We start from the raw sequence: 55,216 nt of genomic DNA, 5'->3' as shown, positions 1-55,216 counted from the left end.
TACGCTGACGACGTCACGGCGCGCCTGCCGATGATGCGTAGGTCAGACCGGGCTCAGGAAGACTGCGTGACGGGCAGCTTCTGTTCGAGCTCGGCGACGCGGCGTTCGAGCTCTTCGAGCCGGGCCCGCGTGCGGACCAGCACCTGGGTCTGCGTGTCGAATTCCTCGCGCGTCACCAGGTCGAGCTTCGAGAAGCCCTGCGACAGCACGGCCTTGACGTTGCGCTCGACATCCTTCGCCGGGGAGTTCTTGAGCAGATCGCTAAAGCGCGCCTGCAGATCGTTGAAGACATCGTTGGGTTGTTTCATCGTGTTTCCCTTGATTGCACAAAGACTGTGCACGTTTCGTTACCGCTGTGCTCCGCGATGGCGCGTGAGCGATTGTGGTGCATCGATCGTGCTCTGCGTCCGTCCGATGAACGCGTTTGGTGCGTGCCATCACACCTCCATCACGCCTCAAGCTTGCGAACACTCTAGCAACGATCCACGCGGCATGCCACCGCGCCCCGTGCACGTTAGCCATCCGGCCGAGCCCGCGAAGCGGCCCGGCGATACCCGCGGCGCACGCAGCGCGACAGTCTGCCACACACATGGCATGCGAGTTGCTGTTACTGCCCCGCGCGCACTGCCGGGCGATCCGGCGGCGCAATGGAGGCAGTTCTGAAAGCAATTGCCCCGTCGACGCACCACGCATACGGGTTACCAGCAGGTCAGGCAAGGGTTACGGGTTAGCAAGGGTTACGCAACTAAAAGCGAGGATGTCATGAAACTCATTACCGCAATCATCAAGCCGTTCAAGCTCGATGAGGCGCGCGAAGCCTTGTCGGCCATCGGCGTCTCCGGGATCACGGTCACAGAAGTCAAAGGCTTCGGGCGTCAGAAAGGGCATACCGAACTGTATCGGGGCGCGGAGTACGTCGTCGATTTCCTGCCGAAGGTGAAGATCGAGGCCGCGGTCTCGGACGACCTCGTCGATCAGGCCATCGAGGCACTCGAACGTGCGGCACGCACCGGGAAAATCGGCGACGGGAAGATCTTTGTTACCCCGATCGAACAAGTGATTCGGATCCGCACCGGGGAGACCGGCGCGGACGCCCTGTAAAAAAACAGCGACAAGAGAAGAGGAAACAGAGATGCGCAAATTATTGATGTCCTTGCTGATGGCCGGTTCGCTGGTCGCGGGCGGTATCGGGGCCGCGGTGGCGGACGACGCTTCGGCGCCGGTTGCCGCATCGGCGGCCGCTTCCGACACGACGGCGAGCGCGCCGGCACCGGACGCGTCGGCAGCCGCCGCCGCTTCGGCGCCTGCCGCCGACGCTTCCGCTGCTCCGGCAGCGAGCGCTGCCGCTGCGCCTGACGCATCGGCTGCTTCGGCTGCCGCTGCAGCCGCACCCGCTGCGCCGACCGCGCCGTTCTCGGTCGATTCGTCGAAGATCAACTCCGGCGACACCGCCTGGATGCTGACCTCCACCGCGCTCGTGCTGTTCATGACGATCCCTGGCCTCGCATTGTTCTACGCGGGCATGGTGCGCAAGAAGAACGTGCTGGCGACGCTGATGCAAAGCTTCGCGATCACCTGCGTCGTGACCATCATCTGGACCGTGATCGGCTACAGCCTCGCGTTCACGCCGGGCGGTTCGTTCCTCGGCGGCTTCTCGCGCGTGTTCCTGTCGGGCATGAACTACATCAAGGGCGACAAGGCCACGACGCTGACCGTCAGCCATCTGGCCACGACGATTCCGGAGTCGGTCTACTTCGTCTATCAGATGACGTTCGCGATCATCACGCCGGCGCTGATTACCGGTGCGTTCGCTGACCGCATGAAGTTCTCCGCGATGCTGGTGTTCATGAGCCTGTGGTCGATCATCGTCTACTCGCCGATCGCGCACATGGTGTGGGAACCGACCGGCTGGCTGGCTAGCGCAGGCATCCTCGACTTCGCGGGCGGCACGGTGGTGCACATCAACGCTGGTGTGGCTGGTCTCGTGTGCTGCCTGGTGCTCGGCAAGCGTGTTGGCTATGGTAAGGACGTGATGGCCCCGCATAACCTCGTGCTGACGCTGGTCGGTGCCTCGATGCTGTGGGTTGGCTGGTTCGGCTTCAACGCGGGTTCGGCTGTTGCAGCTGACGGCCGTGCCGGCTTCGCCATGCTGACGACGCAGATTGCGACCGCCATGGCTGCACTGGGCTGGATGTTTGCCGAATGGATCGCGAAGGGTAAGCCGTCGGTGCTCGGCATCGTGTCGGGTGCAGTGGCTGGCCTCGTGGCGATTACGCCGGCATCGGGCTTCGTCGGTGTGATCGGTGCGCTCGTGATCGGTCTGGTTGCTGGCGTGATCTGCTTCTGGTCGGCCTCGTGGCTCAAGCACAAGCTCGGTTACGACGATTCGCTCGACGCGTTCGGCGTGCACTGCATCGGCGGGATTGTCGGTGCGCTGCTGACCGGTGTGTTCGCGGTGAAGGACATCGGCGGCGCGGATGGCAGCGTGATCCTGCAGGCCAAGGGCGTGCTGACTACATTGATCTACAGCGGCGTAGTGAGCTACATCCTGCTGAAGGTGATTGACATGGTGATCGGTCTGCGCGTGACGGAAGAAGAGGAACGCGAAGGTCTCGACATCGTGCTGCATGGCGAGCATGTCGAATAAGTTTTCGTAAGAGCAACAGCAGTCGTCCGGCATGCGAGACCCTGCCGGACGATTCAGGCAGCGACCTGGCCCGCCACCTGGCGGGCTTTTTTTCGCTTGTCGCGCAGCGCTGCCAGCCGCAAAAGAAGGCCGTCCCGGCGATGCCGCAGCACCTACAATCGAATAGACCGCCGCGTGGGTACGGTTCGCTATGGCGCCCCGGCCGGCTGTACGACTGGCCGGATAATCCCGTCCCGGTGATTCCCGACCGGATTCCCCACCGATAACGCGCCGCTATCGGGCCGATATAAAACCTTGTTTGCAGGAGGGTGGCCCTGGGCTTGCGTCTTGCGCGATCATCCCAACATGCAAGGGGCAAATACCCCCGCTTCCTCTACAATCGCTCCTTTAGCCCGTGAGTGCTCAATGGTTCCGCACCTAGTCACCGCGTTGAATGGTCCACTGCTCGATCTCGAGCGGCGGATTCTCGACGCTACGCCTGCCATCGAACGCTGGTTCCGGCTCGAATGGCAGGAACATACGCCGCCGTTCTACTGTTCGGTGGATCTGCGCAACGCGGGCTTCAAGCTCGCGCCGGTCGATACCAACCTGTTTCCCGGAGCATTCAACAATCTGCCGCAGGAAGTGCTGCCGCTGGCCGTGCAGGCCGCGATGGCATCGATCGAAAAAATCTGCCCGGATGCGAAGAATCTGCTGGTCATTCCGGAGCGTCACACGCGTAACGCATTTTATCTGGAGAATGTCGCACGGCTCGCGACCATCATGCGCCAGGCGGGCCTGCACGTCCGTTTCGGAACGCTCGATGAAACCATCGTCGGGCCGGTCACGATCGCGTTGTCCGATGGTCAGAAAATCGTGCTTGAGCCGCTCGAGCGCTCCGCTCGCCGGCTCGGTCTGAAGAATTTCGATCCGTGTTCGATTCTGCTGAACAACGATCTGTCCGGTGGTATTCCGCCGGTGCTCGAAAATCTGCACGAGCAGTATCTGCTGCCGCCGCTGCATGCGGCATGGGCCGTGCGCCGCAAGTCGACGCACTTCTCGTGCTACGACGAAGTCGCGAAGAAGTTCGCGAAGATGGTCGAGATCGACCCGTGGATGATCAATCCGTATTTCGCGCATGTCGAAGACGTCGATTTCGAGGCGCGTACCGGCGAGGCTGCGCTGGCCGATGCCATCGACGGTGTGCTGAAGAAGATCGCGAAGAAATATCGTGAGTACGGCATTGCCGAAAAGCCGTATGTCGTCGTCAAGTCCGATGCCGGTACCGATGGCAAGGGCGTGATGACCGTGCACGATGCATCGGAAGTCGCTGCGCTGACGAGCCGCGAGCGCACGAAGATGTCGACTGCGAAGGATGGGCTCGATGTGCACGATGTGATCGTGCAGGAAGGCGTCTATACGTTCGAGCGGATCGGCGAGGAAGTGGCCGAACCGGTGGTGTACATGATCGACCGCTATGTGGTCGGCGGTTTTTATCGCGTGCATGGCAGTCGCGAGCGCGATCAGAACCTGAATGCGCCCGGCATGCACTTCGTGCCGCTCGGCTTCGAACATACCGCGTTGCCGGATGCGCACGCGAAACCCGGCGCCGCGCCGCCTAACCGCTTCTATATGTACGGCGTGGTCGCGCGTCTCGGGTTGCTGGCGGCATCGGTGGAGCTGGAAAGAACCGACCCGGAAGCGATTCAGGTTTAAAGGTCGCGCTGCAATCTGCGCTGCGCTCCGCCGCGCAATCCGCAGTGCAGTCGATAGTCAACGCGAGGCCCGCGAGGGCGCAACAGGGACTTCATGGACATTCTCTTTATCGCGGATCCGCTGGACCGCTTCAAGATCTACAAGGATTCGACTTACGCGATGATGGCCGAGGCCGCGAAGCGCGGCCATACGCTTTACGCGTGCGAGCCGGAAGATCTGGCGTGGACCGGCGGCGACGTCGAGGCGAACGTGCGGCGCTTTGCGATCGTCGGTGACCAGACCGATGGGCACCGCGCGCCGTGGTATGCGGCGGAGCGGGCCGAGGTGCGCTCGCTGAAGCGCTTCGGCGCCGTGCTGATGCGCAAGGACCCGCCGTTCGACATGGAATACGTGACGTCGACGTGGCTGCTCGAACTCGCTGAACGTGGCGGCGCGCGCATCTTCAACAAGCCGCAGGCGATTCGCGATCATTCGGAAAAGCTCGCGATCGGCGAGTTTCCGCAGTTCGTCGCACCGACGCTCGTCACTCGCGATGCGGCGCGCCTGCGTGCATTTCACGAGCAACACGGCGATGTGATTCTGAAACCGCTCGATGGCATGGGCGGCATGGGCGTGTTTCGCGTGAAAGCCGACGGCATGAATCTCGGCTCGATCATCGAAATGCTCAGCGAGGACGGCGCGCGCTCGGTCATGGCGCAGAAGTTCATCCCCGACATCAAGGATGGCGACAAGCGCATCCTGCTGATCGGCGGTGAGCCGGTGCCGTATTCGCTCGCGCGCATTCCGCAAGGTAACGAGGTGCGCGGCAATCTGGCGGCGGGCGGGCTCGGCGTCGCTCAGCCGCTCACCGCGCACGACCGCGAAATTGCCGCGGCGCTCGGCCCGGTGCTGGCCGCGCGCGGTCTGCTGCTCGTCGGGCTCGATGCAATCGGCGACTGGCTGACCGAAGTGAACGTCACAAGCCCGACGTGTTTTCGCGAAATCATGGATCAGACCGGCTTCGACGTGGCGGCGATGCTGGTCGACGCGCTGGAGCGCGCAGTCGGTTAAGTATCACTGCAGGAGACGCGCCCGTTGCACGAAACCGAACGCGTGCCGGGCACGAACGCTGAAGAAGCGCGAAAATGGACTGGTACAATGCCCGCTCTCCGGAACCTGCGTCATCTGACAAAACGCTGACGACGCACCCGGCACAGGATATCGGGCATGGTTGCCGTGCCGTTGCCCACGGGCTTTGCCCGTGACGCGACGCGTTCGGGCCCATTCGATCATCGGCCGGTCGGAAGGGCGAACAAAGGCAAACAGGCGCGCTGCCGGGCAACGCGTCCGGACCGCGAATCAGGCCGTTTTAGCTGCAAAACCGATATGGCAGGCATTCTGATCATTGCGCACGCTCCGCTCGCTTCCGCGTTACGCGAGTGTGTCGCTCATATTTACGGCGGGCTACCCGCACGCATCGGCGTGATCGATGTGATGCCCAACTGCGATCCGACCACCGTCGTCGCGTTCGCGCATGCGGAGATCGACCGGCTCAAGGAAGAGAACGGCGCACTCGTGCTGACCGACATGTTCGGTGCGACACCGTCGAACATCGCCGGCAATCTCGCGTCGCTACCCGACGTGCGTGTGCTGGCCGGCGTGAATCTGGCGATGCTGGTGCGCGCCGTCTGTTATCGCGCCACACCGCTCGACACGCTCGTCGACAAGGCGCTCGCCGGTGCGACCAAGGGCATTCATGCGATTACGCCGGGCACACCGGCCGCGGCTTCGATGGGCAGCCCGTGCGACTGTGTGGCGACCGCGCAGCCCGAGGCCGCGATCGCACAGAAGAGCACCACCCCTTAGAACCGTCACCGTTTCGTTTTTAACAACACAACCTGCGCTTCGGACGATTACATGCTGCAACAGGAAACGACTATCGTGAACAAGCTGGGGTTGCATGCGCGCGCCTCGGCCAAGCTGACGCAACTGGCAGGCAACTATCAGTCGGAAATATGGATGAGCCGCAACGGTCGGCGCATCAACGCGAAGAGCATCATGGGCGTGATGATGCTGGCAGCAGGGATCGGTAGCACCGTGCTGATCGAAACCGAAGGCACGGACGAAAAAGATGCGATGGACGCGCTACTGAAGCTGATTGCCAACAAGTTTGGCGAGGGCCAGTAATCCGCCGGTTTCGATGCGTGTACTACGCAGAACAAGAAACGCCGCGGCTTGCCGCGGCTTTTTTTATGGCCTTTTTTAGCGCTATTACGCGGGTTTTTGCGCAACCTGCGATGTTGCGCCGCACATCAGCAACACACGCGTGAACGGGCTGCGGAATTTATAATGGCCGCCGGGGTCTGAGAGCTAGCTTTGCAGCGGTTTGCCGCGGCATTACACAACTAGAGGAGGTGCGCGTGTCTTTCACGCTGCATGGAATTCCCGTGTCACGCGGTATCGCCATCGGGCGGGCTTATCTGATCGCCCCGGCTGCACTCGACGTCGACCACTACCTGATCGAACCCGCCCAGATGGAAGGCGAGATCGAGCGTTTTCGCTCGGCCCAGCAGCGCGTGCATGTCGAACTCGACGCGCTGCGCGCGGATCTCGCCGCCGACGCGCCTAGCGAAATGGGCGCGTTCATCAACGTCCATTCGATGATCCTGAACGACGCGATGCTCGTGCAGGAAACCATCGATCTCGTCCGCACGCGCCGCTATAACGTCGAATGGGCGCTGACCGAGCAGCTCGAACGTCTGTCGCGTCACTTCGACGACATCGAAGACGAGTACCTGCGCGAACGCAAGGCCGATATCGAGCAGGTGGTGGAGCGGCTGCTGAAAGCGCTTGCCGGCGCATCGCCGTCGCCGCTCGACGGCGTGCATGGCAGTTGCGAGGAGATGATCGTCGTGGCGCACGACATCGCGCCTGCCGACATGATGCAGTTCAAGACGCAGACCTTTCAGGGCTTCGTGACGGACCTCGGCGGTCGCACGTCGCATACGGCGATCGTCGCGCGCAGCCTCGGCATTCCGGCTGCCGTCGGCGTGCAGCACGCCAGCGCGCTGATCCGACAGGATGATCTGATCATCGTCGATGGCGATCATGGCATCGTGATCGTCGATCCGGCGCCGATCGTGCTGGAAGAGTATTCGTATCGGCAGAGCGAGAAAGCGCTCGAGCAGCGCAAGCTGCAGCGCCTGAAGTTTTCGCCTACGCAGACGCTGTGCGGCACGCGCATCGAACTGTGCGCGAACATCGAACTGCCCGACGACGCGATCGCGGCCGTCGAAGCCGGCGCGATGGGCGTCGGGCTGTTTCGCACCGAATTCCTCTTCATGAACACGAAGGACCGCTTGCCTGAAGAGGAAGAGCAGTTCGCCGCCTACCGCCGTGCTGTCGAGCTGATGAACGGCCTGCCGGTGACGATCCGCACGATCGATGTCGGCGCGGACAAGCCGCTCGAATCGATCAGCGGTGGCGACGGGTATGAGACCGCGGCGAATCCGGCCCTGGGTCTGCGCGCAATCCGGTGGAGTCTGTCCGAGCCGCAGATGTTCCTCACGCAGTTGCGCGCGATCCTGCGGGCGTCCGCGTTTGGTTCGGTGAAGATCCTGATTCCGATGCTCGCGCACGCGCAGGAAATCGACCAGACGCTCGATCTGATCCGTGAGGCCAAGCGCCAGCTCGATGACGCGGGTCTTGCCTACAATCCGAACGTGCAGGTCGGCGCGATGATCGAGATTCCGGCGGCGGCGATTGCATTGCCGCTGTTCCTGAAACGGCTCGATTTCCTGTCGATCGGGACCAACGATCTGATCCAGTACACGCTAGCCATCGATCGCGCCGACAACGCGGTCGCGCATCTGTACGATCCGCTGCATCCGGCGGTGCTGCATCTGATCGCGTTCACGCTGCGCGAAGCGAAACGCGCGGGCGTGCCGGTGTCGGTGTGCGGAGAAATGGCCGGCGATCCGGCGCTGACGCGTCTGTTGCTGGGCATGGGGCTAACCGAGTTCTCGATGCATCCGAGTCAGTTGCTGGTCGTCAAGCAGGAAGTGCTGCGCTCGCACCTGAAGACGCTTGAAAAACCGGTGGCCGATGTGCTGGCCTCGTTCGAACCGGAAGAAGTGCAGGCCGCGCTGAAGCGGGTCGCGGAAATCTGATTACGCGTTTTGCGCAAAACCTCTCGCGCGCAACCCTCAAGCGATACGATGCCGTCCGCCGCACACCGGGCAATCCGGTTGCCGCGCGATGCGCATCGTGTTCCATTCCATCCGCAGTGAGTCGAGCATCATCAGCCGGCCGGTGAGCGTCGTGCCGACACCGGCGATCACGCGCAGGGCTTCGGCGGCCTGCATTGCACCGATGATGCCGACCGTCGGCGCAAAGACCCCCATCGTCGAACACGCGACTTCCTCGAACGGCTGATCTTCCGGGAAGATGCACGCGTAGCACGGCGACGCATCGTCGCGGAAATCGAACGTACTGATCTGGCCATCGAAGCGCAACGCCGCGCCGGACACGAGCGGCACGCGATGCGCGACGCACGCGCGATTAATTGCGTGGCGGGTTGCGAAGTTATCCGTGCAGTCGAGTACGACGGTGGCGTGCGGCACGGCTGTGTCGAGCCACGCATCGTCTGCTCGTGCCGTTACCGCGTTCACGACGACATCGGGATTCAGCTGACCGATTGCATCGCGTCCGGACTCAACCTTGCTGCGTCCCACCGATGCCGTGACGTGCAGGATCTGGCGCTGCAGGTTGGTCAGATCGACGGTATCGGCATCGACCAGCGTGAGCTGTCCGACACCCGCTGCCGCCAGATACATCGCGGCCGGCGATCCGAGCCCGCCCGCCCCGACGACGATCGCGTGTGCATCGAGAAAACGCTGCTGCGCTTCGATGCCGAGTTCGTCGACAAGGATGTGGCGGGAATAGCGGAGGAGTTGATCGTCGTTCATGGCGGGGCGCGTCGTCGTTATCGTTATTCTAGTCGCGCGGGGGAAGTGTCTTCGCAGCGTGGGCTGCGAAGACACGGCAGGCTGAAGCGTTACTTGCCTTGCGAGGCCGGCACAGGTGCCGATGCCGGTGTCGCAGCAGCCGGCGAAGAAGCCCCCGGCGTAACCGGCAGCGCAGGCTTCACAGCGACCGGCGCAGAAGCCGACTGGGCCGGCTTGTTCTGCGCGAGCCGGCGTTCCATGGCCGACTTCGATTCCTGCACCGGCTTGCCTTCCAGCTTGTTCAGCGCCTGTTGCAGCATGAAGTCGTCGGCGGAACCGAACTCGATCGGCTTGCGGTCGCGGTCCTTCTGGCGTTGCTCCGGCGTCTTCTTGTCGTTCTGCTCTTCAAGCAGACGCAGCTGGTCCATGCGTTCCTGTTCGCGCTGGTCCTCTTCCTTCTTCTCGTTCGGATCCTGCGTGTTCGCAAGGTGGTTCGAGTAGTCGACTTCGCGCGTGACGAGTGCGTCGTCCGGATCGCCTTCCGCGTATTGATCCACCGCGATGTCCGGGCGGATACCCTTGTTCTGGATCGAACGGCCGCTCGGCGTGTAGTAGTACGCCGTGGTGAGGCGCAAGGCGGTGTCGGCGGTCATCGGGCGGACCGTCTGTACCGAACCCTTGCCGAAGGTCGTCTTGCCGACGATCAGCGCACGGTGTTGATCCTGCAGCGCACCCGCGACGATTTCGGAGGCCGACGCCGAGTAGGCGTTGGTCAGCACGATCATCGGTACGGTCTTGAAGATTGGCGGCAGATCCTTCAGCGGATCGCTGTCGAACGAAGGCAGGCGGTAGTTATCGTAGTTGTCGCGATACACCTGCTTCGAATCCGGGATCTGGCCGTTCGTCGAGACGACGACCGAATCCGGCGGCAGGAACGCACCGGCGACGCCGACCGCGCTTTGCAGCAGACCGCCGCCGTTATTGCGCAGATCGAGAATCAGGCCCTTCAGGTTCGGCTGCTGGCGCGCGAGGTCCCTGAGCTTGGCTGCGAGGTCGGGCGTCGTGCGTTCCTGGAAGCTCGTGATGCGGATATAACCGTAGCCCGGCGCGGGGACCTTCATCTTCACGCTCTGCACGTTGATGATCGCGCGTGTCACCGTGAGCGGGAACGTGCGGTCGTCAGTCTTGCGGAAGATGGTCAGCGTGACCTTGGTGCCCGGGTCGCCGCGCATCTGCTTGACCGCCTGGTCGAGCGTCATGCCGCGGACCGGCTTGTCGTTGATGCGCGTGATGAGATCGCCCGGACGGATGCCGGCGCGGAACGCGGGCGTGTCCTCGATCGGCGAGATCACCTTGATCAGCCCGTCTTCCGATGAAATTTCGATGCCGAGACCCGCGAAGCGGCCCTTGGTCTGCTCCTGCAGTTCCTGGTAATCGGTCTTGTCGAGATACGACGAGTGCGGGTCGAGACTTGCGACCATCCCCTTGATCGCCGCGGTGAGCAGCTTCTTGTCGTCGACCGGTTCGACGTACTCATGCTTGATCTGTCCGAATACTTCGGCGAAGAGACGGAGCTGGTCGAGCGGCAGCGGGGCAGAGGCGGCTTGCTGGGCGGAGGCGGACAGTTGCAGCGTGGCAAACACGCCGGTGGCAAGGCCCGCAGCGATCAGGCCGATGTTTTTCAGATTCTTTCGCATAGAGTGGGGCAGTCGGGAGCGCGTGGCAGCGTCAGGTAGAAAGCGACGGACAAGTATAACTGCACACCTGCCCAGGCTGTGAGCGGTGACGCAATCGCGGTTCGACAGTCGCCGTCGGGGGTGGTTCGGGCTTCCGGCGCGGTTGTGCCAAAGAAATGTGCGGTAACGCTCGGGCGGGTGGCGCGGCGGTGTACGGCGACCCGCCGCGCCTCGCGATCAACCCGCCTTGCCCTGCTTCGCGACCGCGGCTTGTGCCTGCGCGATCGCTTCCTGGTCGCCGAGGTAGTAGTGCTTGAGCGGCTTCAGGTTCTCGTCGAGTTCATAGACGAGCGGGATCCCGTTCGGAATGTTCAGGCCGACGATATCGTTGTCCGAAATACCGTCGAGGTACTTGATCAGCGCGCGCAGCGAGTTGCCGTGCGCGGCGATGAGCACCTTGCGGCCCGACTTGACGGCCGGCGCGATCGATTCGTTCCAGATCGGTAGCACACGTGCGACCGTGTCCTTCAGGCACTCGGTGAGCGGCAGATCGGCACGCGGCACCTTCGTGTAGCGCGGATCGGCGTAGCCGGTGCGCTCGTCGGACGGATCGAGTGCGGGCGGCGGCGTGTCGTAGCTACGACGCCAGACCAAGACCTGTTCGTCGCCGTACTTCGCCGCAGTTTCGGCCTTGTTCAGCCCCGACAGCGCGCCGTAATGGCGCTCGTTCAGACGCCACGAATGCACGACTGGCAGATACATCAGGTCCATCTGGTCCTGCACGTGCCACAGCGTACGGATCGCCCGCTTCAGCACGGACGTGTAGGCGATATCGAACGTGTAGCCCGATTCCTTCAGCAGGACGCCGGCTTGCTGCGCCTCGCGGTTACCCTGCTCGGTCAGGTCGACGTCGACCCAGCCGGTGAAGCGGTTTTCCTTGTTCCACGTCGATTCGCCGTGGCGGATGAGAACGAGTTTGTACATGGTGCCGGTCGGTAGTAAGGAAGCGGTAAAGCGTCGGGCCGAGGTGCCGAAAGCGGACGGTCGTATCGGCGACAGGCGGTTATTTTATAATGGCTGGATTCTCCTTTTCGATTTCTCTCTTTTTCGGCGGATTTTCCGTGAAGTTTTTCACCGATTACACAAACCTTGTACTCATCGCGATTGCCCTCATCTCTGGTGCGTTGCTCCTGTGGCCGGCGCTCAGCCGCCGTGGCCGTGGCGGCGTCACCGCTAGCGAGGCCACGCAGCTGATCAACCGGCGCAACGCCGTGGTCGTCGATCTGCGTTCGGCGGCGGATTTCGCGGCGGGTCATCTGCCGTCGGCACGCCACCTCGAATTTGCCGAATTGCAGGCGAAGGTCGGCCAGCTTGTGAAGAACAAGAGCAATCCGGTGCTGCTGGTGTGTCAGACTGGCCAGCAGTCGAACAAGGCGGTGCGCGTCGTGCAGGATGCGGGTTACGCCGAAGTCCATGTTCTGCAGGGCGGTCTCAACGCCTGGCAGCAGGCCGGCATGCCGGTCGTGAAGCAAGGAGCTGCAAAGTGAACAAAGTGATCATGTACAGCACGCAGGTGTGTCCGTATTGCCAGATGGCCGAACGTCTTTTAAAGTCGCGCGGCGTCGAGCACGTTGAAAAAGTGCTCATCGACAAGGATCCGACCCGGCGTGAAGAAATGATGACACGTACCGGCCGGCGTACGGTGCCGCAGGTATTCATCGGCGACACCCATGTGGGCGGCTACGATGATCTCTCCGCGCTCGACCGCAAGGGCGGTCTGACGCCGCTGCTGGAAGTCGCCGCGTAAGCGTCCGGCTGACGCGGTGCCAGGCGGCGCGGCGCGAGCCGCTCCTGGCGGGCTCCGTGACGGGGTGGCGCATAGCAGTACACCGAACTGGCGGGCCATGGAAACATGGCACGCCGCAACTACATTCAGGGAATCACTTAATCATGTCCGACGAGAATAACCAGCCGTTCTTCAACATCCAGCGTGTCTACTTGAAGGACATGTCGCTCGAGCAACCGAATTCGCCGGGCATCTTCCTCGAACAGGAAATGCCGTCGGTCGAGGTCGAAGTCGACGTGAAGGCCGAACGCCTGGCAGAAAGCGTGTTCGAAATCCTCGTCACCGGCACCGTGACCGCCAAGGTGTCGGACAAGGTCGCGTTCCTGATCGAAGCGAAGCAGGCCGGCATTTTCGACATCCGCAACATTCCGGCGGAACAGGTCGATCCGCTCGTCGGCATCGCTTGCCCGACCATCCTGTTCCCGTATCTGCGCTCGAACATCGCCGACGCGATCACCCGTGCAGGTTTCCCGCCCATCCATCTCGCCGAAATCAACTTCCAGGCGCTCTACGAGCAGCGTCTGGCGCAGATTGCGTCGCAGGAAAGCGCGGCGCAAAGCACCGCGAAACACTGACGCTCGCGCACGGTGCCGGGTATGAAGGTTGCCGTCCTCGGCGCCGGTGCATGGGGCACCGCACTCGCCGGCCATCTGGCCGCGCGGCACGATGCGGTGCTCTGGGCGCGCGACAGCGCGCTCGTCGCCGAACTCTCCACTGCACATGAAAACGCCCACTATCTAGCGGGCGTTGCGTTGCCGCAGGCGTTGCGCTATGAAACGCAGCTCGCCGCCGCGCTCGCGCACGGCGCCGCTGACGACGCGTTGTGTGTCGTTGCGACGCCGGTTGCGGGCCTGCGTGGACTGCTGCGTGCGATGCGCGATGCGGCGGCGGTACCGGCGCATATCGTCTGGTTGTGCAAGGGTTTCGATGCGGACACGCAGCGGTTGCCGCATCAGGTCGTGGCAGAAGAGCTTGCAGGTCATCCCAGTAACGGCGTGCTGTCCGGTCCGAGCTTCGCACGTGAAGTGGCGCAGGGCCTGCCGGTTGCATTGACGGTGGCGAGTACGTCGACGGAGTGTCGCGAGCGCACCGTCGCCGCGTTTCATCATGGCGCGATGCGCATCTACACCGGCGACGACGTCGTCGGCGTCGAAGTGGGCGGCGCGGTCAAGAACGTGCTGGCGATTGCCACCGGCATTGCCGACGGCCTTGGCCTCGGGCTCAACGCGCGCGCAGCGCTGATCACGCGCGGTCTCGCGGAAATGTCGCGTCTTGGCGCGACGCTCGGCGGTCGTACGGAGACGTTCACCGGTCTGACCGGGCTCGGCGATCTGATTCTCACCGCTACCGGCGATCTCTCGCGCAATCGGACAGTCGGTATGCAGCTTGCGGCGGGCCGTCCGCTCGACGCGATTCTCGGCACACTCGGCCACGTCGCGGAAGGCGTGCGCTGCGCGCAGGCGGTACTGGCCATCGCCCATGCGCACGGCATCGACATGCCGATCACGCAGGCGGTGTGCGCGGTACTGTTCGAAGGCGTCGCACCGCGCGATGCAGTCAGCGCGCTGTTGCGGCGCGACGCGAAAGCCGAGTAGCGAAGTCCGCGGTTTATGCGGCATGGCTGCATGACCCGGACTCTTCAGTGTCACTTCGGCACGGTACGTTAATAAAACACCGTACTATCGGTGCGTACCGTTTGGCCCGATCGACACCCCCTGACCGGTCGGCGACAAGAACCTCGCGCTTTCCGCAATGAATCGTCCAATCCCTCGCTCGAGAAGGCGGTATTCCGCCTGGTTGATCACACTGCTCTGCCTGTTGATTGCGCTCCTCGCGGTCATCGCAATCGCCACCTGGGCGACCTTGCGTGCAAGTCTGCCGCAGCTCGATGGAACCCACGTTGCTTCGACGCTATCCGCGCCGGTAACGATTAATCGCGATGCGCTCGGCGTACCGACGCTACAAGGCCGCACCCGCGCTGATGTCGCCTTCGGTATCGGTTTCGTGCAGGCGCAGGATCGCTTCTTCCAGATGGATCTGTTGCGCCGTGTCGCTGCGGGCGAGATGTCCGAACTGATCGGTCCGGCCGCGTTGCCACTCGATCGCCGCAACCGGCTGCACCGTTTTCGCGAACGCGCGCAGGCGTTGATCGCCGCGTTGCCTCCGGAGCAACGGCAACTGCTCGATCAATACACGGCGGGCGTGAACGACGGACTCAAGTCGCTGGCTTCGCGCCCATTCGAATACTGGCTGCTGCGCACGCAGCCCGCGGCGTGGCGTCCCGAAGACACGCTGCTCACTGTCTATACGATGTACTTCGATCTGCAGAGCGATGAGGAGTCCCGCATCCTGTCGCGCGCCGCGTTACGAGAGCGCGTGCCCGCGGATCTGTACACCTTCATGCTCCCCGCGACGAGCCACTGGGACGCGCCGTTCGATGTCGCGGTGCCCGCGCACGATGCGCTCGCGACGCCGCCTGCCACGCGCCCGGACTGGCTGTCTATGTCGAAACCGGCAAGCGTCGCCGCGCATGAAGCGGGTTCGATAGACGACAGCCCGACGATCAACCGCTCGATGATCGGCAGTAACAACTGGGCCGTCGATGGTGCGCACAGTGCGCACGGCGGCGCGCTGCTCGCTAACGACATGCACCTGGGTTTGTCGTTGCCGAACATCTGGTATCGGCTATCGCTGGCGTGGCCCGGACCGGATGGACAAATGCGCCACGTTACTGGCGTGAGCCTGCCCGGTGTGCCGCTCGTGATCGCCGGTAGCAACGGGCAGATCGCGTGGGGCTTCACCGACAGCTACGGCCGCTACATCGATCTGATCGAACTGCAGCGCAATCCCGCCGATCCGCTGCAATACCGGATCGCGGACGGCAGCTGGGCACGCTCGACGGTCTATCACGAACGCATCGCCGTCAAAGGTGCAGCGCCGGTCGATCTGCCGGTGGTCGAGACGCAGTGGGGACCGCAGATTGTCGTCGGCTCGCATGCCTATGCGATGCGCTGGGTCGCGCACGATCGCGAGGCGATCAACCTGAATCTGCAGCAGCTCGAAGGCACCGCGAGTGTCGCGGATGCGCTGCATGTCGCGCAGATCAGCGGGATTCCCACGCAGAACTTCGCCGTCGCCGATGCGCACGGCAAGATCGGCTGGACGCTTGCCGGACCTGTGCCGCACCGCGACGCAGCCACCGATCTACCGAGCGGACCGCTCAGCGACCTGCCGCTCGATTCGGCCACCTATCGCGGCTGGCAGGGCTATCTGGCGCCCGATGCGTATCCGTCGCGGATCGACCCGCCGCTCGGACGATTGTGGACCGCCAACAATCGCACCGTGCCGCTCGACGAGGTGGCGTTGTACGGCGATGGCGGCACCGACCTCGGCGCACGTGCATCACAGATCCGCGACGATCTGCTGGCGTTGCCGCATGCTAGCGAGCGCGACCTGCTGGCAATCCAGACCGATGACCGCGCCCTGTGGATTGAAACCTGGCGCCATGTCGCCCTCGACGCGCTCGATGCCGACGCGTTGAAGGACCATCCACAGCGCGCCGCATTCCGGCAAGCGATCGAGCAGTGGAACGGCCGCGCGGATGTCGATGGGACCGGTTACCGGCTGGTTCGCGGGTTCTACTTTTCGCTCTACGACGCGTGGTTCGGCAAGCTCGACGCAACGCTCAAGGCGACTGACTCGCGACTCGGCTATCGCGCCGCGAGTTCGCGTCACGAGGCGGTGATGGAGGCGCTTGCGGCCCAGCACGCCTGGGTGCCGGACGGCTTCGCCGACTGGCGTGCCTTCATGCTCGACCGGGTCGACCATACGATCGGCCAGTTACCTGCCGGCACAAAGGTCGAGGACGCGCGTTGGGGCGAGCACAACCGCTCGGCGATCGCGCATCCATTCGCGCAGATGATCCCTGCGTGGCTGCCGTGGGTACGCGACTGGCTCAGCGCGCCACACGATGAGTTGCCGGGCGACTTCTACATGCCGCGCGTGCAGTCGCCGACGTTTGGTTCTTCCGAGCGGATGGTCGTATCGCCGGGGCGCGAGCAGGATGGCATCTTCGAGATGCCGGGCGGGCAGTCAGGGCATCCAATGTCGCCGTACTTTCTCGCGGGGCATGAAGCCTGGGTGCATGGCGAGGCGACGCCGTTCCTGCCGGGCAGCGCGGTGCATCGGCTGGAATTGAGGCCGTGAGCCGCTGTTGATCTTCATATCAGGTGCAGGTGCATGAGCATCGCGTGCTTCAACGACGCGATGCTCACACACTGCGCTATTTCGACGAACCCACGCGCCCTCACTCGCCCCCTTCGAAACCAGCCTGACGCCACGCTTCGAACACCACGATCGCCACCGTATTCGACAGGTTCAGGCTGCGGTTGCCTGGCTGCATCGGCAGGCGCACGCGCTGTTCGTTCGCGAAGCCGTCGAGCACCGCATCGGGCAGACCGCGCGTCTCCGCGCCGAACACGAACCAGTCGCCAGGCAGGAACGCATGCGCATGAAAACGCCCGGCGCCGCGCGTTGTGAACGCGAACATGCGTGCCGGGTCGGGAGCTTCGGTTGCGATGAATGCGGACCAGTTCGCATGAACATGCATCTGCGCATACTCGTGATAGTCGAGGCCCGCGCGGCGCATTTTTGCGTCGTCGAGCGGGAAGCCGAGCGGCTCGATCAAATGCAGCCGGGCGCCGGTGTTGGCGCACAGGCGAATCACGTTGCCGGTGTTCGGCGGAATTTCCGGTTCGACAAGAACGACGTTGAACATGGTGATGAGAGGCCAGATAGAAAGCGTTGTAGGACTAGTCTTGCGGCGTGCGTAGCGCAACGAAGCTGGTCACGCGTTGCGCGCCCGCGGCCTTGAGCGCACGCGCGAGCGCATCGAGTGTGGCGCCGCTCGTCATCACGTCGTCGACCACCGCGACGTGCAGACCGCTTACCGGCTTTGTCACGACGAATGCGGCCCCGACGTTCTGCTGCCGCGCAGCGCGGTCGAGTCGCGACTGCGGCGCGGTATCGAGCGTGCGCACCAGCAGCGTCGGATCGGCGGGCAGCCGTAACGCGCGGGCGAACGGCTTCGCGATTTCCCACGCCTGGTTGTAGCCGCGCTGCACCAGTCGCCGCCGCGCGAGCGGTACCGGCACCACGAGGTCGGGCCGGGCGGTGGCGTCGAGCGCGTCGTCGGCCACGCGCGCAAGACGCAACGCGAATTCCCGCGCGAGCATCAGCCGGGCGCCAAACTTCAGACCAGTCGCGAGCGCATCGAGCGGCGGCCGATAGTCGGCCAGCGCGAACGTCGCATCGAACGACGGCGGCGCCGCGACGCAGTCGCCGCATCGATAGCCGGCCGCCGCTGCGTAGCGGAATCGTCCGAGCGGCGCCGCGCAAACCCGGCAGCGCAGACGCGCTTCATTCCAGTAAGCGGCGTCGCAGTCGGCGCAGATCACCTGCTGCGACAAATTGCCGCATAACGCGCACAGGTTGGGTAGCAGCGCATGGCCGAGGTGCGGCAGCGCGGTGCCCACGCGTCGCGCGATACGCGCAACCCGCAGGTTCAGCGAAGAAGAAATTGATGACAAAGCCGGCAATGGCATGACTGGACCGCCCGCGAAGGCCTCCTGCGCTGAACGGATAGGAGCGAGCGAGTATACTTCGCACACTTCGCCCGTACGACTCCCATGCCCCCATCGTCTGCAAAATCCAGCCGTCCGGCCTACGATTCCCGGCGCCTGCGGCGGATTTTCGACCGCCGCGCCGCCACCTTCGACGACGTCGCCTTTCTCCCGCGCGAGATCGCCCAGCGCATGCGTGAGCGTCTCGACTACATCAAGATCAATCCGGCCAGCGTGCTCGACGCAGGCTGCGGCGCGGGCGAGGACCTGCCCGCGCTGCGTGAACGGTTTCCCGAAGCGCCGGTGTTCGGCACCGATCTGTCGCACGCGATGCTGAGCCGCGCGCTCGATCACGATGGCGGCGACACGAGCTGGCGCCGCTTCCTGCCTGCATCGATCGGCAGGGCGCTCGGCACCCGCGGCCCGCGCTTCGCGCAGGCCGACTTCTCCGCGCTGCCGTTCGCTGCAGGCGCGTTCGAATTCGTCTGGTCCAATCTCGCGCTGCACTGGCACTCACGTCCTGATCTGGTTTTCCCTGAGTGGCAACGCGTACTCAAGGTGAATGGCCTGCTGATGTTCAGCACGCTCGGTCCCGACACACTGAAAGAATTGCGCAGTGCATACGCGCAGGTCGATGCCGCGCACGGACTCGGCGCGCGCGCGCACGTGATCGATTTCGTCGACATGCACGATCTCGGCGACATGCTGGTGGAAAGCGGCTTCGAGATTCCGGTGATGGACCAGGAAACGCTGACCATCACCTATCGCTCGCCGGAGTCGCTGCTCGCCGACGTCCGCCGCTGGGGCGCCTACCCGTTTGTGCGCGACGACGCATCGCCGCAGGCCGCGCGCCGTCTGCATCGCGCGCTGCTGGCCGCGCTGGAAGCGCGCCGCAGCCCCGACGGTACGATCGCGCTCACCTTCGAAGTGATCTACGGTCACGCATGGAAAGCCGTGCCGCGCACGACGGCCGAAGGACACGGCATCGTTCGTCTCGAGGACATCGGGCGGGGCTTGGGGAAGAATCGTTGAAGCGGTAAAGAGGGCATCTGTTATGTCTGGAATTCGCGGCCAAAAAGCGCTTGCAAGACTGCGTCGAAATGGCGCAGAGGCTTGTCGCGCCTGGCTTGCGAGCCGATAGACGCTTGCTTGTGGATGCCATTGAACCCGCCTATAATGCGTCAGTTTGTCGCTCGGGGTTCCCACACTTGAGCGGCAGGCCCGAAGCGCCGAAGGGCGGTATGCCTTGCCACTGGCGGTGCTTGCAGCAGTCGGCGCCGGTTCGCAGGAGACAGCGATGGATGCTACAGATCTGCTGACAGATTCTGAGCCGGTCCTGCGAGACTGGCTCATGAAGCGCAACTGTTCGGTATCGCCACGGCAGTTCGTGTGTTTCTATATGTCGCTTGCGGCGTTCTCGTTGTTGATTGCATTGGTACTGGTGTTGCGCGGCGCCTGGCTGGTGTTGCCGTTTACCGGTATCGATTTGCTGGCGGTTGGAGTGGCTTTTGCAATATACGCGCGCCATGCTGTCGACTACGAGCGCATCCGGCTGTTTCCTAACCGGCTCGTCGTCGAACAGGTCAGCGCCGAGCGGGTCACGCAGTTCGAATTCAATCCGCGCTGGGTGAGGATTGAGCCGGGCGCAACACCGCGGGACCGCATCAAGCTGATGTCGCGTGGAGAGACGATCACGATCGGGCTGCATCTGGCGCAGTATCGGCGCGCGCAGTTCGCCGCCGAGCTGCGTATGTGGCTCAGGCGTTGCTGATACGGCGAGCCGTGCCGTTGCGAGGAGGCGCGGCACAACCTTCCTGCGGGGTCGAGGGTTTGAATGGAAATTTTGGGTAAGGAAGCTATGAAAACAATCAAGCGAGCCCTCTCGGGCGTGCTGGCGTGTGGCGGGTTACTCTTCGCCGGCGCGGCCCTGGCAGTAGGCGACAGTCCTGGCGGTCCCCGCGTCAACGAGATCAATTTCCAGGCGCCCGCCACGAAGATCGCCGAGGAGCTCTACAGCCTCCATACGTTCATGCTGATCCTGTGCACGGTGATCTTCGTCGCGGTGTTCGGCGTGATGTTCTATTCGATGTTTGCGCACCGCAAATCGAAAGGCCACAAGGCGGCCAATTTCCACGAAAGCACCACCGTCGAAATCATCTGGACGATCGTTCCGTTCGTCATCGTCGTGCTGATGGCGCTACCCGCCACCAAGACCGTCGTCGCGATGAAGGACACGACCAATGCCGACCTCACCGTCAAGGTCACGGGCTACCAGTGGAAGTGGGGTTACGACTACGTGAAGGGGCCGGGCGAAGGGATCAACTTCCTGTCCACGCTATCCACACCGCGTAGCGAAACGGACGGCACAGCGCCGATCAGCGATACCTATCTGCAGGAAGTCGACCATCCGCTCGTCGTGCCGGTCGACAAGAAGATCCGCATCATTACCACAGCGAACGACGTCGTGCACTCGTGGTACGTCCCGGCGTTCGGCGTGAAGCAGGATGCGATTCCGGGCTTCGTACGCGACACGTGGTTCAAGGCCGACAAGACGGGTACGTTCCGCGGTTTCTGTACGGAACTGTGCGGCAAGGAACACGCGTTCATGCCGGTCGTCGTCGAAGTGCTGTCTGCCGACGACTACGCGAAGTGGGTCGACGATCAGAAGAAGCTGATGGCCGCCGCCGCTGACGATCCGAACAAGACCTACACGCTCGCCGAACTGCTCGATCGTGGCGGGAAGGTTTACACGGCGAATTGCGCGGTCTGCCACCAGCCGAACGGTAAGGGTGCAGGCGCGTTCCCTGCGCTCGATGGCAGCAAGATCGCCAACGGTCCGATTGCAGAACACGTGAGCATTGTGCTGCACGGCAAGGGTGCGATGCCGGTGTGGGGCAACACGCTCAACGACGTCGAGATTGCTTCGGTGATCACGTACGAACGTAACTCCTGGGGCAACCACACGGGCGACATCCTCCAGCCGAAGCAGGTCGCGGATGCCCGCAACGGCAAGATGCCCGCAGGCGGCGACCATCTCGGGAGCGCAGCAGCGGGTGCAAGCGACGCTACCGCAGCAAGCGGCGCCGCAGCGGCGAGCGGTGCGGATGCCGCGGCATCGGGTGCAACGGCTGCATCAGGTGCCTCGGATAGCGCAGCGGCTTCGCAAGCCGCGCTGCCCGCCAGCATCTACTTCGACATCGGCAAGAGTACGCTGCCGGCCGACGCGAAAGCCGCGATCGATGCCGCATCGGCCTACGCGAAAGCCCATCCGGACGCGAAGCTCGCACTGTCGGGTTTCACCGATGCGAGCGGCTCGGCCGCGACCAACGCCGAACTCTCGAAGCATCGTGCGCAAGCTGTGCGCGACGCATTGAAAGCGGCCGGTATCGCCGAAGACCACATCATCTTGAAGAAGCCGGAAACCGTCACGGGCGGTAGCGACGCGAAAGAAGCCCGGCGTGTTGAGATCAGCCCGGCCGCCTGATGCGTACGCACACAGCCGCAGCAGTATTCGTTTTAGGAGATTGTCATGTCTAGCATCGGACACGATGTAGCCGCGGGTCACGAGCACGTGCACGGCGACCATGCGCACGAGTTGCCCCATGGCTGGCGCCGCTGGCTGTTCGCGACCAACCATAAGGACATCGGTACGCTGTACCTGTTGTTCTCGTTCATCATGTTCCTGTCCGGCGGCGTGATGGCGCTGCTGATCCGCTCGGAACTGTTCGAACCCGGACTGCAGATCATGCGTCCTGAGTTCTTCAACCAGTTGACCACGATGCACGGGCTGATCATGGTCTTCGGTGCGATCATGCCGGCGTTCGTCGGCTTCGCGAACTGGATGATCCCGCTGCAGATCGGCGCGTCGGACATGGCCTTCGCGCGGATGAACAACTTCAGCTTCTGGCTGCTGCCGGTTGCGGCCGTGCTGCTGGTCGGTTCGTTCTTCGCACCGGGCGGCGCGACCGCCGCGGGCTGGACGCTGTACGCACCGCTCTCCACGCAGATGGGCCCGGGTATGGACTTCGCGATTTTCGCGGTCCACATCATGGGTGCATCGTCGATCATGGGCGGGATCAACATCGTCGTGACGATCCTGAACATGCGCGCACCGGGCCTCACGCTGATGAAGATGCCGATGTTCGTGTGGACCTGGCTGATCACCGCCTATCTGCTGATCGCCGTGATGCCGGTTCTGGCCGGCGCGATCACGATGGTGCTGTTCGACCGCCACTTCGGCACGTCGTTCTTCAACGCGGCAGGCGGCGGCGATCCGGTGATGTATCAGCACATCTTCTGGTTCTTCGGCCACCCCGAGGTGTACATCATGATCTTGCCGGCGTTCGGGATCGTCTCGCAGGTGATCCCGGCGTTCGCGCGCAAGCCGCTGTTCGGCTATAGCTCGATGGTGTACGCAACGGCATCGATCGCGATCCTGTCGTTCATGGTCTGGGCGCACCACATGTTCGCGACCGGCATGCCGGTGACGGGCCAGCTGTTCTTCATGTACGCGACGATGTTGATCGCCGTGCCGACGGGCGTGAAGGTGTTCAACTGGGTCGCGACGATGTGGCGCGGTTCGTTGACCTTCGAAACCCCGATGCTGTTCGCGGTCGGCTTCCTGTTCGTGTTCACGTTCGGCGGTCTGACGGGGCTGATGCTCGCGATGGCGCCGCTCGACATCCAGTATCACGGGACCTATTTTGTGGTCGCCCACTTCCACTATGTGCTGGTGGCGGGCTCGCTATTCGGGTTGTTCTCCGGGTGGTACTACTGGGCGCCGAAGTGGACCGGCTGGATGTACAACGAGACGCGCGGCAAGATCCACTTCTGGGCGTCGATGATCTTCTTCAACCTCGCGTTCCTGCCGATGCACTTCGTCGGGCTCGCCGGTATGCCGCGTCGTTACGCTGACTATCCGGCGCAGTTCACCGACTGGAACCAGGTCATCACGATCGGCGCATTCGGCTTCGGTCTCGCGCAGGTGTACTTCCTGTTTGCGGTCGCGCTGCCGGCGTATCGCGGCGGTCATGGCCTCGTAGAGGCTGGCGACAAGCCGTGGGACGGTGCGGAAGGTCTCGAGTGGACGGTGCCGAGCCCGGCTCCGTTCCATACCTTCGAGCATCCGCCGACGGTCGAGTAAGCCGTATTCCCGCGCGGTGTTCCGGTCCCGATGTGAGTCTGACCGGAGCGCCGCGCAAACTTGGCGCCGTTATCGATGAATGAGACAGGATGAATGAAGCAACAAGGCAGTCCAGCATGAGCGGGAATCCACAAAAAGGGCGTACGCCGGAACAGATCCGTGCGAGCAACAAACGGCTGGGCTTGATCCTGCTCGGTGTCGCTGCCGCCTTTTTTGTGGGTATCTTCATCAGGCAGGTGTTTTTCGCCTGACGTGTGGGTGCAGTTTTCGCAGGTAAGTTCGTTGAGGACGTTCGATGTCGACGCAGGACCCGGCCGAGGCCGATCGCTCTTTTAACCGTTCGATGCTGGTGAAGCTCGTCGTGGTTGCCGCGTTGATGTTCGGCTTCGGGTTCGCGCTGGTGCCGATGTACCGCGCGATCTGTCAGATCACCGGCATCAACAACCTCGTGCAGCGCGATGCCACGGCACGCGAAGCGAAGAACACGCAGGTCGACATGAGCCGCACGATCTCGATCGAATTCGATGCGAACGCGCGCGGTCCGTTGGGTTTCAGGCCGGAGCAGCGCAGCCTCGATGTGCACCCTGGCGAAGTGACGACGGTGATGTACGAAGTCTCGAACGAGCAGGCGCGCACGATCCAGGCGCAAGCCATTCCGAGCTACGCGCCGAAGCAGGCCACCGAGTACTTCAAGAAGATCGAATGTTTTTGCTTTACGCAGCAGACGTTGACTGCGAACGAGACGAAACGGATGCCGGTGGTGTTCGTCGTCGATCCGAAGTTGCCGAAGGATGTGAAGACGATCACGCTGTCCTACACGTTCTTTGAATTGAATACGCCCGCGCCGGTTGTGCGCGGGACGGCGGTGAATCCCGCCTGAGCGGAAGCAAAAGCGAGGCTAGGCAAATGGGGGACGACAGCGGGCGCGGCACAAGCAGCTTCGGCCGTTCGATGAAGGCCGTGATGTGGTCGTTTCTGGGTGTGCGCAAACGGCGCGATCTCGAAGCGGATGCAACGCAGTTGAACCCGCTGCACGTAGTGCTCGCTGCGCTGCTGGGCGCGGCAATTTTCATCGGTGTGCTGATTCTGATCGTGCGCGCCGTGGTGGGATGAAGCGGTTATAAGCGTGAACGGCGCAGCACCGAGGCGCCGTATAAGATACAGCCGGAGCTTCCGGAACAACTGGACTGAAGTGGAGAATCAAGCATGAGCGGTCAAAACGAGAGCCCGTACTATTTCGTACCGCACCCGTCGCGGCATCCGATCACCGCAGCCCTTGGGCTGCTGGTCATTCTCGGTTCGCTGGCGGCATGGGTGAACGGTGAAACGTGGGCGCCGTTCACTGCGCTCGCCGGCCTGCTGTGGCTGCTGTATGTGCTGTATCACTGGTTCGGCGATGCGATCTCCGAGTCCGAAGGCGGGATGTACGGCAAGCGTGTCGATCTGTCGTACCGCTGGAGCATGAGCTGGTTCATCTTCTCCGAAGTGATGTTCTTCGCCGCGTTCTTCGGTGCGCTGTTCTACGCCCGCCAGATCGCGCTGCATGAACTCGGCAGCCTCGACTACAAGCTGATCTGGCCGGACTTCTCGGCGGTGTGGCCGAACAACGGGCCGGCTGCGCTCGTGTCGAGCTTCAAGTCGATGACACCGTGGCCGGTACCGACGATCAACACGGCGCTGCTGCTGTCGTCGGGTGCGACGCTGACTGTCTCGCACCATGCGCTGCGTGAAAATCATCGCAACAAGGCGATCGTGTGGCTGGCGGCGACCATCCTGCTCGGCGTCTGCTTCCTGTTCCTGCAGGGCTTCGAATACTTCCACGCGTATAACGAACTGAACCTGACGCTCGCATCGGGCGTGTATGGTTCGACGTTCTTCCTGCTCACCGGCTTTCACGGTTTTCACGTGTTCCTCGGCGGCACGATGCTCACGGTCGTGCTGGTGCGGTTGATCCGCGGGCACTTCACGGCGGACCATCACTTCGCATTCGAAGGCGCCGCATGGTACTGGCACTTTGTGGACGTCGTGTGGCTCGGGCTGTACGTCGTCGTCTACTGGCTGTAACGTTCGGCCACGCGCCGCAGTACGTTGCGCCGCGGCGATAAAAGCTGCTGAGCGCAGTAGAAGGATGCAGGAATGACTCATCGCCGCCCTCGACCGTGTCAGGGCGGCGTTTTGTTTGATGGGGCGGTAGTGTGTGCGGCGAGTGCGTTGCCTGTGATACGAAGGGACGCGTAGGGCGCGACACGCTGTCGCAGGTGTGAGTCTTTAACGCAGCGTAGAGTCGCGTAGCACGACGTATCGGCGCCGCGCGTTACGCTGCCAGCGATGCCTGACAGCCTTAAGAGCCCTAGCGGCCGATCGGAATGCCGGTGGACTGGATCCAGCCCATCCAGTGTGCGAACAGGATGAACAGGAACAGCGAGATCGACAGGCCCACACGGGTCGCCAGCGACCAGACCATGCGCTTCGTCTTGCCGCGGTCGTGCATCATGAAGTAGAGCGCCGAGGCCATGCTGGCAATGATCAGGGCAAAGGCGATAGGAACGAGTATGTGCATGAAACCCACTATGAATCGAGAGCGCGGTAGCGACGTGCTTATTATCGCACCGCGCATTGGCTGTCGTATGCAGGCAGGGCACGTGGCGCACGCAGGACGAGCCCGATGAAAATCCGCTGGCTCCCGGCTCTGCTGATTCTCGTGGTCGTCGCGCTGACGGTGCGGCTCGGTTTCTGGCAGCGCGACCGCGCGCATCAGAAGGAAGCGCTGCAGGCGCACATCGTGCAGTTCGAACATGCGCCAGCGCAAACGGTGAGTGCTGCACCGGTTGCGCTGAAGGATATCGAGTTCCATCGAGTGCGCGCGCTCGGACAGTTCGTGCCGGAACGGGTCGTGTACCTCGATAATCGGCCGTATAACGATCAAGCGGGCTTCTACGTTGTGATGCCCTTTAAACTCGCGGGCGGCGGCTATGTGCTGGTCAATCGCGGCTGGTTGCCGCGCAATGCCAGCGAGCGCACAGCCATCGAACCGTACGACACGCCGAAGGGCGAGATCGAGATCGAAGGCATTGCGCGTGCCGATGCGAGCAAGGCGTTCGAACTGGGGCAGGGTGGATCCGCGGCACATCAGGCGATTCGCCAGAATCTCGATGTCGCCGCGTATGCGGTGGAAACCGGGTTGCCGCTGCAGCCGTTCGTGATCCAGCAGGTGAGCGACGATGGCGACCGGCTCGTGCGCGACTGGCCCGCGCCGACCACTGGCGTTGAGCGCAACTACGGTTACATGCTGCAGTGGTGGGGCATGGCGATCGCGGCGCTTGTGTTTGGTTTGTACGCGGCGCGGCGCGCGGCGAAGAAAGAGCAGTTGTCCGGTGCGTGACGCACCGGATCATTATTGAAAGAGGACAGCAGTGTCGATACAAACTTCCCGTTCGCCGCAGTCCGGCAAACCTGCGGCCAACGCCGTGCAACGCAGCAAGCCGGCCGGCTCATGGCGGCGTGGCCGCTGGATGCTGCTGCTGCTCGCAGTGATATGCGCGGCGCCTGTCGTCGCGTCGTATTTCACCTACTACGTGATCAAGCCGACCGGCGGCACGACTAGCTACGGCACGTTGATCGACCCGCAGCGGCCGATTCCGGAGTCGCTCGTGGTCACCGGTGAAGACGGCAAGCCGATCAAGCTCGCTTCGATGCATGGCCGCTGGCTGATGATTGCCGTCGACAGCAGCGATTGCGACAAGGCTTGCGTCACGAAGCTCTTTTTCATGCGGCAGATTCGCGTTGCTCAGGGCGGTGAACGTGAACGCGTGGTCAGCGTGTGGCTGCGCACCGATGCGAAGCCGGTGCCCGACGTGATTCAGAAAGCGTATCCGGAGACCGGCATGCTGGTGGCCGATCCGGCGGCGATCGCCGCATGGTTGCCGGTCGATACAGGCACGAAGCTGACCGATCACATCTACGTGGTCGATCCGAACGGCAATCTGATGATGCGTTTCCCGAAGGATCCGAACCCGAGCAAGATCAAGGGTGACATCACGAAGCTGCTGAAGTGGTCGAGCATCGGTTGATGCACGCATGTAGCAAACGCGAGGCACGCGACAGGTGTGACGTATTGCGACAAGGGTAGACAGATGTTCGTATTGCAATTGGGCCTGATCGGCGTGTGCATCGCGCTGTTGCCGCTGTCGTATGTGTGGGTCAAGGCCGACGACAACAAATTCCGCAAGCTCGTGTGGGTCACGACGTTCCTGACGCTCGACCTCGTGATGTTCGGCGGCTTCACGCGGCTGACCGACTCCGGGCTCGGCTGCCCCGATTGGCCCGGCTGCTACGGCACGTCGTCGCCGTTCATCGCGCATGCGGCGATCACGGCCGCACATGCGGCGCTGCCGACCGGTCCCGTCAGCATGAGCAAGGCATGGATCGAGATGATCCACCGCTATTTTGCAATGGCAATCGGTGTGCTGATCATCGCGCAGACATTGATCGCGTGGAGTGCGCGGCTGCGTCGCCGGCCGTTGCACGTATCGCCGTGGTGGCCGACATCGTTGCTGCTGCTGATTCTCGTGCAGGGTGCGTTCGGCGCGTGGACCGTGACGATGAAGCTGCAGCCGGTGATCGTCACAACCCATCTGCTGCTTGGACTCGCGCTGCTGGGCGGGCTCGGTTGGCTTGCCGCACGGATGACACCATTGCCCGTCTACGAGCCCGAAGTCTCACGTTGGCGCGCCGCCGCGCTTGCAGGGTTGGTGCTGCTGATCGTGCAGATCGCGCTCGGCGGCTGGGTCAGCACGAATTACGCGGTACTGGCGTGCACGGACTTCCCGACCTGCAACGGCCAGTGGATTCCGCCGATGGACTTCGGCCACGGCTTTCATCTGTGGCGCGCACTCGGCATGACTGGCGACGGCGACGTAATCACCCAGGACGCGCTCGTCGCGATTCACTGGACGCATCGCACCTTCGCCATCGTCGTGATCGCCTATCTAATCTGGCTCGCGCTGAAGCTGCGTCGCTTCGACTCGCTGCGGCGCCCGGCAAACGGCGTATTGCTGGTCGTCGCCGTGCAATTCGCCACCGGTCTGTCGAATATCGTGCTTCAATGGCCGCTACCGATCGCAGTCGCGCACAACGGCGGTGCCGCAATCCTGTTGCTGCTACTCGTTATGCTAAACTTTCGAACCGCTTATAGCCGTCCCGGCCGCGCCGTGTTGCCCGCGCGCGATGCCGCGCCAGCGTGACCCACATGGACAGCACAACTCTCCCCCACTCGCCCGGTAGCCGGATCGCCCAGTACATCGCACTGACCAAGCCGCGTGTCACGCAGCTTGCTGTGTTCTGCGCAGTGATCGGCATGTTCCTCGCGACACCCGGCATGGTGCCGTGGACGGTGCTGATCGGCGGTACGGTCGGTATCTGGTTGCTCGCGGGCGCGGCGTTCGCCATCAACTGTCTCGTCGAACAGAAGATCGACGCAATGATGCGCCGCACCGCATGGCGGCCGTCCGCAAGCGGTGAAATCACCCCGATACAGATTCTCACGTTCTCTGCGGTGCTCGGCGGTGCGGGCATGTGGACGCTCTACACCTTCACCAATCCGCTCACGATGTGGCTCACGCTCGCCACCTTCGTCGGCTACGCGGTCATCTATACGCTGTTGCTCAAACCGGCTACGCCGCAGAACATTGTGATCGGCGGTGCGTCGGGCGCAATGCCGCCGGCGCTCGGCTGGGCCGCGGTGACCGGCGCGGTGCCGGGCGATGCGTGGATTCTCGTGCTGATCATCTTCGTGTGGACGCCGCCGCATTTCTGGGCGCTCGCGCTCTATCGCCGCAAAGACTACGAAAACGCCGGCCTGCCGATGCTGCCAAACACGCACGGCGAGAAGTACACGCGGCTCCATATTCTGCTCTACACGGTGATCCTGTTTGCCGTGACGCTGATGCCGTTCGTCTCCGGAATGAGCGGCATTGTGTATCTCGTCTCGGCCGTGCTGCTCGGCGCCGTGTTCCTCGCTTACGCGTGGAAGATCTATCGCGAGTATTCGGACGCGCTCGCGCGCCAGACCTTCCGTTATTCGATCGTGTACCTGTCGCTGCTGTTTGCCGCGCTGCTGATCGACCACTATGCGCGCGTCCTGATCGGCGCGTAACACCATGCTTACTTCCCGGCTTGCGCGCGCGTCGCGCGTCGCCCTGATCGCCTGTGTACTCGGCGGTGCAGCGCTCGTTTCTGGTTGCAACAAGGCACCGGCGTTCGAGAATCTCGACCTCACCGGCAATACGCAGTTCGGTAGCGATTTCGCATTGCCCGACACGGGTGGCAAGGCTCGCACGCTCGCCGACTACAAGGGCAAAGCTGTCGTGCTGTTCTTCGGCTACACGCATTGCCCCGACGTCTGCCCGACGACGATGGCCGAACTCTCGCAGGCGCTGCAGCAACTCGGCCCTGACGACGCAAAACGCGTCCAGGTGCTGTTCGTCACCGTCGATCCGCAGCGCGACACATCAGGTCTGCTCGGACAGTACGTGACGGCATTCAATCCGACGTTCGTGGGTCTGCGTCCGACGGACGATGCGCAGCTCGTCAAGGTGACCAAGGACTTCCGCGTGTACTACGCGAAGGTGCCCGGCAAGACGCCCGACAGCTACACGATGGATCACACGGCGGCGAGCTATGTCTTCGATCCTCAAGGCAAGCTGCGTCTCTTCGTTCGCGATGGCCAGGGCGCCGCGCCTTGGGTGCACGATCTCAAGTTGCTGCTGGGTTGATTGATCGCTGAGCTGATGGCGAGGTCTATGCCGGTAGCGGCAGATTCAATCCTGCCGCGAGTCGTGTGGCCTTGAACTCCGTCACGTCATAACGTGCGAGTTGTTGTTGTGCGAACGGATCGGTTGCGAGGATCTCGTCCAGCTTGTCACGCTCGATTCCCGCTGCAACGATAATGCCGCCGTCGCGCGGCACCTTCGGCCCCGCAGCGATAAAGACACCTGCCTCGAAGTGCTGGCCGAGAAACGCGCGATGCGCTTCGAGCGCATCGTCGACACGCTCGAGCGGCGCGGTGTAAGTGATTTCAATGACGTACATGGTGTTCCTCGCGGGAAAGAAGAAAGCGGGCGAGCGGGAAAATCCGCAGACGCACATTATCGTCCAGCACGCCATGACGTTGCCTGTATCCACGCAGGGCCATCCCTTTGCAGATAACATCCGCACCGAAACCGGCAAAGCCACGCCGGTCATAGAGCATACCCATATACGATCGCGATATTTCACTTCCCGCGACGCGTATGAGACCATTTGCGGTCCAGTTGGCGACGGGACAGCGCCGCCAGCTTTCACCCGAATCCGACACCGATCGGAAAAAGCGAGAAAGACATGCAGCGCAGACATATCCTCAAAGCCCTCTCGGCAGTGGTCGCAGTCGCGGCCGTCATCACCAGCGCCGGCGCGCATGCCGACGATAAAGTCATCAAGGTCGGCACGATCAGTGGTCCCGACGCGCAGATCTGGGCAGTAGTCCAGAAGGTTGCGAAGCGCGAAGGGCTGAACGTGAAAGTCATCGAGTTCAACGATTACGTTCAACCGAACGCCGCACTCGATGCCGGCGATCTCGACGCGAACAGTTTCCAGCATCAGCCGTACCTTGACAGCCAGGTGAAGCAGCGCGGCTACAAGATCGTCAACGCGGGGCTCACGTACATTTCACCGCTCGGTCTCTACTCGAAGAAGCTGAAGTCGCTGAAGGACCTGCCGCAGGGCGCGAAGGTCGCGGTGCCGAACGATCCGTCGAATGAGAACCGCGCACTGCTGTTGCTGCAGGCGCAAGGCGTGATCAAGCTGAAGGCGGGCGCCGGCACGAGCGGCAGCAGCGCGACGCCGCTCGACATCGCGGACAATCCGAAGAAAGTGAAGCTGATCGAACTCGATGCAGCGCAACTACCGCGTTCGCTGGCCGATGTCGACGTTGCGGCGATCAACACCAACTACGCGCTTGCCGCCGGCCTGCAGCCGACCAAAGATGCGATCGCACTCGAAGACGTACACAGCCCGTACGCGAACCTGATCGCAGTGCGCACGCAGGACAAGGACAAGCCGTGGGTGAAGAAGCTGGTGGCCGCGTATCAGTCGGACGATGTGCGCCAGTTCATCAAGACGGAATTCAAGGGCTCGGTGGTGCCGTCGTTCTGACGCGCGACGTCTGAAGCCACCGGCAGCGATGAAGGCCAGGCGCCACGGGAAACCGTGGCGCTTTTTTTGCGCGCTTCAGACGCGCACTACAGGCTGCGTTCCCACTGCTCAATCGAGAGGTCGTGGCCAAAGCGCCGTTCCGGTACCGTCGATGCGCGGACGAAACCCTTGCGCTCGCAGAGCCGCTGCGCGTCGCGCATATCGGCGGTGGCCCACAGCAACAGCTTGGCATAACCGGCCCGAGTCGCGAAGCGCACGCACTCGTCGATGAGCTGTGTGCCGACGCCGGCGCCGCGCACCTCCGGTTCCACATAAAACAGCCGCACGCGCGCAACCGTCGTCGAGACGCACGCGACCAGCGCCGAGCCGACGATCACACCTTCCTGGTCGGCGATCCAGCCGGTTTCGCGCAACGGATCGCGATGCCGCGTGAAGTCACCGGCGATCTTCGCAAGCAACCCTTCGAACGATGCATCCCAGCCATATTCGTTTGTGAACAACTGGGCCTGGCGATGCACGAGCCAGCCATATTCGCCCGCCGTGGGCGGGCGCAGTGTGACGGCGCGGTGCCGAAGCTGCGGATCGAGCAGCCACTCGATCTGCTTCATCGCGTCGATCAGACGTTCCTGCGAGGCGGCCGACAACTGAATGAGTAGCGCCGACACTTCAGCGACTGCTGCTGCATTGAGCGGTTGCCAGGCGGTGAGTCCCTCTTCGGTTAGCGATAGCAGGGACTGGCGGGCGTCGCTATCGGAGGGACGGCGCGTGATCAGGTTGCGGCGTTCGAAACTGGTGAGCAACCGGCTCAGATAGCCGGTATCGAGGCCGAGATTGCGGGCAAGCACCGCCGCAGTCTGCGCATGTCCGCCCGCGAGTTCGTGCAGGACACGGACCTCGGTGAGCGAAAAGGCGCTTTTCTGCAGATGCTCGTGCAGCACGCCGATGTGCTGCGTATAGAAGCGGTTGAAGTGGCGGACGGCCTCAGCGCGCCGCTGCGCTGCCGAATCGTTCAAACGCGTGCCCCCGGGAATCATGCGGATTAAGGCAGCACTATATTGCATTGCACGCGATTGTTAAAACGTCCGATATTTCATGGCTTTGCAGCAACTGGTATTGGAAAGGTATCTTAACTGGTGCTTACATTGAGCATCGATGCAGACCACTTCGCAAGATTGGTCCTTTCAAATGGCTTGAATACGGGTAAGTCCTGGGCACGCCAGATCTTACCGGAAGGGCCATCTGTGGCCCGTAGCGGCTTATCCCGCAAGGCTTTTGGCCATCTTCACGAGGCAGATACCAGTTCGTTGACTGGTATTATTGTGGTTATATAATGGGCTCGAAATTGAAGAAACCGGGCGAGCTTTTTCGCTTGCCTCTCGGCCACGCTCTTCTGGACGGATTCGCCGGAGCCCCATGGAAACACGCTGGTCCGCGCTCGTGCCCGACGCGCGCAACCTCACGCCGCTCTACCTGCAGCTCGCACGCAATCTGGCGACCGCGATCCATTGCGGCGTCTGGTCGGCTGGCGAGGCATTGCCGTCGGAGCGCACGCTATCGGATGCGATCGGCGTGTCGCGCATCACGGCGCGCAAAGCCATCGAGCTGCTGGTCGAGCAGGGGTTGATCCGGCGTGCGCGCGGCGCCGGCAGTTTTATTACGCCGCGTGTCGAAGATCCGCTGTCGCGGCTCACCGGCTTCACGAAGAAGATGGAACAGCGCGGCTTCCGACCCGATTCGATCTGGCTCGAGCGCGATGTGCGCCCGGCGAATCGCGACGAGATCGTGCACCTCGGTCTGTCGCCCGGTGCGACGGTCGCGAGCCTGCGACGGCTGCGGCGCGCGGACGGCATCGTGATGGCCGTCGAGCATTCGACGTTGCCCGTGTCGATCGTGCCGGACCCGCAGGCGGTTGGTGCGTCGCTGTACGGCTATCTCGAGCAACGCGGGGCTTCTGTGGTGCGCGCGCTGCAGCACTTCCGCGCGGTCAACGCGACCAGCGAGATCGCCGCATTGATGGACATGGAGCCGCGCTCGGCGCTGCTCGTCATCACGCGCATCGGCTATAGCGCCGACCAGCGCGCGATCGAACTGACGGACACCTATTGCCGCGACGACTACTACGACTTCGTCGCAGAACTGCGCAGCTAGCAGCGGCGAGTTTTTCGTCGAGGGTGCGGAACACTGGGCCGCGCCGAACAGTCATGCATTGCATTACGCATCATCAGAGAGACTCATGCTGACCGGAAACATACTTACGCCCGATGGCTGGATTCACGGCAAGCTCGAATGCGAGAACGGCCGCATCACGTCGTTGACGGGCCGAGCCGTCGATCCCGCGAACAACGACGCGCCCTACATCCTGCCGGGCTTCATCGATCTGCACGTGCACGGCGGCGGCGGTGCCGACGTGATGGAAGCCGGCAACGCGATCGAAACGATCACTCGCACGCACGCGCGCTACGGCACGACGAGCCTGCTCGCGACGACCATGACCGCGCCGCGCGACGAGTTGATGAACGTGGTCGCTGGTCTTGGCGAGGTGACGCGCAAGCGCACGTCGGGTGGCGCGCGCGTGCTCGGCGTGCATCTCGAAGGGCCGTATATCAATCCCGGCAAGCTCGGTGCGCAGCCGGATGCGGCGGTATCGGCGGTACTCGACGAAGTGCTGAAGTACCTGTCGATCGCACCGATCCGCGTTGTCACGCTCGCTCCGGAAATTGCCGGTCACATCGAGATCATCTCGGAGATGGCGGCGCGCGGCGTGCGTGTGCAACTGGGCCATTCGCTTGCCACCTACGACGACGCCGTCGCGGCACTGAAACACGGTGCGTGCGGCTTCACGCATCTGTTCAACGCGATGTCGCCGCTGCATCACCGCAACCCCGGTCTCGTCGGCGCGGCGCTCGCACATGCCGAGTACGCAGAAATCATTCCCGATCTGCTGCACGTTCATCCGGGCGCGATTCGTGCGGCGATGCGTGCGATTCCACGTCTCTACGTGGTGACCGACAGCACGTCGGCAACCGGCATGCCCGACGGCGAATATCGCCTGGGCAGCCAGCACGTCACCAAGTGTCTCGGCGGCGTGCGTCTCGCCGACGGCACGCTTGCCGGCAGCACGCTGACCATGGATCAGGCGCTGCGCAACCTCGTCTCGCTCGGCCTGCCGATGGCCGACGTTTCAAACCGTCTGTCGCGCTACGCCGCCGACTATCTCGGCATCGAAGACCGCGGCCGTCTCACGCGCGGCGCGTGGGCCGATGTCGTCGTGTTCGATCGCGAACTGGCACTGACTGCGACTTACGTCGAAGGAGAATCGATTGTCGAATATGCTTAAAGAGGCGCTGGCGTCCGCCGATGCGGTCGCCGCGCAACTCGCCGATACGTCGCGTGTGGAAGCGCTCGCGGCACGGCTTGCCGAAGCGCCGCGCGATGTCGCGCTCACGGTGGCACGCGGTAGTTCGGATCACGCTGCGAGTTACTTCGCAAGTCTGACGATGAGCCGCCTCGGTGTGCCGGTTGCCTCGCTGCCGATGTCGGTGGCGACGCTGCAACAGGCGCCTCTGCGCGTGCGCGGTCAGCTCGCCATTGCGTTTTCGCAGTCGGGCAAGAGCCCTGATCTGATCGGCACGATGGTCGCGCTGCGCGATGCCGGTGCAATGACGGTTGCCGCAGTAAACGCACCTGGTTCGCCGCTTGCCGCGGCATGTGAGTGGGATCTGCCACTTTCCGCCGGTCCCGAGTTGAGCGTGGCCGCGACGAAGAGCTACATCGCGATGCTGTCGTTGTCCGCGCAACTGGTCGCTCACTGGCAGCGCGACGAAGCGCTGCTCGGCGGGCTGCGCACGCTGCCGGATGCACTGCGTGCAGCAGGTACGCTCGACTGGTCGAGCGCGGTCGAAGAACTGCGTGGTGTGGAGCGGATGATCGTGATCGGCCGCGGTCTTGGTCTCGCGATTGCACAGGAAGCCGCGCTGAAGCTGAAGGAAACCTCGGGCATTCAGGCCGAAGCGTTCTCGAGCGCGGAAGTGCGGCACGGTCCGATGGAACTGATCGATCGCGACTATCCGCTGCTCGTGTTCGCGCCGCGTGGTCCTGAACAGGAAGGGCTCGTGCAGCTCGCGCGCGACATGAAAGCACGCGGTGCCCGCGTGCTGCTCGCCGCCCCCGACGACGTCGCCGAAGCGACGCTCCCCGTCGTGCAGACGGCACACCCGGCGCTCGATCCGATCGCCACGATCCTTTCTTTCTACGTGATGGCCGCGGCGCTCGCCGCCGCACGCGGACGCAATCCCGACGCGCCGCGCCATCTGAACAAAGTCACCGAAACTCACTGATCGAGAAACCAGATGCGTCGTGTCGAGGAGTCACGTTTGATGAGCCCTGCCCAAGGCCATATAGTCCTGCTTGCGCCGCTGACCGGTCCTGTCGTGCCGCTCGCGAACGTGCCTGACCCGGTGTTCTCGGGCGGTATGTTCGGCGACGGCATCGGGATCGATCCGCTCGTCGGCAAGCTCGTCGCGCCGTGCGATGCGACCGTCACGCATCTTGCGCGCACGGGCCACGCGGTCACGCTGCGCACCGACGATGGCGCTGAAATCCTGCTGCACATCGGTATCGATACGGTCGAGCTGAACGGCAAGGGCTTTGCACCGATGGTCGAACAGGGCGCGCAAGTGCGTGCCGGCGATGTCCTGATCGAGTTCGATCAGGATCAGATTGCGTGCGCGGCACCGAGCCTTGTGTCGGTGGTGGCGATCGCTAACTCGGATGCCTTCGAAGTCGTCGAGCGTGCGGCTGGTGGCATGGTGGTGGCAGGCGAAACGCCGCTGCTCGTGCTGCGTGCCCGTCAAGGTGCCGCCGCCGATGCTTCGCGCGAAGCGAGCGTCGTGGTCGATGAAGCGCGTCGTCATGTGACGCTTGCGCATGCTGGCGGTCTGCATGCGCGGCCTGCCGCCCGTGCCCGCGAAGCAGCGCGCGGTTTCGATGCGCGCGTCGAAGTGCGCTATGACGGCCGCAAGGCGCCGGTCGAAAGCGTGGTCGGTCTGCTCGGTCTCGGTGCCGGTGAAGGCGCCACGATCGAACTGCTTGGCATCGGTCGACAAGCCGATGCTGCGGTGGAAGCGGTTGCGCGCGAACTGCTGCGCGAAGCGCATGGTGAGGTCGAAGAGAAACCGGCGCGGCATAGCTCGCCGGCACCGCTTGTCGCCGCAGCTAGTGGCGGTGCAGTGCTTGCACCCAACACGCTGGCCGGTGTCTGTGCAGCGCCTGGTGTCGCGGTCGGCAAGCTCGTGCGCTGGGACGACGCGGACCTCGATCCGCCGGAACAGGCGAGCGGCACGTCGGCAGCGGAGAGCCGTCTGCTCGACAAGGCGCTCGCCACCGTCGACGCCGAACTGAACACCACCGTGCGCGACGCATCGCAACGCGGCGCGGTCGGTGAAGCAGGCATTTTCACTGTGCACCGTGTGCTGCTCGAAGACCCGACGCTGATCGATGCGGCACGCGATCTGATCAGTCTCAGCAAGAGCGCGGGTTTTGCGTGGCGTTCAGCGATCCGCGCGCAGATTGCAGTACTGGCGAAGCTCGACGATGCCTTGCTCGCAGAACGTGCAGCCGATCTGCGCGACATCGAGAAGCGCGTGCTGCGCGCACTCGGTTATACGAATAGCGTTGCACGAACGCTGCCCGACGAAGCCGTGCTCGCCGCAGAAGAATTCACGCCGTCGGACCTGTCGTCGCTCGATCGCACGCGCGTCACCGCAATCGTGATGGCACGGGGCGGTGCGACCTCGCATGCGGCGATCATCGCGCGGCAGATCGGGATTCCCGCGCTGGTCGCGGTCGGCGATACGCTGCTCGCGATTCCCGACGGCACCCAGGTGGTAGTCGATGCATCGGCGGGCCGGCTCGAATATGCACCGAGCGCACTCGATGTCGAACGCGCGCGGCTCGAACGCACACGGCTTGCCGACGTGCGCGAAGCGAACCGTCGCGTGTCGCAGCAAGCCGTCACCACCCGCGATGGCCACGCCGTCGAAATCGCCGCGAACATCGCGACGCTCGACGACGCGAAGGCCGCCGTCGACAACGGCGCCGATGCAGTCGGGCTGCTTCGCACGGAACTGCTGTTCATTCATCGCCAGACCGCACCGCGCGTCGACGAACATCGCGACAGCTATCAATCGATTGTCGATGCGCTGAACGGTCGCACCGCGATCATCCGCACGCTCGACGTTGGCGCGGACAAGGAAGTCGATTACCTGACACTGCCGCCCGAACCGAACCCCGCGCTCGGCTTGCGCGGTATCCGGCTCGCCCAGGTGCGCCCCGATCTGCTCGATGATCAATTGCGCGGCCTGCTGGCCGTGCGGCCGATCGGCGCGGTGCGCATCCTGCTGCCGATGGTGACCGATGCGGGCGAACTCATACGGCTGCGCGCACGTATCGCCGAACTCGCAAGCGAAAGCGGCCGCACCGAGCCGATCGAAGTGGGCGTGATGATCGAGGTGCCGTCTGCAGCGTTGCTCGCCGACCAGCTGTCGAAGCACGCCGATTTCCTGTCGATCGGCACCAACGATCTCACGCAATACACGCTTGCCATGGACCGCTGCCAGGCGGATCTCGCCGCGCAGTCCGACGGCCTGCACCCAGCCGTGCTGCGACTCGTCGCAGCGACCGTGCAGGGCGCGCAGAAGCATGGCAAGTGGGTCGGCGTGTGCGGCGCACTCGCCGGCGATCCGCTGGCCGTGCCGCTGCTGGTGGGCCTTGGCATCACCGAACTGTCGGTGGATCCGGTCGCCGTGCCGGGTATCAAGGCACGTGTGCGCAATCTCGACTATCAGCTGTGCCGGCAGCGTGCGCAGGATGCGCTCGCACTCGATTCGGCGCAGGCAGTTAGAGCAACAAGCCGCGAAGTCTGGCCGCTGGACTGAGTCCGGTAGCGCTCACGACAGGCTTCGCATCAATACGTCAAGCAACGACTAAACGACGATTCGACAACGAGACGAGGATTGGAGAGACCAATGGATGGAAATCCGTTTCTGAAGGTACAGCGGCTTGGCCGCGCGCTCATGCTACCGATTGCAGTGCTGCCGGTGGCCGGCCTGCTGCTACGCCTCGGTCAGCCCGATGTGTTCAACATCAAGATGATCGCCGACGCGGGTGGTGCGATCTTCGACAACCTGCCGCTGCTGTTCGCGATCGGTGTGGCCGTCGGGTTCGCGAAGGACAACAACGGTGTTGCGGCGCTCGCCGGTGCGATCGGCTATCTGGTCGAGATCGCGGTGATGAAGGACATCAACGACAAGCTGAACATGGGCGTGCTGTCGGGGATCATCGCGGGCATCGTGGCGGGCATGCTGTACAACCGCTACAAGGACATCAAGCTACCGGACTACCTCGCGTTCTTCGGAGGGAAACGCTTCGTGCCGATTGTGACGGGGGTGGCGTGTCTCGCCCTCGGCATTGTCTTCGGCTACGTGTGGTCGCCGATTCAGGGGGCCATCGACACTGCCGGCCACTGGCTCACGACTGCCGGGGCGCTCGGCGCATTCGTGTTCGGTCTGCTGAACCGGTTGCTGCTCGTCACAGGCCTGCATCACATCATCAACTCGCTGGCGTGGTTCGTGTTCGGCACCTTCACGCCGCCGGGCGGCGTCGCGGTGACGGGCGATCTGCACCGCTTCTTCGCGGGCGACCCGACTGCGGGCGGCTTCATGACGGGCTTCTTCCCAGTCATGATGTTCGGCCTGCCTGCCGCGTGTCTCGCGATGTTTCACGAAGCGCCGAAGGAGCGCCGCGCAGTGGTCGGCGGCCTGCTGTTCTCGATGGCGCTGACGTCGCTGCTGACGGGCGTGACCGAGCCGATCGAGTTCAGCTTCATGTTCCTCGCACCGGTGCTGTACGTGATCCACGCGGTGCTGACCGGGCTGTCGATGGCGATCTGTTCGGCGCTCGGCATCAAGCTCGGCTTCACGTTCTCGGCGGGCGCGATCGACTACGTGCTGAACTACGGCCTGTCGACGAAGGGCTGGCTCGCGATTCCGATCGGCATCGTGTATGCGGTGGTGTACTACGGGCTGTTCCGCTTCTTTATTCGCAAGTTCAACATGGCGACGCCGGGGCGCGAGCCTGCATCGGCTGAAGCGCAGATCGATTCGTTCACGACCGGTGGTTATGTTGCGCCGACTGCGGGTGCGAGCGTGCCGCGTGCCGCGCGGTATATCGCGGCGCTTGGTGGGGCGGCTAATCTGACGCTCGTCGATGCGTGTACGACGCGGCTGCGTCTGTCGGTGGTCGATCCGGCGCAGGTGTCGGAGCCTGACCTGAAGACGATCGGTGCGCGTGGCGTGCTGAAACGCGGTGGCAACAGCGTGCAGGTGATCATCGGGCCGGAAGCGGACATCATCGCTGACGAGATTCGTGCGACGCTGGCTCAAGGTGGGGTGGTGGATCTTGGTGCGCAGCCGGCGAGCGCGGCGGCGCGTGCTCCGGTTGCTCCGGTGGCGCAGACCGGCAGCGGCCCGCTCGATCCGGACCCGACGCGCTGGCTGGCGGTGTTCGGCGGCGCGACGAATATCGTGTCGCTCGATGCGGTGGCGGCTACGCGGCTGCGGATCGTGGTGCGCGATCCGTCGTCGGTGGATCGGCAGCGGCTTGCGGCGCTCGATGTGGCGTGGGTGTCGGCGGATACGTTCCACATCGTCGTCGGCGATGCGGCGCAACGCTACGCCCAGCAACTGACGGCACGGTTGCCTGCTGTGGGTGGCGCCAGCGGCGCGACACCGTTGCCCGCGTGATGCGATAGAGGCTCAAGCGGTTTGCGCACGCTGCGCGAACCGTGACGGTACGAAGAAGCGCTGCCCTTTGCGGGGCAGCGCTTTTTTATCGGCTGCGTTTGTGCAATACGGATACTGGCGAAGTCTGCTGCGTCGGCAGCTCAGTTCAATTGACGTACGCAAAAAAAGCCGCGCCGCCTTTCGAGGGCGAGGCTTCGGTTCGGCACCTTGCGGTGCCAGGCCGCGGTCACGCGTTATGCGTAGCGCCACGTATTCGCGCAGCCCGGTGCAACTGACGTGCGCAGAAAAAAGCCCTGCCGTCTTTCGAGGGCAGGGCTCCGGCTTGGCACCTTGCGGCGCCAGACCATTTTCATGCGTTACGCGTATTCGTTCAGCGCACCGCGCATCTTCTTCATCGCACTGGCTTCGATCTGGCGAATGCGCTCGGCCGAAACACCGAATTCGGCGGCAAGATCGTGCAGCGTCGAGCCACCCGAGCCGTCGTCCTCAACGTGCAGCCAGCGTGCTTCGATAATGCGACGGCTGCGGGCGTCGAGCGAATCGAGCGCGGCGGCGATGCCGTCGCTTTGCAGCTTGTCGCGCTGACGCGCGGCCAGCACGGCGGTCGGCTCGTTGTGCGAATCGGCGAGGTAGGCGATCGGCGCATACGATTCTTCACCGTCTTCGATCTGGCCTTCCAGTGCGATGTCACCGCCCGACAGACGCGTTTCCATCTCAGCGACTTCTTCGCGCTTCACGTTCAGTTCTTTCGCGAGACCTTCGATCTCTTCCGGCGTGAACGCCTGCAACCCCTGCTTGTGGCTGCGCAGGTTGAAGAACAGCTTGCGCTGCGCCTTCGTGGTAGCGACCTTCACCGTGCGCCAGTTGCGCAGGATGTACTCGTGAATCTCGGCCTTGATCCAGTGCATTGCGTACGAGACCAGCCGCACGTTCTGCGTCGGATCGAAACGCTTCACGGCCTTCATCAGGCCGATGTTGCCTTCCTGGATCAGGTCGGCATGCGGCAAGCCGTAGCCGAGGTAATTGCGCGCGATCGATACGACGAGCCGCAGGTGCGACAGCACCATACGACGGGCGGAATCCAGATTGTTTTGTTCCCGGAACTCCGTGGCGAACTGGCGTTCTTCTGCTGGCGTCAGCATCGGGATCCGGTTCACGGCCTGGATGTAGGCGTCGATGTTACCCAGCTGGCCGGGCAGCAGCGAAGATTGCGCGAGCGCCAGTGCACCTGCCGGAGCGGCCTTAGCCGACGACGGGCTCAGAGTACTCGGAAGGGTCAGTGCGTTGCTCACGTAGGAAACTCCTTTGAAATCAGCAAAAAGGCGTAGTCGGAATACGACTCCACGCGGGATGTTAGCACTCTCAATAACGGAGTGCTAACACTTAGAGTGCGTGGGGTCTTCAAGGTTCCACTGCGCCTATTGGAATCAAAATTCTAATAGCATTATACCCCCTGTGTACCCTCACTGCAGCTTTCCCACGATGGGCGTAGGATCTACCCGCGGAGTACGGCCAGCCTTGTAGAAAGACCGATTTTTGCGGAATTTGAGGTAGCTATTTGCCAGATTTGGCATTCCTCAGATGATCTCTTGCTTATGGTCTGCCCCAGGATAACGGCTTCCTTCCACTCGACGATTTCAGATCTGACCGGGCATTTAGAGGTGTTCGATGAAGAACAAGAACAATGCGGCACGTGTACTGGCACTCAAAATTACATTGTTTGGCGGTTTACTAGCGGCATCCGGGGTGGCTTGTGCGGACCAGTCTGGCAATCAGTTCGGCATTCAGATCGCTGGCGGCACGGCCGACCATCATGTCCATAAGCTCGACCTGGGCGGGGTGTGGGATCCGGGCCTGACGTGGTGGTATATCGGCGACTGGCATTTCACGGTGGTGGCCGAGGCGCACGCAGCGTGGTGGCACACCGACGAAGGCGACGTCCACGAAAACATCGGCGAATTCGGTTTCACACCGGTATTTCGCTTCATCAAGGGCTCGGGGACCATCCGCCCATTCTTCGAAGCAGGCTCGGGCATACGGCTACTGACCAGCCCGACAATCTCCCGTCGCTACAACCTCGGGTCGGCGTTCCAGTTCGCCGATATGGTCGGTGTGGGCGCGCAGTTCGGCAATCGTCAGCAGTATCAGGCGGGCTACCGGTTTCAGCACGTATCGAACGGCGGTATCAAAGAGCCCAATCCTGGTATAAATTTCAGCCAGCTATATTTGCAATATAACTTCTGACGACCGCGGCCGCGTGCAGGCCCATGTCGGTGTAAAGGGGCTGAGCAATGGCGGCAAAAATGATCGAGGCGATTCGCGAACTTGAGCGCGACCGCTTTCGGGCGATGGTCGACGGCGACGGGCCCTTGCTCGACTCGCTGCTTTCGGACGGCGTGAGCTACGTGCACACGAACGGCAAGCGCGAGACCAAGCGGCAGTTCATCGATGCGATCACCGCGGGCCGCCGGCGCTACCGGCAGATCGAGATCCAGTCGCAGGAGGTTCTGCCGGTGGGCGACACCTGCGTCGTGACTGGCCGCGCGCTGATCGAAATGGAAGCGAATAACGGCGCGCTGCTGTTTCCGATCGCATACACCGCGATCCATACGCAGGAAGGCGGGCAGTGGCGGCTCGTCGCATGGCAGGCGACGCGGTGTGCGATCGAATGATGTCTGGCTGAACCTTGCACTCCTCGCCTTCCCGGCACTTACTCCGTTCCCTTACCCGCAATCTCGACGATCACGCCAACCTGGCGCGCAATCGCGTCGGGTACGGGTGCGTCGCCGCGCAGTACCGCATTGATCCAAGCAGCGGTCGTCGCAGCGTCGCGTGCTTCGGGCAGCGCGACAGCGGGCGCGTCCGGCGACGAGCGCTCGGCCACCAGCAGCGTTTCGCAGACGCCGTCGTGCAGCCAGTCCACCTGGACCTGGCGGCGCGTATCCGCGACCGCTTCGCCTTCCGTGCCACGCGCGAGCAGCGCGCCGCCCGCGGCGGCATCCAGGTGCGTGCTGAACAACTGCGTGAGACTTTCGCGGTAGGGCGGGTGCGTGTAGTTGACGAGCCGCAAGCCGGCGGGTGCAAACGGCTGGAGAATTTTCACGAGCGTATGCGTCGAATTACGCACGCCCATTCGTGAGCGCAATGCGAGGAGCCGCGCGAGCTTCGGTGCGAGTACAGCAGTTGGCGCAAACGCGACGCGCCGCGTGGCGAGCCCGCTTTCGATGTCGCCGTGCGACTGCGCCGCTGCGATGCCGAGCTGCGCGAAAATCTCGGCGCTCGTCACGCGGCCCGGATCTTCGACGACGCCGTGCACGAGTACCGGCACGCCTTCGCGGGCGAGCAGCAGCGCGAGCAGCGGCACCAGGTTTGGCTGTTTGCGCGCACCGTTGTAGCTGGGAATCGACACCGGTCGATAGTTTGCGTGTGTGCCGTGTATGACCCGGACCGGTTCGAACGATGCGTGCGCCGCGGCCAGCATCGCGGCGAGTTCATCGGCGGTTTCGCCTTTCACGCGATAGGCGAGCAATACCGCGCCCAGCTCCAGATCGCCCACACGGCCGTCGAGCATTGCGCTGTAGAGCGCATGGGTATCCTCGGGCGTGAGTGCACGCGCGCCGTTCGGCCCACGACCGATCTCCTTGATGAAGCGGGCACACGGAAACACGGACGGGTCGGCGGGAGCGGAGGAATGGGTCATGGGCGGCTTGAAGCGGCGTAGCGCAGTGGGCAAGAGGAGCGAACCTGCATTGTAGGGCTATCGTGTATCTGGCCAGCGGTAGTGTGAGACCGACAGTAGCGTTGCATCCTCGTGTGGTGTCATACCCACGGTGGTATCGCACCGGCGATGATGTCGCACCCGCGGTGGCGTCGTTCCCACTGTGGTTTCGCCCCGCGCCGCTTCGCTGCCCGCCCCGCCGACAGCGTCCCAGCCCGCGCGTTACACTCGCTACTTTCGGCGCTGCGCGGGCGGCGCCCTGTCCAGAACGGAGAATGGGATGACTTACGTGTTTGCCCCGGCGCCGGTTGTCGCGGTGCCGGTTGCCGGGACCGGCGATCAGTTCGCGGTGCGCCGCATCTACTGTGTGGGCCGCAATTACGAGGCACACGCGCGCGAAATGGGACACGATCCCGACCGCGAGCCGCCGTTCTTCTTCTGCAAGCCCGCGGACGCAGTCGTGTATGTCGCGCCCGGTGCGACCGGCGAATTTCCGTACCCGTCACAGTCGAAGAACGTGCACTTCGAAATGGAACTGGTCGCGGCGATCGGCAAGGGTGGCAAGGACATTCCCGTCGATAGCGCACTTGATCACGTGTACGGCTACGCGCTCGGTCTCGACATGACGCGCCGCGATCTGCAGGGTGAAGCGAAGAAGCTCGGTCGTCCGTGGGATACGGGTAAGGGCTTCGATCATTCGGCGCCGCTGGGCCCGATTCATCCGGTGTCCGAGGTCGGGCACATCGGTAGCGGCGAGATCTGGCTCACCGTCAACGGTGAAGACCGGCAGCGTTCCGACGTGTCGCAACTGATCTGGTCGGTGGCCGAGACGGTTGCTTACCTGTCCACGCTGTTCGAGTTGCAGCCCGGCGATCTGATCTTCACCGGCACGCCCGAAGGCGTCGGCCCCATCGTGAAGGGCGACCTGATGAAGGGTGGCGTGGCCGGGATCGGCGAATTCAGCGTGCGCGTGGTCTGAGCCGCACGTGGAGGAGACACGGAGCATGAAGCTTTACAGCTATTTCCGCAGCTCCGCATCGTACCGTGTGCGGATCGCGCTGAGCCTGAAGAACCTGCCGTACGACTACGCGCCGATTCACATGCTGCGCGACGGCGGCGAGCAGTTCAAACCGGAATACCGCAAGCTGAATCACGATGCCGTCGTGCCGACGCTGGTGGACGGCGACGACGTGCTGACGCAGTCGCTGGCGATCATCGAGTATCTCGAAGAGACGCATCCGCAGCCGCCGCTGCTGCCGGCTGCGCCGCGCGATCGCGCGTATGTCCGTTCGATCGCTTTGCAGATTGCCTGCGAAATTCATCCCATCGATAACCTGCGCGTGCTGCGGTATCTGAAGCACACGCTCGGTGTGGAGGAGGCGGCGAAGGACGCCTGGTACCGGCACTGGGTCGAGGCGGGTTTTGCGACGCTGGAAGAGCATCTGGCAAGCGATACGCGTACCGGCACGTTCTGCTTTGGCGATACGCCGACGATGGCCGATGCGTGTCTCGTTCCGCAGGTGTTCAATGCGCGGCGCTTCAAGATCGACACGGCGGCGTTCCCGACTATTCATCGCATCGCCGATCACGCAGCGAGTCTTGAGGCGTTTGCGCGTGCGGCGCCTGGTGCGCAGCCGGACGCGGAGTGAGCGACGGTTGTACGATGGTTTAAATGACGTGAGCGATGTAAAAGCGAAAAGAGCAGCTCAAGCGTGAGCTGCTCTTTTTGCATGCAATCGCTGTCGTGTTGCAGCGACCGAGACCGTCAGTTATCGAGCAACGCGTCCGCGAACTCTTCCGCACTGAACGGTTGCAGATCTTCGACCTTTTCACCGACACCGATGAAGTAAACCGGCACCGGGCGTTGTCGCGCGATCGCTGCAAGAATGCCGCCCTTCGCCGTGCCGTCCAGCTTCGTGACGATCAGCCCCGTGAGGCCGAGCGCGTCGTCGAAGGCTTTCACCTGGGCGAGTGCGTTCTGGCCGGTGTTCGCATCGATGACGAGCAGCACTTCGTGCGGCGCGCCGTCGAGTGCCTTGCCGATCACGCGCTTCACCTTGCGCAGTTCTTCCATCAGGTGAAGCTGCGTCGGCAGGCGGCCGGCCGTGTCGGCCATCAGCACATCGATCTTGCGCGCGCGTGCCGCGCCGACCGCATCGAAAATCACCGCGGCCGGATCGCCGCTTTCCTGCGACACGACCGTCACGTTGTTGCGCTCGCCCCAGATCGCGAGCTGTTCGCGCGCGGCGGCGCGGAAGGTGTCGCCGGCGGCGAGCAGCACGGACTGATCGAAGCGTTGCAGATGCTTGGCGAGCTTGCCGATGCTCGTCGTCTTGCCGGCGCCGTTCACGCCCGCGATCATCATCACGAGCGGCTGCGCGCGACCGAGCATCAGCGATTTTTCGAGCGGCTTCAACAGATCGACGAGCAGCGTGCGCAGCGCGCTTTTGACTTGCTGCGGGTCCGTGAGCCGCTCCGCGCGTACTTTTTCGCGCAGCGATTCAAGCAGGAATTCGGTGGCTTCGACTCCCGCATCGGACATCAGCAGCGCGGCTTCGAGTTCCTCGTACAGGTCCTCGTCGATGCGCGCGCCGACGAAAATGCCGGTCAGGCTCGAACTCGTTTTCGACAGACCGGTTTTCAGGCGTGTGAGCCACGATTTTTTTGCCGCAGGCTCGGGCACGGGCGGCGGAACGATTTCGACGGCTTCGAGAGCAGTCTCTTCGGGTTCCGGCTGCAGTTCCGGCTCGGGTTCGAAGTCAGGTTCGAACTCCGGTTCGGGTTCGGGTTCGCGCGGTTCGGCCGGGGTGAGCGGGGCGGGTGCTGCAGGCGCCGTAATGGCGGGTTGCGCGGGCGCGGCGGCAGGTCGCGGCGCAGGGTCCGACGGTGCGGCTGCGGGTGCCTCGGGCGCCTCAGACTCCCGCGCCTCCGGTGATTCTTCTACCGCGGCATCGGGCGCTTTCGAGCCCTTGAATCGTTTGAAAAAGCTGAACATGTTCTGGCGTGGCCCAACGGCGCAAAGCGGCACGCGATACGGGATGCAAGGCGTGGAAGGCTAGGCGCGAAAACCGCACATTTTATCAGGCATGCCCTACCGCGTTGTGGCAGCGACCTTGCGGCGCGCCCGCGTGTGGGGTTGCCCGCCTCCGAGGCAGGGCGGTATTTGTCCGTCAACGCCGTGGCCCCGGCCCACGCAGGCCGTGTGGTAACGTTGGCGCTCCGGTCCGCGTACGCGCGGCACCGTTCCGTCCATTCAACCCGAATCTGCATGTCCCGTACCCCCCCTTCTCGCGCGCAGAGCGCTTCTTCCGGTCGCGGCAAGGTGCATGCGATCCGCATCATCGGCGGTGACTGGAAGCGTTCGCCGCTGCCTGTGCTCGATCTCGACGGCCTGCGGCCTACGCCTGATCGCGTCCGCGAAACCCTGTTCAACTGGCTCGGCCAGCGGCTCGACGGCCAGCGCTGTCTGGATCTGTTCGCCGGCAGCGGCGCGCTCGGCTTCGAAGCCGCGTCGCGCGGTGCCGCGCGGGTGTTGATGGTGGAACGCCACGCACGCGCCGCCGCACAGCTGCGCGCCAATCAGGCGCGCCTGTCGGCCACGACGATCGAAATCGTCGAAGCCGACGCGTTGCGCCTTGCTGCGAGCCTCGCGCCGGGCTCATTCGATGTCGTGTTTCTCGATCCGCCGTTCGACGGCGACCTGCTCGGCCGCGCGCTCGCGCTCGCTGTGCCGCTCGTCGCGGCAGGCGGCATGCTCTACGTCGAGGCAGGCGAGTCGCTCGACGTCGTGCAAACCGAAGCGCTCAGTGGCTGGCGCGTCGTGCGCCACGGCAAGGCGGGTGCGGTTCACTATCATTTGCTGCAACGCGAAAATGAGGAATAATGCGCGTTCCAAAACCAGCACCGGACGGTTCACCGTTACCGGTGCGATCGGCGGCAGGCGCGTTCAGCGGACGCGCATTGGCGTGCCCATTTGTCTGAAGACAGGAGAAGCCTCATGGTAGTCGCCGTGTACCCGGGTACCTTCGACCCGTTGACGCGTGGTCACGAAGACCTCGTGCGGCGCGCGTCGAGCATTTTCGACACGCTGGTGGTGGGCGTCGCGGACAGTCGTAACAAGAAGCCGTTTTTCACGCTTGAGGAACGTCTCGACATCGCACACGAGGTGCTCGGCCACTATCCGAACGTGCAGGTGATGAGTTTCAAGGGACTGCTGAAAGATTTCGTCCGCAACAACAATGCGCGCGTCATCGTGCGCGGTCTGCGTGCGGTCTCGGACTTCGAGTACGAGTTCCAGATGGCGGGCATGAATCGCTATCTGCTACCCGACGTCGAAACGATGTTCATGACGCCGTCCGATCAGTATCAGTTCATCTCCGGGACGATCGTCCGTGAAATCGCGCAATTGGGCGGCGACGTCAGCAAGTTCGTTTTTCCCTCTGTCGAGAAGCGACTGCAGGAGAAGGTCGCCGCGCTCGAACACAAGGGCGGCTGAGCTGCCCGGCGGCATGGCCGTAACCAGCGTAAACTGGCGGCTTGACGGAACGAGAGCCGGCTGCGTGCCGGCGTGAAGTGAGAGAAGTATGGCCTTGATGATTACCGACGAGTGCATCAACTGCGACGTCTGCGAGCCCGAGTGCCCGAACGACGCAATTTCGATGGGCGCGGAAATCTATGTGATCGACCCGGGCAAGTGCACCGAATGCGTCGGCCATTTCGATGAGCCGCAATGTCAGCAGGTGTGCCCGGTCGAGTGTATTCCGCGCGATCCGCAGCATGTCGAGACGCCGGATGGGTTGATGGCGAAGTATCACGCGTTGCTGGCGGCGAAGGCTTCGTAGCGGGTTCGGCCGGTGCGCCGTGTCGCACCGGGCCGCCGTTATGTCGTTGCGCAATAGCTCAATCGCGCGACTGCGTGAGCAAGCGGTTAAATGGCAAGCATGTCACGCAGTGCATCGACCAGCGCATCGCATTCAGCGTCGGTGCCGATCGATATACGCAGATGCTGATCGACACGCGGCAGCTTGAAGTGCCGCACGAAAATTTCCCTTTCCCTGAGTTGCGTCGCCAGCGTCGCTGCGTCGTGCGCGCGATGCCGTGCGAGCACGAAGTTCGCAGCGGATGGCACGACCTCGAAGCCAAGCGCGCTTAATTCCGCCGATAGCCGCGTGCGACTCGCGATCACCTTCGCACACGTGTCGCGAAACCACTCACCGTCTTCGTACGCGGCCGTTGCCGCAGCCTGCGCGAGCCGATCGAGCGGATACGAGTTGAAACTGTCCTTCACGCGGTTCAGCGCATCGAGCAGCACCGGATCGCCGAACGCAAGGCCGATGCGCATGCCCGCCAGTGAACGCGCCTTCGACACCGTCTGCACGACCAGCAACTGCGGGTAACGATCGATCAGCGACACCGCCGATTCCGCGCCGAAATCGACATACGCTTCGTCGATCACCACCACCGATTCCGTATTCGCCGCGACAAACCGTTCGATCTCCACGAGCGATAGCGGCCGTCCGGTAGGGGCATTGGGGTTCGGAAACAGCACGCCGCCGTTGGGTATCGCGTAGTCGTCGAGGCGCAGCGTGAAGTCGGCATCGAGCGGCACTGTACGATAGTCGACCTCGTAGAGCCGCGCGTAGGTCGGATAGAAGCTGTAGGTGACGTCGGGGAACAGGATAGGGTGAGCATGCTTTAGCAGCGCCTGAAATACGAGCGCCAGCACTTCGTCAGAGCCATTACCGGCGAACACCTGTTCAGGCCGGATGCCGTGATGAGCGGCGACCGCTACACGTAGCTTGCGTGCAGTCGCATCTGGATAGCACCGCAGTGAATCGCCGGTTGCGCCGAGCTCCTCGCGGATTGCGTCGAGTACGCGCGGCGACGGCGGATAGGGGTTTTCGTTGGCGTTCAGCTTGACCGGATGCGCGAGCGCGGGCTGCTCGCCCGGCGTGTAAGGCGTCAGGCGGTGAACGATGTCACTCCAGTAACGGCTCAAACGAACCTCCCGCAAAAAACTCGCACATTCAAAAACGGTAGAGCGCGATTACGCGTTGCGATGCAACTGCATCATCGCACGCTCGAGTTCGCCTTTGATTATCTGCGGCATCACCGCGAGGCCGCGCTCGATCGATGCATCGATCACATCCTGTTCTTCCCGGCGCGGCGGCTTCAGCACGAAGTTCGCAACGTCCGGCTTTGCGCCGGCGCGTGCGCTTTCGGGAATCAGATCGCGCGGATGGCCGATGCCGATACGCAGGCGCCAGTACTGCTGCGTGGTCAGATGTGAAGAGATGTCCTTGAGCCCGTTATGCCCGCCGCTACCACCACCGAGCTTCAGCTTCACGGTACCGGGCGGCAGATCGAGTTCGTCGTGAGCGACGAGAATCTCGTCAGGCAGGATCTTGAAGAAGTGCGCAAGCGCCACGACCGACTGCCCGGAGCGGTTCATGTACGTCTGCGGTTCCAGCAGATGCACTTCTTCGCCATGCAACCGCGCCTTCGCGTAGAAGCCGTGAAAGCGGCGCTCGTCGCGCAACGTCGTGCCGGCCTCGCGCGCGAGTTGATCGACCAGCCAGAAGCCGGCGTTGTGACGCGTCGCGGTGTACTCTGCGCCCGGATTGCCGAGCCCGACGATCAGCTTGATCATGATGAAAGCATGAGCAAAAAAAGAGGCGAAAAAAAACCCGCCGGGGCGAACCTCGGCGGGTTACGTCGTCCGTTTCATGGAAACGGATCGAGAGGATCGCTAGCTTGTACTGGATCAGGCGGCGGGTGTTTCGCCTTCGCCTGCTGCAGCTGCGCTACCTGTAGCTGCGTCGTCCGAGACGGCGCCAGCCGGAATCGTCGCCGCGGCGATCACCGGGTTTTCTGCTTCGATGTGCGCGACGAGCGCGACACCCTTCGGCAGTGCGATGTCCTTCGCGTGCAGCGAATGACCGGCTTCGATGGTCGCCAGATCGACTTCGAGGAATTCCGGCAGATCGCCCGGCAGACACTCGATTTCGACTTCGTTCAGCACGTGCGAAATGACCGCGCCCGACAGCTTCACAGCCGGGTTGGTTTCCTGATTCATGAAGTGCAGCGGCACCTTGGTGTGCAGCTTCTTCTTCGCGTCGACACGCTGGAAATCCACGTGCAGCACGATCTGACGGAACGGGTGGTACTGCACATCGCGCAGCAGAACCTGTTGTTCCTTGCCAGCCACTTCCAGCTCGAGAATCGACGAGTGGAAGACTTCCTTCTTCAGCGCGTGCCACAGCGCGTTGTGATCGATCTCGATCAGTTGCGGTTCAGCACCAGCGCCATACACGATACCCGGGGTCTTGCCCGTGTTACGCAGGCGGCGGCTCGCACCCGTACCATGCAGATTGCGCTCGAAAGCGACTACTTTCATGTTGTTTCTCCATTAGCTGCCCGCGACCAGGCAGTAAAACGGGGCCACTCACCTTGCGGATGGAGGCCCCAAACTAAACGACATGAACCTTCGTCCGTTCATGTCGATTGTGCCGGCATGCAGCAGCAAACCTGCTGCACACCTGCAAATGCTTTAACTCTCTGCGAACAGCGACATTACCGAGTCGCCGCGGCGAATCCGCGAGAACGTCTCGGCCAGCAGACCCGCGCTGGTCAGCGAGCGGATCTTGGCGCACGAGCGCGCTTCTTCGCCGAGCGGGATCGTATCGGTGACGACCAGTTCGTCGAGGGCCGATGCGGCGATACGTTCGCCTGCGCCACCCGACAGCACCGGGTGCGTCGCGTATGCAAACACCTGCTTCGCGCCGCGTTCTTTCAGTACCTGCGCAGCCTTGCACAGCGTGCCTGCTGTATCGACCATGTCGTCCATGATCACGCAGGTCCGACCGTCCACTTCACCGATGATGTTCATCACTTCGGCGATGTTCGCCTTCGGTCGGCGCTTGTCGATGATCGCGAGATCGCAGTTAAGCTGCTTCGCCAGCGCCCGGGCCCGCACCACACCGCCGACGTCCGGCGATACGACCAGCAGATCTTCGTAGTTCTGCTTGCGCAGATCGCCGAGCAGCACAGGCGTCGCGTAGATGTTGTCGACCGGAATGTCGAAGAAACCTTGAATCTGGTCGGCGTGCAGATCCATCGTGATGATCCGCTCGACACCCGCGATTTCCAGCATGTTCGCGACGACTTTCGCGGAGATCGCGACACGCGCCGAGCGCGGCCGGCGATCCTGGCGGGCATAGCCGAAGTACGGGATGGCTGCGGTGATCCGGCCTGCGGATGCGCGCTTGAGCGCATCGACCATGATCATCAGTTCCATCAGGTTGTCGTTCGCCGGTGCGCAGGTGGACTGCAGCACGAAGACATCCTTGCCGCGGACGTTTTCCTGGATCTCGACCTGGATTTCGCCATCCGAAAACCGGCTGACCATCGCCTTGCCGAGTGGAATACCGAGGATTTTGACGACTTCCTGTGCAAGCTCGGGATTAGCGTTGCCAGTAAAAACCATCAGGCCGTCATGGCTGCTCATCGTGCACCTGTGTCAGGCTGGGGGCGAGGAAATGCGAGAATTTTTGGCAGGGGAGGAAGGACTCGAACCCTCGAATGCCGGAATCAAAATCCGGTGCCTTAACCAACTTGGCGACTCCCCTACACTAACTTTGAGCTTCGCCGGATGTGTGTAGGACCATCCGACGACGCAAAACTTTATGACGCGAAGTCAAAGAGTGGATGCGTATCCAGGCTCGCGGTGACTGCGCTGTTCCAGCCGGCTGGCAGTCGGGCTTGTGCCTGTTCTGCTTCGCGCTGACTCTGGAACGCTGCAAAGACGCTGGCGCCCGATCCGGTCATCCGCGCGGGTGCGATGTTGTCAAACCACCTGAGCACCTGCGCAACTTCCGCGTATTTTCCCACGACAACCGGTTGCATGTCATTTCGGCCAAAACTGTCGGGCCAACCTGTTTTGCAACTGTCTTGTGCAAGGAAGTCCGCAATTGTGAGGGGTTTCGAATCCCTTGTCAACGCTCTCTCGGAAAAAATCACCGCGGTCGGAACGTGTACTTGCGGGGTGACAACGAGGAAATAACGCGGCGGCAATTGTACCGCCTGTAAGGCTTCGCCGACACCCTCGGCGAACGCGTTTTGTCCGAACACGAAGAACGGCACGTCCGCGCCCAGCTTGAGCGCGAGCGTCTGCAGTTCGGCGCGCGGCAGGTCGAGTTTCCACAGGCGGTTCAGGGCGAGTAGCGTCGTTGCGGCGTCGGAACTGCCACCGCCGAGCCCGGCGCCCATCGGCAGACGCTTGTCGATCTCAATGTCGACGCCTGCACCGGTGCCCGTATGGGCTTTCAGCAGCGTGGCGGCGCGTACGGTCAGGTCGTGTTCCGCGGGTACGTCGGCGACGGCGGTGCGGCGCACGATCTGGCCGTCGGAGCGGCGCGTGAAGTGCAGCGTGTCGCCCCAGTCGAGCAACTGGAAGACGGTCTGGAGCGCGTGATAGCCGTCCGGGCGCCGCCCGGTGATATGCAGGAACAGATTCAGTTTCGCTGGTGCGAGACAGTCGCGCAGCGAATCGGTCGTTTCGATCATGAGCGGGGTGAAATGCGGGCGGTTACTGGTCGAGCACGAGCTTGATGGCGAGCGGCGGGTCCTGGCGAGTCAGGTTGACGCGCTTCAGCCCGGTGGCCGGGGCGTCCGCATAGGCCACGTAATCGATGGTCCAGCCGTCCTGCTCGATTTCCTTGAGCCGCATGGGTTGTTCCGGGTCCGGGACGGTGGTCGCGTGCGAAGTCGGCGCGACGGACGGCTGCAGCCAGTAGCGCAGCCCTTCGACGGGCAGCGCGAAGCCGATTGCGTTCTGCATCAGCGTGGAGACGTTATCGGCGGTGAGCGGCTGGCGATTTGGCAGCTCAAGCGATGCCGAAGCCGGCGACGACGTGATGATCGCCAGCGTCTGGCCGAGCGGATTGCGCAACTGCACGGTGACGGTGTCGCCGGTTTCCTGCCAGTCGAAATTGCCGTACGCGTTGCGCTGCTGGCCGTTCTGGTCGTCGTACTGGACCGCAAAGCGGCCGTGGTAGGCGCGGGTGGTTTGCGTCGACAGTGCCGTAGCCGCATTCGACGTGGACGGTCCTCGAGGCTGCACCGACGCGCAGCCCGACAGCGCGACGACAGCCGCCGCGCAGAGCGCGAGGCTAAACGAAGCGCGGCGCGGCGGTTGAAGAAAGGTGGTGTGGAAACCCGGCATCAGAGATCGTTCACCTGAAGGCGTTTAAGCGTATTCACGAGCGTATCGTTGTCCGGCTCGAGCTTTTTGGCTTCACGCCATGTCGCACGCGCCTGATCCTGAGCGCCGGTCTGCCACAGCACCTCGCCGAGATGCGCGCCGATTTCCGCATTCGGCTGCAGATCGTAGGCCTTGCGCAGCAGCTTGATGGCATTCGCGGTATCGCCGAGGCGGTACTTCACCCAGCCGACGCTGTCCATGATGAACGCGTCGTCAGGTGCAAGCGCCGAGGCTTTTTCCACCAGCCTGTCGGCTTCCGGCAGACGCTGGTTGCGATCGGCCAGCGAATAGCCGAGCGCGTTATACGCCTGCGGGTTGTCCGGCTGCGCGCGGATCAGCTTGCGCAACTGTCCTTCCATCACTTCGTAGTGGCCGTTTTTTTCCGCGGCCATGGCGTAGTCATAGGTCAGATCGGGATCGTCCGGGAAATCGGCGGTGGCCTGGGCCAGTCGCGTTTCAGCTTCCGGGTAACGCTTCGTGTCGAACAGGATGGCCGCGTCGGTGCGCGCGACCAGCGCCTGGTCGCGCGGGTCCGTCGCCTGGACGCCGGCGAGCAGCTTGCGTGCATCGTCCGGTTTGCCTTCTTTTTCCAGCAGCTGCGCGCGCGTGATCTGCGCGGGAAAGTACTGCTGGCTGGCCGGCGAAATCTTGTCGAGCCAGCCGATTGCCGCCGCGTCGTTCTTCTGCTCGAGC

Annotated in this window: 58 protein-coding genes and 1 tRNA gene (1 of these 59 only partly in view); 38 read left to right on the top strand and 21 right to left on the bottom strand. The window is 63.2% G+C overall.

Annotation, left to right across the window (positions count from 1 at the left end):
• Positions 1–53 precede the first annotated feature (53 nt).
• Entirely contained in the window at positions 54–308 is a 255-nt protein-coding gene (locus BWP39_RS14900; RefSeq protein ID WP_091009467.1) for an accessory factor UbiK family protein, read from the bottom strand.
• 454 nt (positions 309–762) lie between these two features.
• Here BWP39_RS14900 and BWP39_RS14895 point away from each other — a divergent pair, with 454 nt between their 5' ends.
• The 7 genes from BWP39_RS14895 (at position 763) to ptsP (BWP39_RS14865) (ending at position 8,490) form a co-directional block, all read left to right on the top strand.
• Entirely contained in the window at positions 763–1,101 is a 339-nt protein-coding gene (locus BWP39_RS14895) for a P-II family nitrogen regulator (RefSeq protein ID WP_091009470.1), read from the top strand.
• Positions 1,102–1,132: 31 nt separating this feature from the next.
• Complete coding sequence (locus BWP39_RS14890; RefSeq protein WP_096721353.1) at positions 1,133–2,647, top strand: ammonium transporter; 1,515 nt, start codon at positions 1,133–1,135, stop codon at positions 2,645–2,647.
• A 405-nt stretch (positions 2,648–3,052) separates the two neighbouring features.
• Entirely contained in the window at positions 3,053–4,342 is a 1,290-nt protein-coding gene (gshA, locus tag BWP39_RS14885; protein WP_096721351.1) for a glutamate--cysteine ligase, read from the top strand.
• A 93-nt stretch (positions 4,343–4,435) separates the two neighbouring features.
• Entirely contained in the window at positions 4,436–5,392 is a 957-nt protein-coding gene (gene gshB / locus BWP39_RS14880) for a glutathione synthase (RefSeq protein ID WP_096721349.1), read from the top strand.
• Positions 5,393–5,707: 315 nt separating this feature from the next.
• Positions 5,708–6,187 (top strand): PTS sugar transporter subunit IIA, encoded by a 480-nt coding sequence (locus tag BWP39_RS14875; protein ID WP_096722602.1) that lies wholly within the window; start codon positions 5,708–5,710, stop codon positions 6,185–6,187.
• A gap of 51 nt (positions 6,188–6,238) precedes the next feature.
• Positions 6,239–6,508 carry an HPr family phosphocarrier protein gene (locus BWP39_RS14870; RefSeq protein WP_096721347.1) on the top strand — a complete coding sequence of 90 codons (270 nt, stop codon included), beginning with the start codon at positions 6,239–6,241 and terminating at the stop codon, positions 6,506–6,508.
• A 233-nt stretch (positions 6,509–6,741) separates the two neighbouring features.
• Entirely contained in the window at positions 6,742–8,490 is a 1,749-nt protein-coding gene (ptsP, locus tag BWP39_RS14865; protein WP_096722600.1) for a phosphoenolpyruvate--protein phosphotransferase, read from the top strand.
• Positions 8,491–8,526: 36 nt separating this feature from the next.
• Here ptsP (BWP39_RS14865) and BWP39_RS14860 read toward each other — a convergent pair whose 3' ends face one another.
• From BWP39_RS14860 to gpmA, 3 genes are all read right to left on the bottom strand, one after another.
• Positions 8,527–9,288, bottom strand: coding sequence for a HesA/MoeB/ThiF family protein (locus BWP39_RS14860; RefSeq protein ID WP_091009490.1), 762 nt, complete (start codon positions 9,286–9,288; stop codon positions 8,527–8,529).
• An 89-nt stretch (positions 9,289–9,377) separates the two neighbouring features.
• Complete coding sequence (locus BWP39_RS14855; protein ID WP_096721345.1) at positions 9,378–10,964, bottom strand: S41 family peptidase; 1,587 nt, start codon at positions 10,962–10,964, stop codon at positions 9,378–9,380.
• Between the two features lie 216 nt (positions 10,965–11,180).
• Positions 11,181–11,927, bottom strand: coding sequence for a 2,3-diphosphoglycerate-dependent phosphoglycerate mutase (gpmA, locus tag BWP39_RS14850; RefSeq protein WP_096721343.1), 747 nt, complete (start codon positions 11,925–11,927; stop codon positions 11,181–11,183).
• A gap of 137 nt (positions 11,928–12,064) precedes the next feature.
• Here gpmA and BWP39_RS14845 point away from each other — a divergent pair, with 137 nt between their 5' ends.
• The 5 genes from BWP39_RS14845 (at position 12,065) to BWP39_RS14825 (ending at position 16,995) form a co-directional block, all read left to right on the top strand.
• Positions 12,065–12,490, top strand: a complete 426-nt coding sequence (locus BWP39_RS14845) for a rhodanese-like domain-containing protein (RefSeq protein ID WP_096721341.1) — start codon at positions 12,065–12,067, stop codon at positions 12,488–12,490.
• Positions 12,487–12,750: a glutaredoxin 3 gene (gene grxC / locus BWP39_RS14840; protein ID WP_091009499.1), complete on the top strand. Its 264-nt coding sequence runs from the start codon at positions 12,487–12,489 to the stop codon at positions 12,748–12,750. Before BWP39_RS14845 ends, grxC begins: the two co-directional genes overlap by 4 nt.
• Before the next feature lie 143 nt (positions 12,751–12,893).
• Complete coding sequence (secB, locus tag BWP39_RS14835; protein ID WP_096721339.1) at positions 12,894–13,364, top strand: protein-export chaperone SecB; 471 nt, start codon at positions 12,894–12,896, stop codon at positions 13,362–13,364.
• Between the two features lie 21 nt (positions 13,365–13,385).
• Positions 13,386–14,384, top strand: coding sequence for an NAD(P)H-dependent glycerol-3-phosphate dehydrogenase (locus BWP39_RS14830; protein WP_096721337.1), 999 nt, complete (start codon positions 13,386–13,388; stop codon positions 14,382–14,384).
• Positions 14,385–14,541: 157 nt separating this feature from the next.
• On the top strand, positions 14,542–16,995 hold the full coding sequence (locus tag BWP39_RS14825; RefSeq protein WP_096721335.1) for a penicillin acylase family protein: 2,454 nt from the start codon (positions 14,542–14,544) through the stop codon (positions 16,993–16,995).
• Positions 16,996–17,095: 100 nt separating this feature from the next.
• Here BWP39_RS14825 and trmL read toward each other — a convergent pair whose 3' ends face one another.
• Both trmL and BWP39_RS14815 read right to left on the bottom strand, forming a co-directional pair.
• Entirely contained in the window at positions 17,096–17,566 is a 471-nt protein-coding gene (gene trmL / locus BWP39_RS14820) for a tRNA (uridine(34)/cytosine(34)/5-carboxymethylaminomethyluridine(34)-2'-O)-methyltransferase TrmL (RefSeq protein WP_096721333.1), read from the bottom strand.
• A gap of 34 nt (positions 17,567–17,600) precedes the next feature.
• The gene (locus BWP39_RS14815; RefSeq protein ID WP_096721331.1) at positions 17,601–18,392 is read right to left on the bottom strand and encodes a ComF family protein; all 792 of its coding nucleotides are present in this window, start codon (positions 18,390–18,392) and stop codon (positions 17,601–17,603) included.
• Between the two features lie 84 nt (positions 18,393–18,476).
• Between BWP39_RS14815 and BWP39_RS14810 the strand changes: the two genes are divergently transcribed.
• The 8 genes from BWP39_RS14810 to BWP39_RS14775 all read left to right on the top strand — a co-directional run bounded on the left by BWP39_RS14810 (position 18,477) and on the right by BWP39_RS14775 (position 25,617).
• Positions 18,477–19,442, top strand: a complete 966-nt coding sequence (locus BWP39_RS14810; protein ID WP_096721329.1) for a methyltransferase domain-containing protein — start codon at positions 18,477–18,479, stop codon at positions 19,440–19,442.
• A 265-nt stretch (positions 19,443–19,707) separates the two neighbouring features.
• Positions 19,708–20,181 carry a DUF2244 domain-containing protein gene (locus BWP39_RS14805; RefSeq protein ID WP_170043858.1) on the top strand — a complete coding sequence of 158 codons (474 nt, stop codon included), beginning with the start codon at positions 19,708–19,710 and terminating at the stop codon, positions 20,179–20,181.
• A 63-nt stretch (positions 20,182–20,244) separates the two neighbouring features.
• Complete coding sequence (coxB, locus tag BWP39_RS14800; protein WP_096721327.1) at positions 20,245–21,894, top strand: cytochrome c oxidase subunit II; 1,650 nt, start codon at positions 20,245–20,247, stop codon at positions 21,892–21,894.
• A 45-nt stretch (positions 21,895–21,939) separates the two neighbouring features.
• Positions 21,940–23,553, top strand: a complete 1,614-nt coding sequence (gene ctaD, locus BWP39_RS14795; protein ID WP_096721325.1) for a cytochrome c oxidase subunit I — start codon at positions 21,940–21,942, stop codon at positions 23,551–23,553.
• A gap of 116 nt (positions 23,554–23,669) precedes the next feature.
• Positions 23,670–23,804 carry a cytochrome oxidase small assembly protein gene (locus BWP39_RS31735; protein WP_091009532.1) on the top strand — a complete coding sequence of 45 codons (135 nt, stop codon included), beginning with the start codon at positions 23,670–23,672 and terminating at the stop codon, positions 23,802–23,804.
• Between the two features lie 44 nt (positions 23,805–23,848).
• The gene (locus tag BWP39_RS14785) at positions 23,849–24,433 is read left to right on the top strand and encodes a cytochrome c oxidase assembly protein (RefSeq protein WP_096721323.1); all 585 of its coding nucleotides are present in this window, start codon (positions 23,849–23,851) and stop codon (positions 24,431–24,433) included.
• 26 nt (positions 24,434–24,459) lie between these two features.
• The gene (locus tag BWP39_RS14780) at positions 24,460–24,666 is read left to right on the top strand and encodes a DUF2970 domain-containing protein (RefSeq protein WP_096721321.1); all 207 of its coding nucleotides are present in this window, start codon (positions 24,460–24,462) and stop codon (positions 24,664–24,666) included.
• 93 nt (positions 24,667–24,759) lie between these two features.
• A complete protein-coding gene (locus BWP39_RS14775) occupies positions 24,760–25,617 on the top strand; it encodes a cytochrome c oxidase subunit 3 (protein ID WP_096721319.1) in 858 nt (285 codons plus the stop codon).
• Positions 25,618–25,903: 286 nt separating this feature from the next.
• Here BWP39_RS14775 and BWP39_RS14770 read toward each other — a convergent pair whose 3' ends face one another.
• On the bottom strand, positions 25,904–26,113 hold the full coding sequence (locus BWP39_RS14770) for a twin transmembrane helix small protein (RefSeq protein ID WP_096721317.1): 210 nt from the start codon (positions 26,111–26,113) through the stop codon (positions 25,904–25,906).
• Between the two features lie 105 nt (positions 26,114–26,218).
• On the opposite strand from BWP39_RS14770, the gene BWP39_RS14765 reads away from it, so the two are divergent.
• The 5 genes from BWP39_RS14765 (at position 26,219) to BWP39_RS14745 (ending at position 30,326) form a co-directional block, all read left to right on the top strand.
• Complete coding sequence (locus BWP39_RS14765) at positions 26,219–26,935, top strand: SURF1 family protein (protein ID WP_096721315.1); 717 nt, start codon at positions 26,219–26,221, stop codon at positions 26,933–26,935.
• Between the two features lie 31 nt (positions 26,936–26,966).
• On the top strand, positions 26,967–27,623 hold the full coding sequence (locus tag BWP39_RS14760; protein WP_096721313.1) for an SCO family protein: 657 nt from the start codon (positions 26,967–26,969) through the stop codon (positions 27,621–27,623).
• Between the two features lie 63 nt (positions 27,624–27,686).
• On the top strand, positions 27,687–28,796 hold the full coding sequence (locus BWP39_RS14755) for a COX15/CtaA family protein (RefSeq protein WP_096721311.1): 1,110 nt from the start codon (positions 27,687–27,689) through the stop codon (positions 28,794–28,796).
• Between the two features lie 5 nt (positions 28,797–28,801).
• Positions 28,802–29,707 carry a heme o synthase gene (cyoE, locus tag BWP39_RS14750; RefSeq protein WP_096721309.1) on the top strand — a complete coding sequence of 302 codons (906 nt, stop codon included), beginning with the start codon at positions 28,802–28,804 and terminating at the stop codon, positions 29,705–29,707.
• Positions 29,708–29,711: 4 nt separating this feature from the next.
• Positions 29,712–30,326 carry an SCO family protein gene (locus tag BWP39_RS14745; protein WP_096721307.1) on the top strand — a complete coding sequence of 205 codons (615 nt, stop codon included), beginning with the start codon at positions 29,712–29,714 and terminating at the stop codon, positions 30,324–30,326.
• Positions 30,327–30,351: 25 nt separating this feature from the next.
• Here the strand turns inward: BWP39_RS14745 and BWP39_RS14740 are convergent, their stop codons facing one another.
• Together BWP39_RS14740 and BWP39_RS31500 are read right to left on the bottom strand one after the other, a co-directional pair.
• A complete protein-coding gene (locus BWP39_RS14740) occupies positions 30,352–30,642 on the bottom strand; it encodes a YciI family protein (protein ID WP_096721305.1) in 291 nt (96 codons plus the stop codon).
• A complete protein-coding gene (locus tag BWP39_RS31500) occupies positions 30,629–30,808 on the bottom strand; it encodes a hypothetical protein (RefSeq protein ID WP_133116878.1) in 180 nt (59 codons plus the stop codon). Before BWP39_RS31500 ends, BWP39_RS14740 begins: the two co-directional genes overlap by 14 nt.
• 122 nt (positions 30,809–30,930) lie before the next feature.
• On the opposite strand from BWP39_RS31500, the gene BWP39_RS14735 reads away from it, so the two are divergent.
• On the top strand, positions 30,931–31,743 hold the full coding sequence (locus BWP39_RS14735; protein WP_096721303.1) for a MetQ/NlpA family ABC transporter substrate-binding protein: 813 nt from the start codon (positions 30,931–30,933) through the stop codon (positions 31,741–31,743).
• Between the two features lie 86 nt (positions 31,744–31,829).
• On the opposite strand, the gene BWP39_RS14730 is transcribed toward BWP39_RS14735, so the two are convergent.
• A complete protein-coding gene (locus BWP39_RS14730; RefSeq protein WP_096722596.1) occupies positions 31,830–32,756 on the bottom strand; it encodes a bifunctional helix-turn-helix transcriptional regulator/GNAT family N-acetyltransferase in 927 nt (308 codons plus the stop codon).
• Between the two features lie 400 nt (positions 32,757–33,156).
• On the opposite strand from BWP39_RS14730, the gene BWP39_RS14725 reads away from it, so the two are divergent.
• The 5 genes from BWP39_RS14725 to nagE all read left to right on the top strand — a co-directional run bounded on the left by BWP39_RS14725 (position 33,157) and on the right by nagE (position 40,544).
• Positions 33,157–33,891 (top strand): GntR family transcriptional regulator, encoded by a 735-nt coding sequence (locus tag BWP39_RS14725; protein WP_091009571.1) that lies wholly within the window; start codon positions 33,157–33,159, stop codon positions 33,889–33,891.
• A gap of 85 nt (positions 33,892–33,976) precedes the next feature.
• Positions 33,977–35,080: an N-acetylglucosamine-6-phosphate deacetylase gene (gene nagA / locus BWP39_RS14720; protein ID WP_091009574.1), complete on the top strand. Its 1,104-nt coding sequence runs from the start codon at positions 33,977–33,979 to the stop codon at positions 35,078–35,080.
• Positions 35,073–36,080, top strand: coding sequence for an SIS domain-containing protein (locus BWP39_RS14715; RefSeq protein WP_096721301.1), 1,008 nt, complete (start codon positions 35,073–35,075; stop codon positions 36,078–36,080). Before nagA ends, BWP39_RS14715 begins: the two co-directional genes overlap by 8 nt.
• Before the next feature lie 12 nt (positions 36,081–36,092).
• Entirely contained in the window at positions 36,093–38,678 is a 2,586-nt protein-coding gene (gene ptsP / locus BWP39_RS14710; protein WP_096721299.1) for a phosphoenolpyruvate--protein phosphotransferase, read from the top strand.
• Positions 38,679–38,768: 90 nt separating this feature from the next.
• Positions 38,769–40,544 carry an N-acetylglucosamine-specific PTS transporter subunit IIBC gene (gene nagE, locus BWP39_RS14705; RefSeq protein ID WP_170043857.1) on the top strand — a complete coding sequence of 592 codons (1,776 nt, stop codon included), beginning with the start codon at positions 38,769–38,771 and terminating at the stop codon, positions 40,542–40,544.
• A gap of 356 nt (positions 40,545–40,900) precedes the next feature.
• Here nagE and rpoH read toward each other — a convergent pair whose 3' ends face one another.
• Positions 40,901–41,836 carry an RNA polymerase sigma factor RpoH gene (gene rpoH, locus BWP39_RS14700; RefSeq protein WP_096721295.1) on the bottom strand — a complete coding sequence of 312 codons (936 nt, stop codon included), beginning with the start codon at positions 41,834–41,836 and terminating at the stop codon, positions 40,901–40,903.
• Positions 41,837–42,212: 376 nt separating this feature from the next.
• On the opposite strand from rpoH, the gene BWP39_RS14695 reads away from it, so the two are divergent.
• Together BWP39_RS14695 and BWP39_RS14690 are read left to right on the top strand one after the other, a co-directional pair.
• On the top strand, positions 42,213–42,788 hold the full coding sequence (locus tag BWP39_RS14695; protein ID WP_096721293.1) for an acyloxyacyl hydrolase: 576 nt from the start codon (positions 42,213–42,215) through the stop codon (positions 42,786–42,788).
• 47 nt (positions 42,789–42,835) lie between these two features.
• Positions 42,836–43,216: a nuclear transport factor 2 family protein gene (locus BWP39_RS14690; RefSeq protein ID WP_096721291.1), complete on the top strand. Its 381-nt coding sequence runs from the start codon at positions 42,836–42,838 to the stop codon at positions 43,214–43,216.
• A 38-nt stretch (positions 43,217–43,254) separates the two neighbouring features.
• Here BWP39_RS14690 and ybiB read toward each other — a convergent pair whose 3' ends face one another.
• Entirely contained in the window at positions 43,255–44,244 is a 990-nt protein-coding gene (ybiB, locus tag BWP39_RS14685) for a DNA-binding protein YbiB (protein WP_096721289.1), read from the bottom strand.
• Between the two features lie 298 nt (positions 44,245–44,542).
• On the opposite strand from ybiB, the gene BWP39_RS14680 reads away from it, so the two are divergent.
• Both BWP39_RS14680 and maiA read left to right on the top strand, forming a co-directional pair.
• Positions 44,543–45,241, top strand: a complete 699-nt coding sequence (locus BWP39_RS14680) for a fumarylacetoacetate hydrolase family protein (protein ID WP_096721287.1) — start codon at positions 44,543–44,545, stop codon at positions 45,239–45,241.
• 25 nt (positions 45,242–45,266) lie between these two features.
• Positions 45,267–45,911 (top strand): maleylacetoacetate isomerase, encoded by a 645-nt coding sequence (gene maiA / locus BWP39_RS14675; RefSeq protein ID WP_096721285.1) that lies wholly within the window; start codon positions 45,267–45,269, stop codon positions 45,909–45,911.
• A gap of 116 nt (positions 45,912–46,027) precedes the next feature.
• Here the strand turns inward: maiA and ftsY are convergent, their stop codons facing one another.
• Positions 46,028–47,257 (bottom strand): signal recognition particle-docking protein FtsY, encoded by a 1,230-nt coding sequence (gene ftsY, locus BWP39_RS14670; protein ID WP_096721283.1) that lies wholly within the window; start codon positions 47,255–47,257, stop codon positions 46,028–46,030.
• Positions 47,258–47,530: 273 nt separating this feature from the next.
• Between ftsY and rsmD the strand changes: the two genes are divergently transcribed.
• The 3 genes from rsmD to BWP39_RS14655 all read left to right on the top strand — a co-directional run bounded on the left by rsmD (position 47,531) and on the right by BWP39_RS14655 (position 49,103).
• Complete coding sequence (gene rsmD / locus BWP39_RS14665; protein ID WP_096721281.1) at positions 47,531–48,145, top strand: 16S rRNA (guanine(966)-N(2))-methyltransferase RsmD; 615 nt, start codon at positions 47,531–47,533, stop codon at positions 48,143–48,145.
• Between the two features lie 114 nt (positions 48,146–48,259).
• On the top strand, positions 48,260–48,757 hold the full coding sequence (gene coaD / locus BWP39_RS14660) for a pantetheine-phosphate adenylyltransferase (protein WP_096721279.1): 498 nt from the start codon (positions 48,260–48,262) through the stop codon (positions 48,755–48,757).
• Between the two features lie 88 nt (positions 48,758–48,845).
• Positions 48,846–49,103 (top strand): YfhL family 4Fe-4S dicluster ferredoxin, encoded by a 258-nt coding sequence (locus tag BWP39_RS14655; protein WP_091009651.1) that lies wholly within the window; start codon positions 48,846–48,848, stop codon positions 49,101–49,103.
• Positions 49,104–49,189: 86 nt separating this feature from the next.
• On the opposite strand, the gene hisC is transcribed toward BWP39_RS14655, so the two are convergent.
• The 8 genes from hisC to BWP39_RS14615 all read right to left on the bottom strand — a co-directional run.
• Positions 49,190–50,260, bottom strand: coding sequence for a histidinol-phosphate transaminase (hisC, locus tag BWP39_RS14650; protein ID WP_096721277.1), 1,071 nt, complete (start codon positions 50,258–50,260; stop codon positions 49,190–49,192).
• Positions 50,261–50,308: 48 nt separating this feature from the next.
• Entirely contained in the window at positions 50,309–50,911 is a 603-nt protein-coding gene (pth, locus tag BWP39_RS14645) for an aminoacyl-tRNA hydrolase (RefSeq protein WP_091009657.1), read from the bottom strand.
• A gap of 114 nt (positions 50,912–51,025) precedes the next feature.
• Positions 51,026–51,658 carry a 50S ribosomal protein L25/general stress protein Ctc gene (locus BWP39_RS14640; protein WP_096721275.1) on the bottom strand — a complete coding sequence of 211 codons (633 nt, stop codon included), beginning with the start codon at positions 51,656–51,658 and terminating at the stop codon, positions 51,026–51,028.
• A gap of 153 nt (positions 51,659–51,811) precedes the next feature.
• Positions 51,812–52,768 carry a ribose-phosphate pyrophosphokinase gene (locus BWP39_RS14635; protein ID WP_091009663.1) on the bottom strand — a complete coding sequence of 319 codons (957 nt, stop codon included), beginning with the start codon at positions 52,766–52,768 and terminating at the stop codon, positions 51,812–51,814.
• Positions 52,769–52,812: 44 nt separating this feature from the next.
• A tRNA-Gln gene (locus BWP39_RS14630) sits at positions 52,813–52,889 on the bottom strand.
• Positions 52,890–52,944: 55 nt separating this feature from the next.
• A complete protein-coding gene (gene ispE / locus BWP39_RS14625) occupies positions 52,945–53,826 on the bottom strand; it encodes a 4-(cytidine 5'-diphospho)-2-C-methyl-D-erythritol kinase (RefSeq protein WP_096721273.1) in 882 nt (293 codons plus the stop codon).
• A 22-nt stretch (positions 53,827–53,848) separates the two neighbouring features.
• Positions 53,849–54,484 carry a lipoprotein insertase outer membrane protein LolB gene (gene lolB, locus BWP39_RS14620; RefSeq protein ID WP_096721271.1) on the bottom strand — a complete coding sequence of 212 codons (636 nt, stop codon included), beginning with the start codon at positions 54,482–54,484 and terminating at the stop codon, positions 53,849–53,851.
• A protein-coding gene (locus tag BWP39_RS14615) for a tetratricopeptide repeat protein (RefSeq protein WP_096721269.1) crosses the window boundary here: on the bottom strand, positions 54,484–55,216 show its final stretch. 1,112 nt of this gene lie beyond the right edge of the window; the window shows 733 of its 1,845 coding nt (coding positions 1,113–1,845); the start codon falls outside the window, past its right edge — the gene reads right to left on this strand; it ends in the stop codon at positions 54,484–54,486. Before BWP39_RS14615 ends, lolB begins: the two co-directional genes overlap by 1 nt.

Source organism: Paraburkholderia acidicola (assembly GCF_002362315.1).
GTDB lineage: Bacteria > Pseudomonadota > Gammaproteobacteria > Burkholderiales > Burkholderiaceae > Paraburkholderia > Paraburkholderia acidicola.
The sequence above is the reverse complement of the archived record's forward strand: the minus strand, read 5'-3'. Positions and strand labels throughout refer to the sequence as shown.

What these genes read in the sequence shown, in the direction of transcription:
- BWP39_RS14900 (WP_091009467.1), bottom strand. Translation starts at nt 308, where the DNA reads ATGAAACAACCCAACGATGTCTTCAACGATCTGCAGGCGCGCTTTAGC.
- BWP39_RS14895 (WP_091009470.1), top strand. Translation starts at nt 763, where the DNA reads ATGAAACTCATTACCGCAATCATCAAGCCGTTCAAGCTCGATGAGGCG.
- BWP39_RS14890 (WP_096721353.1), top strand. Translation starts at nt 1,133, where the DNA reads ATGCGCAAATTATTGATGTCCTTGCTGATGGCCGGTTCGCTGGTCGCG.
- gshA (WP_096721351.1), top strand. Translation starts at nt 3,053, where the DNA reads ATGGTTCCGCACCTAGTCACCGCGTTGAATGGTCCACTGCTCGATCTC.
- gshB (WP_096721349.1), top strand. Translation starts at nt 4,436, where the DNA reads ATGGACATTCTCTTTATCGCGGATCCGCTGGACCGCTTCAAGATCTAC.
- BWP39_RS14875 (WP_096722602.1), top strand. Translation starts at nt 5,708, where the DNA reads ATGGCAGGCATTCTGATCATTGCGCACGCTCCGCTCGCTTCCGCGTTA.
- BWP39_RS14870 (WP_096721347.1), top strand. Translation starts at nt 6,239, where the DNA reads ATGCTGCAACAGGAAACGACTATCGTGAACAAGCTGGGGTTGCATGCG.
- BWP39_RS14860 (WP_091009490.1), bottom strand. Translation starts at nt 9,288, where the DNA reads ATGAACGACGATCAACTCCTCCGCTATTCCCGCCACATCCTTGTCGAC.
- BWP39_RS14855 (WP_096721345.1), bottom strand. Translation starts at nt 10,964, where the DNA reads ATGCGAAAGAATCTGAAAAACATCGGCCTGATCGCTGCGGGCCTTGCC.
- gpmA (WP_096721343.1), bottom strand. Translation starts at nt 11,927, where the DNA reads ATGTACAAACTCGTTCTCATCCGCCACGGCGAATCGACGTGGAACAAG.
- secB (WP_096721339.1), top strand. Translation starts at nt 12,894, where the DNA reads ATGTCCGACGAGAATAACCAGCCGTTCTTCAACATCCAGCGTGTCTAC.
- BWP39_RS14830 (WP_096721337.1), top strand. Translation starts at nt 13,386, where the DNA reads ATGAAGGTTGCCGTCCTCGGCGCCGGTGCATGGGGCACCGCACTCGCC.
- BWP39_RS14825 (WP_096721335.1), top strand. Translation starts at nt 14,542, where the DNA reads ATGAATCGTCCAATCCCTCGCTCGAGAAGGCGGTATTCCGCCTGGTTG.
- trmL (WP_096721333.1), bottom strand. Translation starts at nt 17,566, where the DNA reads ATGTTCAACGTCGTTCTTGTCGAACCGGAAATTCCGCCGAACACCGGC.
- BWP39_RS14815 (WP_096721331.1), bottom strand. Translation starts at nt 18,392, where the DNA reads ATGCCATTGCCGGCTTTGTCATCAATTTCTTCTTCGCTGAACCTGCGG.
- BWP39_RS14810 (WP_096721329.1), top strand. Translation starts at nt 18,477, where the DNA reads ATGCCCCCATCGTCTGCAAAATCCAGCCGTCCGGCCTACGATTCCCGG.
- BWP39_RS14805 (WP_170043858.1), top strand. Translation starts at nt 19,708, where the DNA reads ATGGATGCTACAGATCTGCTGACAGATTCTGAGCCGGTCCTGCGAGAC.
- coxB (WP_096721327.1), top strand. Translation starts at nt 20,245, where the DNA reads ATGGAAATTTTGGGTAAGGAAGCTATGAAAACAATCAAGCGAGCCCTC.
- ctaD (WP_096721325.1), top strand. Translation starts at nt 21,940, where the DNA reads ATGTCTAGCATCGGACACGATGTAGCCGCGGGTCACGAGCACGTGCAC.
- BWP39_RS31735 (WP_091009532.1), top strand. Translation starts at nt 23,670, where the DNA reads ATGAGCGGGAATCCACAAAAAGGGCGTACGCCGGAACAGATCCGTGCG.
- BWP39_RS14785 (WP_096721323.1), top strand. Translation starts at nt 23,849, where the DNA reads ATGTCGACGCAGGACCCGGCCGAGGCCGATCGCTCTTTTAACCGTTCG.
- BWP39_RS14780 (WP_096721321.1), top strand. Translation starts at nt 24,460, where the DNA reads ATGGGGGACGACAGCGGGCGCGGCACAAGCAGCTTCGGCCGTTCGATG.
- BWP39_RS14775 (WP_096721319.1), top strand. Translation starts at nt 24,760, where the DNA reads ATGAGCGGTCAAAACGAGAGCCCGTACTATTTCGTACCGCACCCGTCG.
- BWP39_RS14770 (WP_096721317.1), bottom strand. Translation starts at nt 26,113, where the DNA reads ATGCACATACTCGTTCCTATCGCCTTTGCCCTGATCATTGCCAGCATG.
- BWP39_RS14765 (WP_096721315.1), top strand. Translation starts at nt 26,219, where the DNA reads ATGAAAATCCGCTGGCTCCCGGCTCTGCTGATTCTCGTGGTCGTCGCG.
- BWP39_RS14755 (WP_096721311.1), top strand. Translation starts at nt 27,687, where the DNA reads ATGTTCGTATTGCAATTGGGCCTGATCGGCGTGTGCATCGCGCTGTTG.
- cyoE (WP_096721309.1), top strand. Translation starts at nt 28,802, where the DNA reads ATGGACAGCACAACTCTCCCCCACTCGCCCGGTAGCCGGATCGCCCAG.
- BWP39_RS14745 (WP_096721307.1), top strand. Translation starts at nt 29,712, where the DNA reads ATGCTTACTTCCCGGCTTGCGCGCGCGTCGCGCGTCGCCCTGATCGCC.
- BWP39_RS14740 (WP_096721305.1), bottom strand. Translation starts at nt 30,642, where the DNA reads ATGTACGTCATTGAAATCACTTACACCGCGCCGCTCGAGCGTGTCGAC.
- BWP39_RS31500 (WP_133116878.1), bottom strand. Translation starts at nt 30,808, where the DNA reads ATGGGTATGCTCTATGACCGGCGTGGCTTTGCCGGTTTCGGTGCGGAT.
- BWP39_RS14735 (WP_096721303.1), top strand. Translation starts at nt 30,931, where the DNA reads ATGCAGCGCAGACATATCCTCAAAGCCCTCTCGGCAGTGGTCGCAGTC.
- BWP39_RS14725 (WP_091009571.1), top strand. Translation starts at nt 33,157, where the DNA reads ATGGAAACACGCTGGTCCGCGCTCGTGCCCGACGCGCGCAACCTCACG.
- nagA (WP_091009574.1), top strand. Translation starts at nt 33,977, where the DNA reads ATGCTGACCGGAAACATACTTACGCCCGATGGCTGGATTCACGGCAAG.
- BWP39_RS14715 (WP_096721301.1), top strand. Translation starts at nt 35,073, where the DNA reads ATGCTTAAAGAGGCGCTGGCGTCCGCCGATGCGGTCGCCGCGCAACTC.
- ptsP (WP_096721299.1), top strand. Translation starts at nt 36,093, where the DNA reads ATGCGTCGTGTCGAGGAGTCACGTTTGATGAGCCCTGCCCAAGGCCAT.
- nagE (WP_170043857.1), top strand. Translation starts at nt 38,769, where the DNA reads ATGGATGGAAATCCGTTTCTGAAGGTACAGCGGCTTGGCCGCGCGCTC.
- BWP39_RS14695 (WP_096721293.1), top strand. Translation starts at nt 42,213, where the DNA reads ATGAAGAACAAGAACAATGCGGCACGTGTACTGGCACTCAAAATTACA.
- BWP39_RS14690 (WP_096721291.1), top strand. Translation starts at nt 42,836, where the DNA reads ATGGCGGCAAAAATGATCGAGGCGATTCGCGAACTTGAGCGCGACCGC.
- ybiB (WP_096721289.1), bottom strand. Translation starts at nt 44,244, where the DNA reads ATGACCCATTCCTCCGCTCCCGCCGACCCGTCCGTGTTTCCGTGTGCC.
- BWP39_RS14680 (WP_096721287.1), top strand. Translation starts at nt 44,543, where the DNA reads ATGACTTACGTGTTTGCCCCGGCGCCGGTTGTCGCGGTGCCGGTTGCC.
- maiA (WP_096721285.1), top strand. Translation starts at nt 45,267, where the DNA reads ATGAAGCTTTACAGCTATTTCCGCAGCTCCGCATCGTACCGTGTGCGG.
- ftsY (WP_096721283.1), bottom strand. Translation starts at nt 47,257, where the DNA reads ATGTTCAGCTTTTTCAAACGATTCAAGGGCTCGAAAGCGCCCGATGCC.
- rsmD (WP_096721281.1), top strand. Translation starts at nt 47,531, where the DNA reads ATGTCCCGTACCCCCCCTTCTCGCGCGCAGAGCGCTTCTTCCGGTCGC.
- coaD (WP_096721279.1), top strand. Translation starts at nt 48,260, where the DNA reads ATGGTAGTCGCCGTGTACCCGGGTACCTTCGACCCGTTGACGCGTGGT.
- BWP39_RS14655 (WP_091009651.1), top strand. Translation starts at nt 48,846, where the DNA reads ATGGCCTTGATGATTACCGACGAGTGCATCAACTGCGACGTCTGCGAG.
- pth (WP_091009657.1), bottom strand. Translation starts at nt 50,911, where the DNA reads ATGATCAAGCTGATCGTCGGGCTCGGCAATCCGGGCGCAGAGTACACC.
- BWP39_RS14640 (WP_096721275.1), bottom strand. Translation starts at nt 51,658, where the DNA reads ATGAAAGTAGTCGCTTTCGAGCGCAATCTGCATGGTACGGGTGCGAGC.
- BWP39_RS14635 (WP_091009663.1), bottom strand. Translation starts at nt 52,768, where the DNA reads ATGAGCAGCCATGACGGCCTGATGGTTTTTACTGGCAACGCTAATCCC.
- ispE (WP_096721273.1), bottom strand. Translation starts at nt 53,826, where the DNA reads ATGATCGAAACGACCGATTCGCTGCGCGACTGTCTCGCACCAGCGAAA.
- lolB (WP_096721271.1), bottom strand. Translation starts at nt 54,484, where the DNA reads ATGCCGGGTTTCCACACCACCTTTCTTCAACCGCCGCGCCGCGCTTCG.